The sequence below is a fragment of the Paenibacillus sp. RC21 genome (assembly GCF_044907935.1).
Taxonomy (GTDB): domain Bacteria; phylum Bacillota; class Bacilli; order Paenibacillales; family Paenibacillaceae; genus Paenibacillus; species Paenibacillus terrae_A.
This window is the reverse complement of sequence record NZ_JBIYCS010000011.1, coordinates 1-57,671: the sequence shown is the minus strand read 5'-3', so window position 1 is coordinate 57,671 and position 57,671 is coordinate 1. Positions and strand designations below refer to the sequence as shown.

The window sequence follows — 57,671 nt, the reverse complement described above, 5'->3', positions numbered from 1 at the left end:
AAATCACCCGGCTCCTCCCTCCTGTGCGCTTATCTGCGCACGGAGCAAGGGCTGCGGATTGCGGGATTTTGCCTCGCTCTGAATTACGGTGAGGATGCGTGCATCGTGATCGTTCGTCCGCTTTACCGGGGCCGCAGACTGGGCGCTAGACTGCTGTCCGCCCAGCTCAAACAGCTGCGCCGCCTGACGTGCAGCGTGGCCGCCGACAATATGGCCAGTCTCAAAACCTGCTTTCGCGCTGGACTTGTTGCGCATGACATGACGACTGGACCGACCGGAAAGCCCACGCTAATATTTCGCGGGGAGTTATCCGAAGATGAGCAGACGGCAGAGGAAGGTGGAATGCTGTGCCAAAACCTGTCCTAGGCATCATGACCTTGTATTTGAACAACAAGAAGCAATTGGAGGAGCGCGACATATATGAGCGCATGATTGCAGAAGGGAACAGACTGGGACTGGATATGTATGTATTCACTCCTGCAGATGTCCATAAGGATCGCAGGCTGCTTCTTGCCCAAATCTATGATCCACAAAGCGGAAAATGGACCCTGAAATGGCGGAAATTCCCGGATATGATTTTCGACCGTTGCCGGGTACAGCGCAGTGAGCGGTATCAGCAGTTAAAGCAATTTCGGGTGCAATATACGGATCTCGTATATTTAAACCGACCGCTGAGTAACAAATGGGCCATTCATCAGCAGCTTGCGAGAAGGGCCGCCTTTCGACCGCATCTGCCCGATACGGAGCCGTTCGTAGGATTTCATAGTGTAAAGCGGATGCTCAAAAAGAATTCACTGGTCTACCTAAAGCCGATTAACGGTACGGGGGGGCGTGGAATTCTGCGCATTGAGCCTGTTAACAAGCAAGGGGGCCTGTATCTGGTCGAGGGCCGCAATCGCAAACGTCATATTATTCCTCAGCAGCGGGTGCGTCTGGACCGTCTGGAGCCGCGTCTGAGCAGTTGGAACATGGACAATTACATTGTTCAGGAAGGTATTCCTGTGCAACTGCCGAATGGCAGGGTTCATGATTATCGCATGCTGGTGCAAAAAAATGGCCAGGGGACATGGGAGTTAACTGGATGTGCAGGACGGATCGGGGCACATCGCAGCGTTACTTCCAACCTGCATGGCGGAGGCAAGGCAGTACCGATGAATCAACTGCTGACACAATGGATTCGTAATGAAGATCAGAGAGAGAAGATCACCAAGCAAGGGGAAAAGCTCGGGCTGGATATCGCAGCTTATCTGGAGGAAAGCTACGGGGCATTATGCGAGCTTGCGCTCGATTTGGCGATCAACAAGGACGGTCACATTTACGTACTGGAGGTCAATCCGAAGCCAGCACGCGAGGTATTTGCACGTATTGGTGAAAAAGAAACCTACCGCCGCTCTATCGCCAAGCCCATGGAATATGCCTTATGGGTCTATCACACACAAATTAATCCAAAACCTCTGACGGATCACAACACAGAGAGCAAAACAGAGAATAAGACAAAAGAAGGCTCCGCGTAAAAGCGGCAGCCTTCCTTTGTTTTGTGATATGTCTGATATACCTTAATGGTTACTTTGCGTTTTTATACAATGTGAGCAGCTGCGTGAAGTCCGTAATAATCGCATCGGAACCCTTCAACTCGTCGTTTGCGCCAAATCCAGCATAGGCGCAGCCGATGACCGTTTGTCCATTCTTTTTGCCTGCCTCCACATCGGAAGATCGGTCACCTACCATCCATACGTTGGAAATTCCGTGCTTACTCAACAAAATCTCCAACAAATTCACTTTGGATAGTGTGCTGTATTCACCAGCGCTAAACAGTCCTTCAAAAATCGGGACCATTTCATATGCAGCCGCTATCCCTTTCACATAATCCTCCAGCCCATTACTAGCTACGAACAATCTTACACCCTGTTCATGGAGGGTTTGGAGCGTTTCTTTTACATGCGGATACAGGGCATGACTTCCGTTCTTCAATCCCTCCAGCTCCAACTGGAGCAGCAGCTCGTCCGCTCTTCTGTGGGCCGCTTCGCTGGCTTCCGGCATCACTCTTCTCCAGATTTCGTCCAGCAGCATACCCAAACTATTCAAAATAAGCTCCTCTGGAGGCGTCTCTCCTTCAAAAAGACCTTCGGCGCGCAGCGTGTCAAACAGCTTGTGATACGCAGGAAGCAGCAGCGTCTCCGTCTGAAAAAGTGTACCATCCATATCAAATACCATAGCCTCAGGTTTCTTCAACACAGGTGCATTGTTCATGTAGTTGTCAGTCATTCCTTTCCTATGTAGGTTTACAGTTCCGACCCCTCTCATGATAAGCAATAAGAGAGGTCCGTGTAAACCTCATTGCGCATACCGTTAGCTCTTGTATTTTTTCAAAACAGCCCTGAAACAATGCAAACCGCCCCACAAATCTGTGCGCAAGGCATCCGGCGGAAGGTTAAGATCAACCTCGCTCCAGTACGAAAACCCCGCCTGACCTATCCATTGCTCCATCGCAGACAGATTAACCGTAGGGTAATCAAACGTCAGCAGAAGCATTCCGTCATCTCGTAAAGTCCGGTGAAATTCACGCAGGGTAGCTAACGAGTCATCAGGGGTTAGATGCTCCAGCACTGATATACATACAATTTTGTCAAAGCTGACCGTCTCATAAGGCAAGGCGGTTAGATTAGCATGCGCGGAGTGAAGACGAACCGGTAAAATTTCCTGGACACGCTCGGCAGCCTCCTCTCCAATATCCCGGCGCACCTCGGCCAATATGGCATCCACGGAAACGATCCTCATATCCAGATCACAGGCATAGGCCTGAGCGCAGCGGCGGGCCAGCTCAAACTTGAACGGATGCGGGATACCACATGCCGCGTCAAGCACCGTATCCTGCCCGGACATAAAGTGCAGACACCACTCATACTCATAGGGACGGCTCCACCAGCTTTGGGGCAGCCTGTAGATCAGGCTGGAGGTATTGGGATCGGAATGTACGAAAAAGCGGGAGAGGTACGGATCAGCGGTATTCATGGGATATAGCCTCCTTTTGAATGAAAGGTGAAACGGTATGGATTCAGAGCGTATATTCCCCCAGCCAGCTCAGATCGCCCTTGCCACGCAGCATAGCTCATGACCACGTTTCTCGCCTTGAAGTTTGGCCAACAGCCCCATACGCTCCGTGAAAGTAAGCTCGCCATACAAAGGATGCGCCTCTATCAAGGCGTCCAGACCGGAAGGGAGCTGGCGGGTGAACAGGGCCACCGGGTGCAGACCGGACTCCGCCAGCAAACGTGTCAGCGTGTGCTCTGAATAATGATACAAATGATCTTCCTCGGTAAATAAAGGCGAGTGAACACCATAAGCCTCATTTGTAAACGAGTTTTTGTTGGGTACTGTAATGTATAAAGTTCCATCCGGTTGAAGCTGCTCGCGTAAATCTGTTAAAAATGCCACCGGGTCTGCAATATGCTCCAGCACATGCCAGCATGCAACGGCCTCATATTCATGATCCAGTGATAAGGCAGTATCTCCCTCTGTTTCTGGCGCTTCATTCGCCGCTTCTTCTGTTTCTGTCTCTGTATCGCCATTCCAGTAGCCCGGTAGCAGATCCACGTCATATTTGTATTTGGCATATGCGCGCGAGTCTATGGAAGGCTCAATGCCCACAGCATTCCATCCACTCTGAAGTGCAGCATGAATAAATTCTCCGGTACCTGATCCAATTTCCAGTAATTTTCCTTTACCGGGACTGAACATATCCAGCAGCATGAGTCCGAAAAGAGCATGATCCCCGTAGGTTGAGGCGGCTGCACTATCGCGCATGGCGACCCATTTGACGTTATAGATATCTGCGATCATATTCTCAGGCTGTATCCGATCGATATCATTGCGGAAAATAAGCCCACATGAACCACATCCTATCAATGTAAAATGTTCATACCGATGGAACACCGCCGTATTGGACGAGCCGCACAGTTTGCAAGCCATGCCCTGTGCTTCCCCCTCTCCTTTTCCATAAAGCGCGTCCTCTATTTCGCCTTTGGTAAGAGCATGGGAGCCAATAATAGCATGAACACCAGCAATCTTAGCGACAGCATTCTTGTTGACAGGATTCGCAGGGTTAGCCGCTTCATGAACAGGAGCAGGTTCAACGAAATGGACACCGTTCGCCACTTGAACAGCTTCAGCGGTATGAATTGCTTCAATTCTATTCTCGGCTCTAGCAGGATAGGTATCCTCGGCAATCACATCTTGGATATTCTTGCCCGTATTCACATCGGAATTAATACCGCTAGTGTCTTCAGATTCAGACTCATGTTGATTTTTTACACCCTCTCGGTCTGGGTCTATCCAGAGACTGAGCCGGGGAGTCGGATCAAATATGGACTCATATTGCTCCTTCCAGCCATAACGGGCATCCGGGTCCAACTGTTGATAACGCTCATATTTGGCGGTGCGAATAGCTGGTGTGTACCAGCCCCAGTGCTGGATACGATAGTCGCTAATCTCACTCGGAAGCTCAAGCACATTATCGGGAAATCTCCCGCAGTGCAAATATTGCTCCTTCCATTTATAAGGGAAGCTATCCCGGTATCGAGTCAAAAATGGGCGGTAGTAACGATGAGCCTGCCAGTAATCATCATCGCGATAATGCGTGGGAGACCACATATCAAACAGCCTGAAACAAATGGTATCGGCTTTCGTTCCAGCTAATAGAGCATGCACACCTTGGGCAAATCGGGATTCGAACATTTCGTCAGCATCCATGTTTAAAATCCATTCCGGGGAAGATGCCAGCGTCTCTCTCCACTGCTGCTTCCGCAGCTCCACTTCATTCGTAAAGGAGGCCCTTTCATTACGGATCAAACGCAGTGGAATCCCCTTTAGCAGGTCTCGGCACAATTCACCACTATCATCACGGCTGCCATCATCAATAATGACCGCTTCATCAATATATTCCCGATGACTTCGGAGCACTTCTGCGAGCTTGCGATCTGCCTCATTGCATACCGTCATGCTCAGCGTCAGTTTGGGCCTGGAGACAGGCGGAGCATGAAGCTCACTATGTCGTGGACCAGAGAAAGCTGGTGGCACGACAAAAGAATCCGTAGCATGCTTTGCGAAGACGGCAGACTCGCGGAGATCCCGTGGAATGGTAATTTCAGGCGACGTAGAGGAAGTGCTGGATGGATAATTTTCTGAAATATCTGAAGTTTTGGAAGTGTTTGAAGCTTCTTGGTCGTCCCTATTAACAGCGCCCTGCGTAATTTTATTCAGGGTCAGTAGCAATTGTTCTGCCTTGATGCGGTCCGCTTCCCGGTACAAATGCATGGCAGGATAGTGCGTATCTACAAAAAGCGGAAACCCGTACGCCGCCGCCCGGATGCAAAAGTGTCGATCCTCTCCCCAAAAAGAAACGTTAGGGATTTTACCAAAATGAATTCCGACTTCCAGTGCCCTTCTGCGGATTAAGGTACAAGCACCCAGACCGCCTACCTCATACAAACCGGGAACATGCAACTGATGTATAAATTGCAGCTCGCGATGTGCCCGCTCTTCTGCCGATAGCACTTCACCTTCTTCACGATGGAACAGATTGTATTCATCACTGACCCACACTTGAGGCAATAACGTCCCATCGGGCTGCCAGCGTGTCCAGAAAATCTCGGATACGATATCCTTCTCCGTCTCGACCAGTCTGCATAAGGTGCGGGAATGGAGGATCAGGTCTGAATCGACCAAAAATAGTGCGTCATAATGATGCTGAAGCGCGTAGTCAATGAGACGATTTTTGAACCCGGCCACTTTCCAAACGAGGGAAGGCGGCCAATAATGGGTATGCTCATCACTTCGGTTCTCATATTGCTGCAAGCCTGACAGCGGGGGCAAAACACGCCCCGGGAGCCGGTCCGCAAAATCGGCCAGCCATTGGCTTGAAGCCGGATTGTCATTATCATCGACGAACAAATAATCCGGCAGCACATCGGGTGCTTCCAGCCGCTCCAAAGCTTGAAGAAATAAAGCTAATATTTCGGGCTTCTGATGCACTGGGCTGCCGATTAATATACGCATGATTCGACGCCTCCCATCAGGCGGAAGCCTCATAACCGTTCCTCCTGCTTGCTCTGACGCATACGATAATTGCGATGAAGCGATAAGGGAGTGAGCGTGATATGAATGGACTTACACCTGGAAATATCGATGAAAACAACATCAATGCACTGCTTGCCTGCATCGCCTTTCAAGAGCTGTCATTAAGTCACCTGATTAATGCTGAAGGTGAGAAAATACAATATGCCGTCGGGACCCTTCCCGGCCTTACACCACCCGCAGGGAGCATTGCCGAGCTTCTGGAAGTAAATAACAGCGTACAATCGGTTTTGAATTGTACGTTTTTAAACGAGCTTGCCCTTCTGGCTCAGCTCCAGTGCCTGCTCAATCCGTCAGGCATTACCGGGGCAACCTGTTGTTTTCCGTTTGGAAGCACTGGAGCTACTGGAGCTACGGGTGACACCGGAGCCACGGGAGCGACAGGCGACCCAGGCGCCACGGGCACTACGGGCGCTACCGGGCCTACTGGAGTTACCGGGGACACGGGCGATATTGGTGCGACTGGCGCTACGGGGGCCAACGGGCCCACCGGGGCCTCGGGCACCGCGGGCGCTACCGGACCTACCGGAGCTACGGGCACCGCGGGCGCTACAGGGCCCACCGGAGCCACGGGCATCGCGGGCGCTACAGGGCCTACCGGAGCCACAGGTACCGCGGGCGCTACTGGGCCCACCGGAGCCACGGGCATCGCGGGGGCTACCGGGCCTACCGGAGCCACGGGTACCGCGGGCGCTACTGGGCCCACCGGAGCTACGGGCACCGCGGGCGCTACCGGGCCCACCGGAGCTACGGGCATCGCGGGGGCCAACGGGCCTACCGGGGCCACTGGCATCGCGGGCGCTACCGGACCTACCGGGCCCACCGGAGCTACGGGCACCGCGGGCGCTACCGGGCCCACCGGGGCTACAGGCATCGCGGGGGCTACCGGGCCCACCGGAGACACGGGTACCGCAGGGGCTACCGGGCCTACCGGAGCCACAGGTGCCGCGGGCGCTACCGGGCCCACCGGAGCTACGGGCACCGCGGGCGCTACTGGACCCACCGGGGCCTCTGGGGGTTTAGCCAGCGCACTAAGCCGTACCAATACGGGACCTAATACCATCCTGCTGGGAGGCGCTATCACCTTTGCTACAGCGGGTGCTTCTACGGGAACGTTTATCACCGTCGTCAACAACACTACTTTTGGCCTGACCCAGGCAGGTCTTTACAAAGTAAGTCTGGTGCTCAGCACAGCGACCCTGACCCTGCTGTCTACCATCACTCCCTCATTCACCGGAACAGCTACTCCCAACCCGGGAAGCTACTCTTTCCCAGCGGTTCTAGCAGGTGGCGAAATCGCCGCATCTCTGTTGTTTCGGGTGACGGTACCCGGAAATTTACAATTTCTCGTATCCGGGTTGACCTTATCACTGGCAGGAGGGACCAGCTCAATGATCGTCATCGAATACATTTCCGCCTAGCTCTCTTTTTCAAGCCTGGGTGGTCAACACCTGATCCGATAACGAACGACGTATTCCCGCAGCCTCCAAGGTGGCCTGTGCTTCTACAGGCCGCCCCATTTTTGCCAAACAGATGGACATGTAGTACAATGCATAGCTGCTGCCGACTCCTCGCAAAGTCACATATTTCCATGAATTATCACCCATGCGAGTACATTTTTCGAACTCATAATAAGCCTCCAGCAATAACCCCTGATCCAACAGATACAACGCTTTATAAAAATACAAATCTACATAATCCGGGTACAATTGCAGTACCTTGTCAATTCCCGGCCATATCCCCTTCAGGCTGCCATGACGAATTAAGGTATCGTATTTTAGCTTGTAAACAAGCGCTGGTGGCAGCTTTCCCTGTTCCAGAAAACCGGTAATCGCCAAATTATTCAGTTCAAAAGCCCTCTCCCATTGCTGCAAACGACTATATTCACTTGCCAAATGGTAATCACACCACGGGTCATATTCAGCCTGTGCCTTCTCCCGCTCCAGCAGCCGAATATTCCGCTTTGACTTTTCCTTCACCTCTACGACCTTCTCTGCATATCCATAATGGTGTACCGTCACGGGCAGCAGTGGAGCTTCTGGGGTGTCCTGTTTTCCCGCCGGAGGTTGCAGCCTTTCATGAATATCACGCACAAACTGATACCCGATGTCATTTCGGAACAAACGAATTTGCGGACAACTGTATACAAAACCATCCATTTCGTTGAGTACCTTCAAAGCAGCAGTATCTGCATGAATCGCCTTTACAAACTCATGCAACTGTCCACTCTCATCGTGATCCAGTTCTTCATCCGCATCTAGCCATAAAATCCATTCTCCTGTCGCGCGGGCTATTCCCGCATTGCGTGCATTTGCAAAGCTGTCATCCCATTCGTACGAATCAACGGAACACCCCATGGAACGACAAATGTCTATCGTCCCATCCGTGGACCCCGTATCCGTTACAATAATCTCATCCACAACATTCTTGGCACTTTGCAAGCAAGCTTCCATCCGTTCCGCCTCATTTTTGACAATCATGCACAGTGAAATGAACGGCCGGCTCATGCCTTCCCCCCCTTGCATCAGACTTTGATTTTCTAATCTATTAGAGCGCTGCTCAATTTATGATCATCACGCATACCCTCATACTCGTTCAACCGAAATTCCCACATAATGAGCAAGCCATCCTAATAAAATGGAGATTATACCAAGTTTTTTGGGAGGGACAAAGAGCATGGTAACCGTCAGCTTATGCATGATTGTCAAAAATGAAGAAGAAGCACTTCACACCTGCCTCAAATCAGTCCATGATCTGGTGGATGAAATCATTATCGTCGATACCGGCTCTACCGACCGCACCCAAGAGGTAGCCGCATCGTTCAATGCCCGGATATACGATTTTGAATGGTGCGATGATTTTTCCGCAGCCCGTAACTATGCATTTGATCAGGCAACACAGGACTATCAATTTTGGCTGGACGCCGACGACATCCTGGAAGAGCAAGACCGACTCGCATTTCTCGACTGGAAAAAGCAAGCCACCCTTTCATATGACAGCATTACAATGGATTATGTGCTATCCGTGGATGAACAGGGACAGCCGCTGCATAAGCTCAAAAGAAACCGAATTGTCCGCCGGGACCGTAATTATAGATGGATCGGTTTTGTACACGAATTCCTGAATGTGATAGGAAGCACCTTTCACAGCAATATGGCGGTGACCCATAAAAAAACACGTGCTTACACTGACCGAAATTTGCACATATACCTCAAGCACCGGGAGCAGGGCACCGTATTTTCTGAACGAGATCACTACTATTTTGGCAATGAACTGTATGACAACGGACGAACGGTAGATGCCATACAGCAGTACGAACACTATTTAAGTCTGAATCAGGGATGGATGGAGGACCGGATTGCTGCTTGCTTTAAGCTTGCGGATTGTTACGGCCGCCAAGGTCAAAAACAGGAGCAACGTATGGCTCTGCTTCGCACGCTTAATCTCGACATACCACGCGCCCAGTTCTGCTGTGCCTTTGGCAATATGTTGATTGAAGCGGAACAGTATGCTCAAGCCATTTACTGGTTTCGTCAGGCTACACTGATCGAACCACCACAAGATGCGATGGCCTTAACCAATTCGTCCTATTACACCTGGCTTCCGCACTTGCAATTATGTCTGTGTTATGACCGGATTGGTGACATTGATAAAGCAAAATTGCATCACCGTATGTCCCAGCTGCACCATCCTACTCATCCCAGCGTTTTATATAATGAACAGTATTTCTCACAGCTACAACAGGGATGAGGAAGAGACGGGACCGGGTATGGCATTCCATGCAGCTGACCATAGCCATGATGCAAATTCGGAGTGAAGGGAGAGATTGAACTTGTCTATGCCCGGTATTCCCGACATCAATCCCCTCATCTCTCTAACGAGAAAAGAAGTTATTCATATGATACTCGCATCTATTGCTATGGAGGAAATGGGCCTGTCCAGCATACTTCATGCAGAAGGTGAAAAAATACAACGGTTCGTAAACGACGAGGACGTTTGCCTGCAAGATATCCTGCAGTTGAATCGAAGTGTAGAACGAGTATTGCGAGGGGTGGTGAATAACCAGATTTTGCTCCAGCACAAACTGGAGGACGTATTACTACTCGATGGAGAAAGCAGGTCTAACTGTTACCCTGATCCTGATCACAGCGGTCGGTCTTGCCCGAAAAAGGGTGGTGATCACAATCCATGCCGCAAAAAAGACGATTGGGAATGCTGCGGAGACCCTGATGAATGCGATGAAGAATAAAGGGTTTAGCAGCCATCCGCCAGATGAACCTTACGTCCTCCAGCTTTTCCGAGCCGCAACCCATCTCAACACAGGTTTAGCCACATTAGCCAAATCCCAAAGCCGAATGGTCTCCTTTTTGTCGGACAAAACAAACGAAAACATCTCCTCTCCCTTGTGGCTGCAATTGAATCATTCTACCCTCCAGCAATTGGAGATATCGCTCCTGATCCAAATGGAAGTCGGAAATCATTGGAACACCCTTATATCCACTTTGCATGATGACATCCGACTCCGGCGGGAATACAGAAGTGTCCTGTCTGAAATTTCTATTTCCATAGATGCCCTGGAGACGGCTGCATCCCTCTTATTCGAACAAATCATCCGCTTGCAATTTCTCCTGTCCGTCGACCCTTCCACCCGCCTGTACAAAGATGAACATCAGGAGGCCCTGAGACTGTACCATCAGATTGAACGCTCCCTTCACCTTTTGGAGCATGGGCAGCACCTGATGCATTGGCTCAAAAAGCAGATCAACTCCTCCCCTTCTTCGGAAAGCTCACAGTTTCCTTCGGAGGTTCAACAAGCAAGGAGAGCCAGCAGTCTGGGCTGGCTGCAATTATTAAAGTTCCAGTGGGATTCAGGCCATGCGGCCTCCACGTTACCACCGGGTCAAATGAATCATTTACCCCAAGCAATCGAGCAATTGCAATCCGTTTACAAAATGTATTCAGGCGATCCCGGTGGCTTCGACGCCTATGTACAGCAACAAAAGCCTGTCACTCCAAAAAGACAGCCTACCTTCGGAAAAGTATGGCTGTCCCCCCTGCTTCCATATTCTAAACATTTCCGATAGCCACAACGTATGAAACACATCAGATTTATGTCATAAGGAGGTTTCACATGTCCTTCCCTAATATTCCCAATGTAACACCCACGATTAACCTAACACGGGATGACGCGATTAACCTGTTGCTATCATCCATTGCCTTTGAGGAATTGGGACTTAGTCACATCATCAATGCCGAGGGTGAAAAAATTCAATATGTGCTCGGCACGATACCTGGGCTGACGGGAGGAACGGCTACCATTGCTGACGTTCTTGCCGTGGACCAAAGTGTCAAAAGCGTGCTGGACACCACCGTGAAGAAAGAGCTGCTGCTGCAAGCAAAGCTTGAAAGTGTGCTGGCCGCCCCCACACTGGCCGGTCCCACAGGATCGACTGGACCGACAGGTCCTGCGGGCGGTCCGGTCGGCCCGACAGGGGGGACGGGTGCGACAGGAGCCGCAGGTGCCACTGGGGCTACAGGTGCTGCAGGAACTGCGGGTGCAGCTGGAGCAGTTGGAGCTACAGGGGCTACCGGAGTTGCTGGCTTAGCCGGAGCCACCGGAGCCACAGGTCTGGTCGGGGCCACAGGCCCTGCGGGTGCGGCGGGGGCAGTAGGACCGGTAGGACCGGCCGGAGGCACTGGATCTATAGGAGTGACGGGAGCCACCGGTACAGGGGTGACGGGAGCTACTGGTGTTGCTGGAGCCACAGGTGTAACCGGAGCCACAGGTATCAATATCACCGCTACGAATGCTTTTGTGGCGAATACAACTGGTGGCCTAATAACCGTATTGCTTGGTGGAACGAACGTGACCTTCCCCGGTCCGCCTCAGACGCTGAGCGGAGGCGTTACCATCAACGGTACTAATGATGTATTGACTCTGGCGAACGCCGGAACCTACTACATCGCTTATGAGTTGAACACAACAGTTGGTCTTCTTCTGAGCAGCCGTTTGCTCATTAACGGCGTGCAGGCTCCAGGGTCCGTCCTGTCTCCCGTGATCTCGCTGTCCTCTTATAACAATACTGTTATCGTGAACGTAGCAGCCGCAACAACCATCAGCGTGCAATTTTTCGGGGCCGTAGGTGCTGCCACATTGGTCGGAGGCGGCGCGACAGGCGCATCATTGACCATCATTCGACTTAATTAAGATGCGCCATCATCTGCTGCCAGTACATCATCTCTCGAATGAGTTACCTATAACCATGCTTGCTCATCTGTATAGACGCTGCGAAAGGCGCTTCCAACTGGAGCGCCTTTCATTTTACAATAAGCTTATCCTCATCCCCTTCCATACATTGGATTACAGTGATACACACGCCGTGAAACTGTTCTAACGGAAAATGTACTTAGGATATCCATTTCCCATTCCCTCAAAATATTTTCTTCCGGTCTCGTTCCCCCTTCAAAATTTCCACAGACTCGTGGAAACGGAGCGAGTGGATTATTTCGCGTTCACGCAGAAACTTCAGACTATCCTGCAAATCCACATCATCTGTCAAATCAATCAGCCACTGATATGTAGCTCTCGCCTTTTCCTCTGCCGCAATATCCTCATACAAATCCGCGATTGGATCACCCTTGGCTTGAAAATAGGTCGCTGTAAAAGGAACGCCGCCTGCGCTCTGGTAATACAGCGCATGATCATGCGCCGCATAATATTCCCCCAGCCCGGCTGCCTTCATTTGCTCTACACTCGCATCCTTGGTCAGCTTGTAAATCATAGTCGCAATCATTTCGAGATGAGCAAATTCTTCCGTACCTATATCATTAAGTACGCCGATAACCTTATCCGGAATCGTATACCGCTGATTCAGATACCGCAAAGCCGCCGCCAGCTCGCCATCCGCTCCGCCATACTGCTCCATGAGCAACTTGGCCATGTGAGGATCACATTTGCTGACACGTACGGGATATTGCAGCTTTTTTTCATATACCCACATTTATGTTCCTCCTTTATAAAAGGTTGTACCTGCCTATACCTGCCACGGCCAAGGGGATTGGCTCCATTCCCAAGGGTACTTGGAATAGGCACGGCCAAAATTTTGCAGAGGTCCGTACAGGATCTGGTACTCATTGGCAATCCCGGTCCTTTCCTGTGTCAGCTTATTGAACTGTTCGATAGCCTGTAAATCATCCGGGTGCGTATTGAGATACAAATTCAGTTCCACCAATACAAAATCCACCGTCTGCAGCTTCTCCAGCAGCGCATAAAACTGTGCATCACCCGGCTTGGTCTGGGGCGCATAGCCTTGGTATGGGTTTCTGTCGTTCTGATTGTAGCCCTCAGTATGGTCTTGCTGTTGATACGGGTTTGCATAGGGACTTTGATACGGGTTCTGCTGTTGGTTCTCAACCTGATTTCGATTCTGAGGCTGGTTTTGGGCCTGACCCTGATTTGGATAATCCATTTTACTCGCCTCCCCCCTGGTTTCTACAAGACTCATAAGGGCTGTAAAACAAAGGCCATAGCGTTCCCTTCCTCAGCGCCTCTTCTGGACTGAATTGAGGCAGACCTGGGGGCTGAAATTGTACAAACAGGTTTGGTGGAAGTACAAAGGTTTTGCACAAAACGGGCGGACACGGATCGAACGGACCGACAAACGGGGCAAACTCACCTTGCTGTGGAAATTTCACGGGCCGGGACCTCCTTTGATTGATCCATCTGCTTTACTATTCAACATATGCGGCATCGCCCAAGTCTCGAACAAAAAATTACAGATAAAAAAAGAACCTTCAAAACCACGATAACGTGGATCTAAAGGCTCTTGCTTTTACACTCTATAATAGCTTTCATACCGGAACCGACCCTAACCATATCTATGGATCAGGACTCATCGGTGGAAAGTTCATCTTCGATCACAGGGTCGAGCTTGCGGTGAATCCTCACTCTCATAATACGAAGCCTTGTCGCTTCCTCCACCTCAAAGGTCAGGTTATAAAACTCAATCTTTTTCCCCTTCACTGGGCTGCCTTCCAGTTCTTTAAACAGCCAGCCCCCGATGGAATCCACTTCGTCGTCTTCAATGTTCACCCCGGTCAAATCATTGACATCCTCAATGAGCATACGGCCGTCCACCGAAATGAGATTATCCTTAATCTCCACGCTCGGACGTTCATCCTCAAATTCATCGTAGAGATCCCCGACGATTTCCTCCAATATTTCCTCCGCTGTCAGCAGCCCGGCCGTTCCGCCGTACTCATCGACCACGAGAGTCATCTGAGAATGCTTTTTCTGCATAAGGCGCAGCACGTGACTCACTTCCATGGATTCCGGCACATTCAAAATAGGACGCACCACCGAGGCCAGATCCAATTGCTCGCCCTGCTCAGCCAATAGAAGATCGGTAATATGAACAAAGCCGATAATCTGGTCCTTATCCTCAACCGCTACCGGGTAGCGAGAATGCTTGGTATCACTGATGATTTTCAGATTTTCCTTATACGATAAATTCGTATACAAGCAGTCCATATCCGTACGAGGAAGCATAATTTCACGGGCCAGCAAATCGGAAAAATCAAAAATATTGTCCATCAGCTTGATTTCGTCCTTATCAATAACACCGCTTTTGGCACTCTGATTCATCAAGATACGAATCTCTTCCTCCGAATGCGCCGCTTCTGCTTCACTCGCAGGCTGGATGCCGAACGCCCGCAATAACAAATTCGCCGCGGCATTCAACACCCAGATGACGGGCAAAAAGATCTTGTAAAAAAGGAGCAAAGGAGCGGATAAAAACAATGCCACACCTTCGGTTTTCTGGATCGCCAAAGACTTTGGAGCCAGCTCACCCAATACAATATGCAAAAAGGTAATCACGCAAAATCCGACGACAACGGATACCGTTGTAATCAGTGTACCGTCAGTTACACCGAGTTTGTGCATGAGTGGCTCGATCAGGTAGCCGGATATTGCTGGTTCACCAATCCAGCCCAAGCCCAATGAAGCCAGCGTAATGCCTAATTGGGTAGCGGACAGGTAAGCATCCAGCTTCTGGTTCACCTTTAGCGCATAGCCTGCCATGCGATGCCCCTCACTTTGGAGCTGCGTCAATCGGGATTGGCGCATTTTGACCAGCGAAAATTCCGCCGCCACAAATACACCGTTCAGAAAGACGAGCAGCAGTACCAAAAGAAGATTCACTGTTAGCAATCCCCAATGAAACTCGGTATGACCTTCCAATACGAACTCCCCATTTCTATAATTAGCATTTTGCATAATTTGACTTGCAACGCTCCATGGTATGATTGAAAGTCGCTAATTGGATTTATGCAAAATGCTCATAGTTGTAATGCTTTTCTGGATTTAAAATCGACTCCCTTGTAATACATATCCGCTACGAGCAGATTCGGTCCGCAACAGGCAGCGGCATCACAATGACAGTTCACGGTCTGATTCAACGGATGCTCATTCAGCCATTCACCGAAAATATCGTCCAGACCGCGCTCCTGAATATTTCCGAAAGCCGGAATGTCTGCGAAATCCGTCACATATACGCTGCCCGTGAACATATTCACATTTACGCGGTTTCTTCCGTCCGGATCATTACGCACCGTAATATTCGGTTCCTGACGCAGTCGGCGAAGCAGCTTGCGGTCTTCTTCCCGGTCTGAGCAGGCAAAGAACGGCAGCGTGCCAAACAGCATCCACATATCCTGATTGCGCACATCCAGCAGCTTATGAATGGAGTTGCGCATATCGTCGAGAGAAAGGACAGGCAAGGTAGAGGCAAAATTCGATGCGTACATCGGATGAACCTCATGCCGTCGACAGCCCATTTCATTAATCAACTGATGAATACCATCCAGCTTCGTGTGTGTGCGGTAATTAATCATGGATTCGGCAGAAATAAACATACCCATTTCGCTCAACCTGCGGGCATTTTCCACCATTTTCTCATAAAGACGAACAGCCCCCGCGCGTGGAGTCGGACGTCCGGTATTTGCAAAACCCACTTCATAAAAATCGTCGGCATTCAAATAATTAAACGATATATGCATGACATCCAGATAAGGGAGCATCTTCTCATATCTGCGAATATCCAATGTCAGGTTGGAGTTGATTTGCGAGCGAATACCACGCTCTTTGGCATATTTCAGCAGCGGAACGATCACTTCGTCCACCGTTTTATCGAGCAAAGCGGGTTCTCCGCCTGTCATACTGATCGTCTCCAGATGCTCGACTTCATCCAGTCGTTTCAGCATCAGATCTAACGGAAGGAAGGGAGCCTCCTTCATAACAAGCATGTCGCCCACAGCGCAGTGCTCACAGCGCATATTGCACAGATGCGTCACGGTCATTTCCACACTTGTCAGCAAATGACGGCCATGTGTGCGCAGCGAGACAATCGGGTCCCACGGATCATATGCTGGTGATATTTGTGAAAGTGTGTTGTTTTGTAGAACTGTCATTATTTTTCACCTTATTTCTGTTATTAACCTCAAAAGACGTATGAATATCATATCATGATGTGTAAAGTAGCTGCATATTTTCTGCCACTTCATTTGCTAATCCACGTGCATTGCTCCAAAAGGGGAAGCTGTAGCACCCAGTGTGTTGGTAATCATCACCGAAAGAGATACGGACAGATCCACGTCGTAAGGCGCTTTCAGTTCCTGTCCGTCCCGATCCCTCACAATGCGAATAACGGGCCTTTGTGGGATTTTGGAGTGTATGCGCACCACAACCCCTTCTTCCCCCGTATTGAGCATCACGGAGAGCCCCAGCGGGTATATAGCTACACAATCGCGGAATGCCTCCAGCATCCGTTGCTCATACAACGTGCCCGCACCGGCATACAGCACCTCCATTGCTTCATAGGGCAACAATGGCTGCTTGTATATTCGACTTGCTGTCATCGCATCGTATGAGTCTGCCAGGCCGATCCATTTGGCGTATTCGTGGATTTGGTCCTTCTTCCAGCCGTTCGGATATCCGCTGCCGTCGATACGTTCATGATGCTGTAATGCACAGTGAGCCGACAGCAGGGGAATTCCCGGTTCGTCTTTAAGCAGCTTATAGCCGATCACCGTGTGCGTTTTCATGTGCTCGTATTCCTCGTCCGTCAATTTGCCCGGCTTATAGAGCACTTGAGGTGAAATTTTCATTTTACCAATATCGTGCAATAGTGAACCTATGCCCAGTTCCATAAGTTGGTTGTTATTGTATCCGTTGGATATTCCTAGTACAAGTGAATACAGACATACATTCAATGAATGATGATACAGATCCTGATCTGCCGCCCCGATATCCATCAGCATAATGACGGCATCCTGACGGCCTCCGATATCGTCCAGAATGGACTCCATCACCTTATAAAATGACTTGCCAAAGTATTGGTGCTTATGATCTACGGAGTAGGATGTCTGACCCTGAAACTGCTTCTTGATCTCCTGTAGCGCCATCTTCCTCGTCTGTTCATGGATCATTTCGGGAATTACGATATCTTCTGTCACCGCATCCTCAATGTATACATATCCAATTCCGACTTGGCCTAGACGTTCAATCAATCGCGAAGTAAGCTCAACACCCTCCGAGAGCAGCACCATTCCATTTTCATTGTATATTTTTTTGCCCAGCTTCATGCCGGCTCTTAATAATGTAACAGGTACCAGTCGCAACTTAATCCTCTCCCGATTGTTGTGATACCTGAAGCCACCTAGCTGCAAAACACTCTTCCATCGCGCCCGGACGCTTCAACTCCATTTCAATCAAATCCCGCAAAAATTCTGGAAGCATAAATCGGAGTTCCGTTCCGTTCGCAAGCACTTCATAACCTGCTCTGAAAGTGAACATATCCAACGTGCCTACCGTATATTGCTCATCTTCTTCCAATGAACGACCCACTACACGTATATCCGTCACTTTATCATAAGGAGCGCGAGTCGTGTCATATTGAATCTCCAGACCTTCCACACACATCGTACCAAGCACTTTACCTCTAAAGCCAAATCCCGTTATTTTCTTGTCCGCAAATTCCGGTAGCAAGGACTGCTCCAGCGCCAGCCGGATGTCTCTTCCCCACAGCTTCATGACACAGGCATTAATTGGCGAAGGGCATAAGGAATGCAGCATTCCTTTGCTGATATCACCTTGAGGTAAAGGGCCAAGCAGTTGGCCCGCATTCACAAGAGAAATAGCGGTTCCCGTAAAATGTGACACCGATTGTGCCAGCAAATTTCCGAAAGGAGACTCCCGATCATATGCAATCTCCAGCTTCCGATCCGTCACCGCCACTGTACTCTCCATGGCACGCTCTGCCTGTCTCCGATGCAGTACAATGGCAGATGCCACCTTTTCGTCCAGCAGTGTGTGGTCTACAGGAGCTACGCCGCCTGACGTAACCCGAAACGGTTCATGACTACTGTTGCGGCTTAGTGCCACTTCACCCAGCAGCGTTCCATACTTGCCAGCCCCACATAGAGCTGTGCTCCCGATCCACAGCGGTTCCTCCAGCACATGATGGGTATGGCCTCCAAGAATCACATCAATCTCCGAAAACCGCGATGCCAGTTTCTTATCCGAAGGTAAACCCAAATGCGACATCACAACCAGAACATCGACCTGCTTTCTCAGGGACGGAATTTGCTCGCCCAATACCTCAAACGGATCGAGTGCATCCCATCCCAGCAATTGATAGAACTCGCCGAAAGGAGCCGTCACTGCGAGCAAGCCTATCTTAAACCCCACCTTGTCCAAAATGAGTGAATCCGTCATCCACAAGGGCTTCATCCCTGTGGCACTCTCCCTAATGTTGCCGCATACAACCGGGCAGTGAATTCCCGCATAGGCCTGTGCAAGAATATCCGGGGTAAAAGTCAGACCCTCGTTGTTACCAATCGTAATCGCATCGTACCCCGTCAAATTGATCACATCCACATTCGCCCCACCCAGCGTTCCTTCCGTTTCGGGGGCCATCCGGTCCATGTGGTCTCCCATATCCAGCACAAGCAGCGCATCTCCTAATGCGGCTCTTCGTTCATTAATCATCGCGGCTATCGAAGGCATACTGCCAAAATGACTATGTATATCATTGGTATGCAAAATGGTTAACGTTTGCTGGGTCGTCATCTCCATAACCGCCCTCCTCTATAGTTTATATATCGACTCTGTTGCTTCTAATGTTTAAGCATACCATGTTATTTCCCATTATGGTACATGTCGGTGGGGGCGCTACAACTGACAATTTAGCTACTGTGTTGTCTCAAGAAACAGTCACGGGGAGAAGCAAAGTCACAATGCCCTCGTATACCTCTGAGAAGAGACGGGTTCCTGGGACCTATTTTACAGCTAGGAATAATAGTGAATTAGTCGTTGTCATCCCATATTATTCTTGATATATTAGGTTTGCTTCGTATTTTCGACAAATTTACGACAATAAGGAGGTTAAGCGCATGAGAGTTCACGTTACCGATGCCAAGCCAGGAGATCTTCTCAGATCCGATACATACAATGAACACGGTGTACCCGTCATGATTCGGGGTACCCAGCTTCAGCACGACGATATCTCCAAGCTCATCATGCATGGTGTCGATTATATCGACATTGATGCCGGTTCAGCGAGCATTCCGGTTGACTTTGCCCCCGATGTTCCCGCTTCTCCCGAATCCCTTAAACGTGCCGTTCCCCTCATGGAGCAGACTATTCATGGCTTTGAAAGCATGTTTCTCAAAGCTGCCTCAACCGGCAAATTTGATGAATCTCGAGTCGATGAGCTGCTCAGCCCCCTCGTTTCAGAGCTGACTCATCAAAAAGATGTCGTATCTCTGCTGCTGCTCATGGAACGGGGAGATCACTATACGTACAATCATTCTCTCCAAGTGGGTGTACTGTCATATTACATTGCCACATGGCTTGGATATACAGAAGAAGAAGCCTATACCGCTGGTAAAGCCGGATATTTACACGATATAGGCAAGTCCATGATACCGGATGAGATTTTGAATAAACCTGGTAAGCTGACGCCTGAAGAATTTAAGGAAATGAAAAAACATTCCCTCTACGGCTATGATATCATTCGCAACTCAACAAGTGATGAGATTTCGGCAATCGTCGCCCTGCAGCATCACGAAAGAGAAGATGGAAGCGGATACCCGAACGGACTGTTCAAGAAGGATATTCATCCTTTCGCCAGTATTACGGCAATTGCAGACGTATATAGCGCTATGATCTCCAACCGTGTGTACCAGACGAAGCAGGAGCTGCTCACCGTACTGCGCGAGCTGCACAGCATGAGCTTCGGACATCTGAACCCGGAAGCCACCCAAGTCTTCATCCGGCATATGCTTCCGAACTTTATTAACAAGCAGGTCCTTCTGACTTCGGGTCAGACGGGAACGATTATTTTGAACAATCCTGCCGATTATTTCAGACCTTTAGTGAAAATTAATGAAAATGAGTATATAGATTTGTCCAGAGAGCGACATGTATCCATTGATGAAATTTATCTGGAATCCTGATCTGCGAACTCGTTCTGCTCATACACAGACTACGCGAATAAAAAGAGACTGTCCTTGATCCGCAGGTTCTTCCCTACGAAGGACAGTCTCTTTTTATGTTACGGACACACGCCTGATAGACATCATCGCATCATGGCTCAGCCCCAACATAACCCTCGTAAAGCGAGAATTATCCTATGGAACCTTCCATTTCGAACTTGATCAAACGGTTCATCTCGACCGCGTACTCCATCGGCAGTTCTTTGGTGAACGGCTCGATAAAGCCCATAACGATCATTTGTGTCGCCTCTGCTTCGGTCAAACCACGGCTCATCAGATAGAACAACTGATCCTCCGATACCTTGGAAACCGTTGCTTCGTGCTCCAGCGTAATGTCGTCGTTCATGATTTCATTATAAGGAATCGTATCCGAGGTCGACTGATTATCCAAAATCAACGTATCACACTTGATATTCGATTTTGCCCCTTGAGCCTGACGACCGAATGAAGCCAGTCCGCGATACGTTACTTTACCGCCATGCTTACTGATCGACTTGGATACAATCGTCGATGTCGTATCTGGTGCCAAGTGGATCATTTTCGCCCCTGCATCCTGATGCTGGCCTTTGCCTGCAACTGCAATGGACAAAACCATACCTTTAGCTCCACGGCCTTTCAGCACAACTGCCGGGTATTTCATCGTCAGCTTGGAACCGATGTTACCATCGACCCATTCCATCGTTGCATTTTCTTCTGCAACCGCACGTTTGGTCACCAGGTTAAAGATGTTTGGTGCCCAGTTTTGGATCGTTGTGTAACGAACGCGTGCATTTTTCTTACAAATGATTTCCACCACTGCGCTATGCAGCGAGTTCGTGCTGTAAATCGGAGCCGTACAGCCTTCTACATAATGAACGAAGCTGTCCTCGTCGGCAATAATGAGTGTACGCTCGAATTGTCCCATGTTTTCCGAGTTAATACGGAAGTAAGCCTGCAATGGAACTTCACATTTTACACCCTTCGGTACATAGATAAAGCTTCCGCCTGACCATACCGCACTGTTCAGTGCTGCAAACTTGTTGTCCGCAGGAGGTACAACTGTCGCAAAATACTCTTTCAGAATTTCAGGATGCTCACGCAGCGCCGTATCGGTGTCCATGAAAATAACGCCCTGATCTTCGAGTTCCTTTTGCATGCTATGGTAAACAACCTCGGATTCATACTGTGCGGATACACCAGCCAGAAACTTTTGCTCCGCCTCAGGAATCCCCAGTTTATCAAAGGTTTCCTTAATTTCCGTAGGAACTTCTTCCCACGTTTTTCCTTGCCTCTCGGAGGGTCTTACATAGTACTGGATATCGTCGAAATCCAGATCATTCATATCTCCGCCCCAGTTTGGCATAGGCATTTTTTCAAACTGCTTCAGTGCTTTCAGACGGAATTCCAGCATCCATTCTGGCTCATCCTTAATTTTGGAGATTTCCTTTACGATTTCCGGAGTGAGACCCTTACCTGTTTGGAAAATGGATTTGTGCTCGTCACGAAAGCCATATTTATACTCTTCCATTTCCGGTGCTTTCTTGGCCATGTTTCTCAAACCTCCTCTATTCTAGTTAAATTATTGTTTTTCATCAATTCCTTTGCGCAGCGCATTCCAGGCCAAAGTCGCACATTTGATACGGGCCGGGAACTTATTGACACCTGACAAAGCTTCCAGCTCTTCATAATCGTCGAATTCGGCGGCTTCACCCTTCATCAGAGAAGAGAAGCGATTCGCCATATCCAGTGCCTGATCAATCGTTTTTCCCTTAACCGCCTCTGTCATCATTGAAGCGGAGGACATACTGATTGAACAGCCTTCTCCTGTAAAACGGGCATCCTCGACAACGCCGTCCTTCGTCTTGAGTTGAAGAGAAATCCGGTCACCACACGTAGGATTGTTCAAATCGACCGTGACCACGTCATCCTCAAAACGTCCGCGATTCCGCGGATTTTTATAATGATCCATAATTACACGTCGGTACAAGTCATCAAGTTGCATCGCCAAAATACTCCTTCGTTTGGATTAGGGCGCTGATCAAAACGTCGACTTCCTCTTCCGTGTTATAGAGGTAAAAGCTGGCTCGCGCCGTTGCACTGGCTTTCAACCAGCGCATCAATGGCTGGCAACAGTGATGGCCTGCACGTACAGCCACCCCTTTACTATCCAGCACGGTCGCTACATCATGCGGATGTACATCATCCAGATTGAATGTTACGAGTCCTACATGACGTTCAGCAGGACCGTAAATCGTCAAGCCATCCACTTCACGGAGACGTTTGAGAGCATAGTTGGCCAGACGGCTTTCATGCTGTGCAATCGCGTCCAGCCCGATGCTTTCCAGAAAATCAATGGCAGCTCCCAAACCGACAGCTCCGGCAATGATCGGGGTTCCGCCTTCGAATTTCCAAGGCAGCTCCTTCCATGTGGATTCATACAATCCCACATCGTCGATCATTTCCCCGCCGAACTCAATCGGCTCCATGTTTTCCAGCAGCGCCTTCTTGCCGTACAGTGCCCCGATCCCTGTAGGACCACACATTTTGTGACCAGAAAAAGCATAAAAGTCAGCATCAATGTCTTGCACGTCTACTTTCATATGTGGCGTGCTTTGTGCACCGTCTACAACGATGACTGCGCCTTTGCGATGCGCAATAGCTGCAATCTCTTTGATCGGGTTCACAACGCCAAGCACATTGGAGACATGCGCAATGGCTACAATTTTTGTGTTTTCAGTGATGGTATTCTCCACGTCAGCAAGATCAACGCTACCGTCCTCTTGAAGCGGGATATATTTTAAAGTTGCGCCTGTGGCTTTGGCTACCTGTTGCCACGGAATCAGATTGCTGTGATGTTCCATCGGTGTGATGACAATCTCATCACCTTCCTGACAGTTGGCTCTGCCATAGGAAGAAGCAATCAGATTCAGCGCCGTTGTCGTTCCTCTTGTGAAAATAATTTCCTGACTGCGCTTTGCATTCAGAAAGCGGGCTACCTTCTCCCGCGCACCTTCATAAGCATCCGTAGCACGGCTGCCCAAGGTATGCACTCCACGATGAACGTTCGAATTATCATATTCGTAGTAGTGCTTGATCGCCTCAATGACCGCCAGCGGTTTTTGCGAAGTGGCCGCATTATCCAAATAAACCAGCGGATGACCGTTAATCTCCTGATGTAAAATCGGGAACTGTTCACGGATCAATGCAGTATTCATTGGCCTAACTTCCTTTCAACAAGGCTTTGCAGCTGCTGTTGAAGTCCTTCGAGCGGAATTTCAGAAACGACAGGTGCCAGGAAGCCATAAATAATCAAGCGTTCAGCTTCTGCACGGCTAATCCCGCGGGACATCAAGTAATACACTTGTTCACGATTCACCTGACCGACCGAAGCTGCGTGACCTGCGGTCACATCATCCTCATCAATCAGAAGGATCGGGTTAGCGTCACCACGCGCTTTCGGGCTAAGCATGAGAACACGTTCTGTTTGCTGGCCGTCTGCTTTGGTAGCACCTTTTTCAATTTTCGTAATACCGTTAATAATGGAAGATGCATTTTCACGCATAACTGCGCGTGTAATCATCTGGCTGGCTGAACTTTTGCCAAAATGCTGTGCTTGTGTCGTATAGTTCAGCTTTTGCGAGCCGGAGCCTACAGCAATAATCTTGGCATCCGAGTTGGAGCCGTTGCCTTTCAGCACGGACATCGTGTTGCTCGCTGTATTGCCATAGTTCATTTCTCCGACAATCCATTCGATAGCTGCGTCATTACCCAACGTAGCACGGCGGATGGAAATATCCGTTACTTGCTCTCCAAGCTGATGCACCGTTGCATAGCGCACCTTGGCTCCTGCATTCGCTACCACTTCTACTGCGCCATTATGAATGACAGGTGTTGCCAAATCCGCAGATACATAGTTGTCTACGTACGTTACGGAGCTATGGCTTTCAGCAATGAGCAGTACGTGAGGTGCAAACGTCGCCGTCGCATCATCTGTCAGAAAAACAGCCTGAAGCGGAACACTTAACTCCACATTCTTCGGCACATAAGCGAATACTCCACCGTTCCAGATCGCTGCGTGCAGCGCGGACAATGAATTTTCATCCGTCTTAATGACCGTATTCAGATGAGCTTTAACTAAATCACCATGCTCCTTAACCGCCGTTTGCAGATCCGTGAAAATAACGCCTTGCGCTGCCAATTCCTCGCTCAGCTTCACATATACCGCGCCGGAGTTGCGCTGGATAATCAGACCGCCCTCCTGCTGATCTTTTACCAGATCGGCAATCGCTGCGGGAACCTGCCCCACCGATGCAATCGCCTCGCTGTTTTTATGTTGACCGTAATCGTTGAGATTCCAACGTTCGATTTTAGTTTTTTCAAATACCGGAAGCTCCAGTTTGCCTGCAAGCTCAAGTGCTTTTTGTCTGTCTGCGGTCAGCCATGACGGCTCGCCGTTACGTTCGGACAGAACACGCAGTTGCTCGGAATCTACCGGAAGGATTGTTTGTGTACTCATTAGTTTTCCTCCTCGCTTCCGGCTTACGCCTCTTGTCCTACAGTTTCATCAACGATACCCAGTTCTTCCTTGATCCAGTCGTAACCGTCCGCTTCCAGACGCTCAGCCAGCTCAGGTCCACCGGATTTAACGATGCGTCCTTGCATCATGACATGTACGAAATCAGGCTTAACGTAATTCAACAGACGCTGGTAGTGAGTAATGATGAGGAAACCGCGCTCTTCGGAACGCATAGCATTGACACCGCTAGCCACGATTCTCAAAGCGTCAATATCCAGACCGGAGTCGATTTCGTCAAGAATGACGATTTTCGGATCGATCATCATCATTTGCAAAATTTCATTCCGTTTTTTCTCACCACCGGAGAAACCTTCGTTCAGATAACGGTGAGCAAACTCAGGATTCATTTCGAGTTCCTTCATTTTGCTTTCCATTTGGCGGATAAATTTAATCAAGGAAATTTCTTGGCCTTCCTCACGGCGTGCATTAATTGCACTACGCAAAAAGTCGGAGTTGGTTACCCCTGCAATTTCACTCGGATACTGCATAGCCAGGAACAATCCCGCACGTGCGCGCTCATCCACTTCCATGTCCAGAACGTCTTCTCCGTCCAAAGTTACTTGGCCATCTGTGACTTCATATTTGGGATGACCCATCAAAGCAGAAGCCAATGTACTTTTACCCGTTCCGTTAGGACCCATGATGGCATGGATTTCTCCGCCCTTCATTTCGAGGTTGATGCCTTTCAGAATTTCCTTGCCTTCAATGGTCGCTTTGAGACCTTCAATCTTAAAGTTTGTAGCCATATTCGGAATACCCTCCAAAATTTGTAGTGTGGTGTCGAAATCAGAAAGTATATTTAAACAGGGGAGCCCCCTGATTTCAAGCAAGCGAAAATATTTAAAAATTTATTTATAATCATTCTAAACTGATTCTCAATGATTCTCAAGTTATTTTATAATAAATATCTTTAAGGGTGCAACCAACGGACACACGTTATGCGACTTTCTTCATAAAATATTCATACTAACTCAGCTCACAAATGGCAAAATAGCATACGGACCTCACTAAATTATGAAGTGTGTTCAAAAGCCATCCTGATGAACAACGAAGAGGAAAGGTGAAACTCTACCGTGATTGTTTGCCTCCTATTTTTATTATAGCGTAATTCTTCATCATACCGCATATCCAATCATAATCGCTTCCCATCTGAGGAGTTTGCAAAGCGACTGGAATTGAATTATGCAAAATCCTGATCTATGAAAAAGCATTAAAATGCTGTAAATTGTCTTTTTCATCCATAAAAACGCTACCGACAATATGACGTCAGTAGCGTTTTTACATGTAGCGCTTATTTCAGAACAAAAACCCATCTATATGAAATGGAATTCAACTGCCAGAATTAAGCCTCCAGCATCATTTTTTCGATTAGCCCAGATAAGAGCGAAGCATCCACATATGTTTCTCCAGATCCGCTTTATAACCAATCAGCAAATCTGCGGTTGGCTGATCAGATGCGCTTTCAGCCAGCTCAATTCCTTCCTGAAATTCCTCGCAGACAGTGGCAAAGTCCTCAATTAGCGTTTGCACCATTTTCGGCGCATCCTCATTGCCACTTGCCTCATGAATGGAGGACAGCTCCAGATATTCTTTTAACGTTGCGGAAGGAGACCCTTTCAGCGCCAACAGGCGTTCGGCGATCTCGTCCATTTTCAGCGTAATTTCATTATATAGTTCTTCAAATTTAACATGGAGTGTGAAAAAGTTGGAGCCTTTCACATACCAGTGATAGTTATGAATCTTCACATATAGTACATTCAGGTTAGCGACCTGGCGGTTTAACAGTTCTTCCACCGATTTCGTTTGCGTATTTTTCGAGTTGCTTGTTGTTTTAGCCATAATAAATCCCTTCCTTTTTCATCAAATTGATCATTCAGGAACGTTTACGTATTCATCCACCGTCCTTCTGACGGGAAGACGCCAGCGGGCACGGTATTTCGCCTGCCGGACGTCTGTTTATTATTTACCCTTCTCATATGAAGACGAAACAAAATCTTACGTTCCTTTCTCCTATTCCGCCTCCCCACAAAAAAAATGTACAAAACTCAAACAATTTTCGTTATACTTGGCTCTATCCAAGCGAAATGGTTGGTTTAATCTTGTAGTATTTCTCATCATAGATGTATGCACAATTTATGGAGGTGACTTCGTTGTCCCAATATCATGCTTTTACGACAGAAGAAGCAATTGAATTTGTGAAGAATATCCCCGGATTTTTTAGTCAGGATGCTCGTCTGGAATGCCGCGAAATCGGTGATGGCAACCTGAATCTGGTTTTTCATATTACGGATTCTGAATCTGACAAGAGTATCATTGCCAAACAGGCGCTTCCCTATGTGAAAATCGTAGGTGAATCCTGGCCGCTGTCACTGGATCGTGCCCGTATTGAACGCGAGGCGCTTCAGAAGGAGCACCACATTTGCCCTGAGCTCGTTCCTGCGGTGCTCGGCTATGACGATGAACTCGCCTTGACTGTGATGGAGGATCTAAGCTCGTACACAATCATGCGCAAAGGATTAATCGAAGGAAACACATATCCGCATTTTGCTGACCATATTGGAGAGTTTCTGGCGCGTACGCTCTTTTTTACCTCGGATCTGGGCATGAATCAGCAGGACAAAAAAGAGCTGGTCAAGCGCTTTATCAACCCGGATCTTTGTAAAATCACCGAGGATCTTATTTTGGACGAGCCTTATCGGTTTTCAGACAATAACAACTACGGTTCCTATATCGAAGACGAGGCAGAGGCGCTTCGTACAGATCAGGCCATTCATCTGGAAGTAGCTTTGCTGCGAGAGAAGTTTCTGACACGGACAGAAGCGCTTCTGCACGGCGATCTTCATACAGGCAGTATTTTTGTAACAGCGGAGTCCACTAAAGTCATTGATCCCGAGTTTGCCTACTACGGACCGATGGGCTTTGATATCGGAGCGGTGATTGCCAATCTGCTGTTGAACTATGCAGCACAACCTGGATGGACTTCTGGCGAGACAGCTGTACAGGAACGCCGTGACTGGCTTTTAGAGACTGCCATTCAGGTATGGGAGCAGTTTGAGTGCGGGTTCCGCAAACTGTGGGACCAGCATGTTACTGACCACATGGCCCGCACGCCGGGATATCAGGACTTGTACCTCCAGAAAGTGCTGCAAGATACGATTGGCTTTGCAGGCTGCAAGGTCATCCGCCGGATCATCAGCTTGTCGCATGTGGCCGATATAGACACGATTGCCGATCCTGCGATCAAGGAAGCAGCGGAAAGACTGGCGTTATCTATAGGAAAAGCCTTGGTTCTCCGCAATCGCGAGGTGCATTCGATCCGTGAATTGGGAGACATTATTCAGACAGCAACGGCTGCCCCAACTAAAGGAGCTTAATGGATATGAGTGAAAATAAAGAATCTACGACTAAAGCTTTCAATGAAGCAATCGCGCCTGGTCAGGCTCTCTCGTCGCTGGTGTGGAAAGGTGACCACTTGTCCATGCTGGACCAGCGCCTGCTGCCCGAATCCATCGTGATGCTGGATTTGTTCACAGCCGAGGAAGTGTGGGATGGCATCCATGCCATGAAGGTACGCGGTGCGCCAGCCATCGGAATGGCTGCGGCCTACGGCGTCGTGCTGGGTGCTTCCGCTTACGGCGGAACCGATGCTGCTGGATGGCTGGAGCATGTACACAGCGTTTGCGGGCATTTAGCTACATCACGACCGACCGCAGTGAACCTGTTCTGGGCGCTGGACCGCATGAAGAAGCGGGCCAAAGAACTAACCGCCGAAGCGACCGAAGGACGGGTCGAGGATTGGAATGCCGGATTGGAGCGTGAAGCTATATCCATTCAGGCAGAGGATGAGGAAGTATGCCGCCTGATCGGCGTCCATGCTTTACCTCTATTCGAAGACGGTATGGGCGTGCTCACTCACTGCAATGCAGGCGGACTGGCGACAGCGAAATACGGGACGGCACTCGCGCCCATGTACCTTGCACATGAAAACGGCATACACCTGAAAGTGTTTGCCGACGAAACACGTCCCGTGCTCCAAGGGGCGCGTCTGACCGCGTTTGAGCTCCAGCAGGCTGGCATTGATGTAACCCTGCTGTGTGACAACATGGCAGGTATGGTCATGGCCAAAGGATGGGTCCAGGCCGTCATCGTTGGCACGGACAGAGTGGCGGCTAATGGCGATGTCGCCAACAAAATCGGCACTTACAGCTTAGCTGTGCTGGCCAAGGCACATGGCATCCCTTTTTATGTAGCTTCACCGCTATCTACGATTGATTTGCATACTGCTACAGGCGCAGACATTCCCATCGAGGAGCGTCCTGCGGAGGAAGTCACCGAAAGCTTCGGCAAAAGGACAGCCCCACAGGGCATCAAGGTCTATAACCCGGCTTTCGACATTACGCCTCATGAATACATTACCGCCATCATTACCGAAAAAGGGATCGTCCAAGCTCCCTTTAGCGACAGCCTGCCCGCTTTATTTGCGGATTAATTCGTTTGCCAGGCCATGCAGCTCGTATGAAAGCGAAATCGTTTTACTCGATAAAATGTAACTTTTCTATTTGAAAAAACCGGAGCGAAGCAGCCCCGGTTTTTTCGCGTTTTTCTACCTTTGTGCAGCAAAAGCTCCACTTAGACCAGCTTCAAAAGTGCCTCATACCCCGGCATACCCGGCTTAATTCCAAGCTGCTCCGCTTCCGTCGTCACCGACTCCATGGGCGCTTCCAACAATTCGCGCAGCGTTTTTACACCCACAGCTCGTGCGGCAAGAATTTTCCGATCTCCCAGCCGTTCATTCAGCAATCCGACATCCAGTGCGCCGCACATGATGTAACCATGGGAGTTGGAGATAGTCAACAGCGTTGTTTTAGGCAGTTTGACCTCAACTCCGATAAATGTATGCTTACCCACTTGTATGGGTTCCATGTGTATCATTGTTTTCACTGCACCTCCTCTTTGTTCATCCGGGATATTTTATGCAGTATTTGGGGGTGAGTGTGGACACCCGTGGATACATATTGAATATTAGGGCGCTAATTTTTGTGCACCCTGTCGGAGCATTCAAAATTTGACGATGCCGCATCATAAAGGATATTATATATAGATTAAATCCTGAATTGAGGTGATCACCGAGCATGAAGTATTCTAAAGCGACGAACTATGCCCTTCACACCATGCTTTTTCTGGTAGTATCACCCCCTAATAATAAGCCTGTTGGTGTACAACAGTTGGCGGATCGACAAGGGGTTTCGCCTACTTACTTGTCCAAAATACTGACCAAGCTGGTCAAGGCGGGAATGATTGAATCTACTTCGGGTGCCAATGGCGGTTATAGATTGAAGCGGAACTGGGAGGATATTTCGTTCCTGGATGTTATTCATGCAATTGAAGGCGCAACTTCTTTGTTCGACTGTTGTATGAACCATGAAGCAGAATGCTTAATTCAAAAAGTAATGGTTTCAGCGGAGACCAAAATGGATGAGCATCTTAGAAATCAAAAGTTATCCGAACTTGCCAAAGAAATAAAAATGGTTCTCTGAGCCATATTTATTTTGAGATAAGGGCCACTCTTTTTTGTTTCAAAAAGTATGCCTTTTTGCTAATCCCCTTTATCTAATTAATCAGGTTGATCTCAATTCGTACAAGCCATTTTGAAGCGAAAGACTGGCAGAACCTGCACCTTTAATCACGATCTTGGTGTTGAACCCACACGGCATCCTATCGTCCGGGAACCAAGGCCGCTGCTTGTCTATTACAATTAATAATCCTTCCGCGTCCCCTAGAGGAGTGAATTGCTTCCCGGCCTCACCCCATGAATCAATTTGGAACATTGCTGTGATAGTTTTGCAACATTCCGGAACATTATCGACTGGAAGGCCAATCTCACTTATACGAAGTAAATGCTTTGGCCCGAAAGCTTCATCTACTGCGTTGTCGAGCGAATGGTGAGCAATGAACTCGATGAGGTTATGATCAGGATCATAGAAGTAAAGTGCTGTTGCATTCCAGCTTTCGAAAAGAAACTCATCCTCTCTGGTTCTTGAAATCAATGAGATGCCCCGGTCGATTACCCATTGTTTTGCCTCTATGAACTTATTGGTTGGAATCGCAAACGCAACGTGATAAAACTCATTCTCCATGAGGGAATTTTCCTGAAGAGCAAGAACCGATTCGCCAGCTCCAAATGATAACCGTGAAGCGGTTTCCTCCAGAACCTCCAGGCCCAAGAGAGAGCCGTAAAAAGCTTTCATGGCTTCAAATCTGTGTGTATTTAAGAGCACTTCTGTTATTTTCATCGCGTTCGTCATCCCCCTTAAAATAAATGATTTTTGCTCAAGATAACTTGATTACATAAGCCGTAGATTGATATCCAGTGTCCTTCATGACCCCTGTTGGAATCAGCAGCTTTTTACCGGAAGGGCTCCAGCGTAGCTGGTCACTTATGCTATTATCGCCCAAGACCGGAGTTTGCTCCCCTGTTTCTGCTTCTGTAATGAAAAAACGGTATTTATCTCCATCCTCAGAAACCGCATAGGCCAGCTTGCTGCCATCCGGCGACCAGCTTGTACCGAACAGTTGCATACCCGTAGCCAATGTGAACAGCTCTTTCCCTTTGGTATCGCAGAGAACCAATGCGTTTTCCCCGGGTTTGGTGTGTTTAACAACCGCCAGCGTGCCGCCATCCGGGGAAGGAAGGACCGCCCAGATGTCTTTTTTCAGGACTTCGGATTGCTTGGTTTCGATATCATAGGCGATCCATTTCCCCATAGCGACATAGTAGATCGTATTTCCCGACGGAGCTACGCTAGAAACACTTCTCTGTCCAGTCTTGACCGCGACTTCACTCTTTCCATTCACATCAGCCCTGATAATGTCCCCTTCCATATTGGGAAAAATAACGTGACCTGTATCCTCCCATACGCCTTCCCCGGCCATAAACTCTGCATCGTACATCTTCACGGAAACGCCGGTTTCAAGATTCATGATGTAGCCTATTCCTGTGGATTCATACAATTGCTGATAAAGCATATGCTTCCTGTCAGGGGACAGCTTTGCAAATCCGTAGCTTTTCTCCCCCTCCAGCAGCGGCGTCTCCCCACTGGAAGCAAGATCATATTGATAGAGGTTATGTGGATAACGTTTTTCTCCCTCAATCATCACGGGGGGCAGCTTCCTGTTCTCTTTATCAACCGCAAGCGTGCCTTCACTCACCCAATCCATCCCGCGAACACCCTCAATCTTAGCAATGCCCTCCAGCTTCAACTTGGTGTATACGGATTCAGTGGTGTTATCCATCACGGTAATCTTTTTGCCGGACTTCTCTACAACCTGCCGCGCCTCCGTGTTCCCCGTAGTACAAGCGGTCAGGGACATAAGAGTCGCCGTGGCGAGCAGTATGAGTCCTGTCTTGCCCAGCTTGCTGTGGATATTTGCGTTCATTGCATGATTCCCCCTAAAGATTTGTACAGCATGGACATGATTGAATTCGATTCGTACAAAACTCGCTGTGGAAGCCTAATCTTGAGTCCTGTGTAGCCTTAGCCTGCTCTAAGCATACCGGAGGAGTATTTCCAAACCACGGCTGCTTGTTTCCAAGTTGTAAACTTTTTGAGTAGCTTTGATGCAGAGTACAGACCTATTAAGTGGCTGGAAAAGACAGCTCGAAGACCGAACCTTCACCTTCCGTCTCCAGTAGCGTAATGCTTCCATTCTGCTTCTCAACCAGATTGCGAACCAGTGACAGTCCCAGTCCCGTGCCGCCCGATTGCCTGGATCGATCGCGGTTGACCGTGTAGAAAGGCTCGAAAATCCTCTCTCTGGCTTCCTCAGGAATGCCTATGCCGGAATCACGGATCGTGATCCTTACCCGGTTGTCCCTAAGCTCGCTGTGAACATGAATAGTTCCTTGAGGAACATTGTATTTGATCGCATTATCCAGCAAATTAATAAAAATATGCATAAAGCTCTCTTTATCAATCCAGATGTGGGCTGGCTCCGCATCGCAGGAAATAGTGATTCCGAAGCGCTCTGCCTTGCCACTCATACGTGCACAAACATCCCGCAGCCCCTCTGCAACCTCCAACAGCTCGGCCTGTGACTCAAAATCATATTTTTCCAGCGCCGACACCTGTAGCACCTTCTCCACCATTTCATATAGCCGCTGAGTTTCCTTGGCGATGCTGGCCTTGGCTTCCAACAGCAGCTTGGGATCATCGTCGTAAATATTCAGCAGATCCACGTAAGCTTTAATGGAGGTCAACGGTGTCTTGAATTCATGGCTAATGTTGCCGATATATTGCTTCTGCTGCTGCTCCAGCGCTTGGAGCTTGTGGATAGCCAGTTGCAGCTTCCGTTGCTCTTCATCTTTGGCAGCAATACTCTGCTCAATCTCCTTGCTCATAAAGTAGATGCCCTCGGCCAACTCGCCCAGCTCATCCTTTCGCCTAACCGGAGGAGCCTGGATATATTCGGCGCGGCGGATATCCTCTGCCGCCTTTTTCAACCGTCCAATAGCTGCGGCTGCCCGGTTAAAATACAAATATCCGATGATGAAGCTTAGTAAAAGTACCGCAATCCCTGTAGTCAGGAACAAATTCTGGAGGGTTCGCAGAAAACTCTGCGAGCTTTTGAGTGAATATTGCAACTGAACTACCCCCATTTGTTCCTCCGGCCCTTGGAGCGGCGCCAGATACAGGAGTGTGTCCCCCACAACCTCATATGCTATTTTATTGTGCAACGCATAGGCCAGGGCAGCATTCACTTCACTTTGCTGGTCTACCACTGGAGGGTCTTGAATAGAGGTGCCTACCTGGAGCCCCTGCGCATCATAAAGCGTGACTCCCAGTCCGGTAAATCCGGCCAGCTCCGTAGCCAGTCCCCGGCCCCGCTGCCTCATAAATATCTGCGGCTCCATCCGCGTTCCTGTATAATAAGTCTGCTTCACCCGCAGATTAACCGTTTTGACGTGCTGGGCCAGATAAACCTCGGTTTGAGTCAGCTGGTTCTTTTCCACCCCTTGAAGAACAAAATAGCTTAGCACACCTAGAGCAAGAATAAGCAGTACAGCCAGAAACAAGCTGAATTTCAACTTGATGCTAATTCTCATGGATAATCACCGCTCATCTTTTCTTTATTTGTCTCCTTTTATCTCACTCAAAATCCTGGAATTTACATTCAACCCTGAAAATTGAAATAGTACTTCCTTTTCATCCAAAGCCTTACTTTTTGCTATTTTCAAATAGAGCTTGGGCTGGTCTCGAAATGCTCTCGCACTTCCAATAGAGTACGCCTTCTTGAGATAATCATGCGCCTCTAACGTTTTGCCTTGAAGAAGGAGCGTTTCAGCCATCAGGATATAAGGGTTGGTATCCACAATGCGATATCCAGTGATCTCCATATCAACAATCTCTTCATTTAAAAGCTCTGCGGAACGCTGAGTTTGACCGTTATAATTGAGAATTTGAACGTATTGATGCAAGGTTAAGCTTGTAATTCCCCATTTATGCTTAGGTTCAGGTATCAGGTCCCAAGCCTTTTGTGCTTTTTCCTCAGCCATTTTGCTGTCTAATGGGAGTATACCAGCGGCTTCCTCTCCAAGCTCCCAAATAGCCTCCTCCAACTGCAAATCGAAGTCATGATACATCCGAATATTCATCGGTTTACCTCCAATAGATCATTTCATTCTCAACATAAATCAATACCCCCTCCGTTTTCATCTACTTCTTTTGGTTATGGTTCAATGCAACGACAATTGTGATGACTAATCCGATCAGCGTCACCAGCAATGTACCAAACATTATCATTAATGTCAGCGCCTCTTTAACCTCCACAGGCGTCACCTCCTTTGCAGGAGACGAACCGACCGCCCATCTAAGCCAATAGAATGGTTAAAAACATGATAGCACACGATATTAGTAGCCTGAAACCAAGTCTCTGGCTTCAGCTTCTGCCTTTTCAATAGCTTCGGCTAAAGTCATTTCAGGTTTCACTTGTTTGTACTGAATGGCTTTGCTATATGTATCCCCTGCCTCGCTCCACTCCCAATATGTATAAACATCCACAGACTCCAGAAAGTAGACCGATAACGCCTATACAGGGTTTACAGCATATAAATCCATGAACTTCTGGTTTGAAAGCTGATCGCGCTTAAGAAATTCATTTCTCATATTGTATAATAGATTCAATACATCTTCGTCATTCACATTCACGATGCGATTCACAAATGCATTGCGTCTTTCCACGTTATTCAATATGATTTGGATAGCGTTGCGTATACGCCAAGCCTCTGGGCCAATATTGAGCATATGAATTAAATCGTTCGTAGTCAGGTCAGGGTAAAATGGGGCTGGTTGAATTATTCGTGTCCACACTCCATCGTTCCCATGCTCAAACACTTGAATCGCATCAGTAACATTCACCCCAATGGTCTGCCATTGGTGGTTGAGGGCATCTGTAATGTGATAGTAGTGCAGCCCGGCTTCTTCGTTTTCTTCTGTTTGCTCCCAAACCTGTCCCATACGAACAATGGTTTTGATGGCTTGTTTGTTGGCTTTAATGTTTAGCATCATGGTATCATCCCCCAATTCTATTTTTGGAAAAATGGCAATAGCAAAGCCAAGGATATGTTGTGCATCCCTTTGGTAAGGTATCAGTATTAAAACTTTTTGATCGTTTAACGATCATATACAAACACAGTATAGCATATGAACGTTTAGTGTGCAATAATTTACATGCAGTCTTTGGAGGTTTTTTAATGGATAATAAGGATTGGGTCTTATACTGTAAACTAGGAGAAATAATTGAAAAGCACGATGTGTCTGTATTGAAGTTATCTGAGGATATTAACCATAGAAGAACAACGATTATGGATTTAATGCATAATAAGGACATGGAGAACAAGCGTATACCTGCCTCTCTTATCACTAAATTGTGTGTCTATTTCGATATCACTCCTAACGATTTATTTGAAATTCGTAAGCTCTAAATAAAACGGGGACCCGTAAAATATAGACTCTGAAAAGAGTTATTTTTACGGGTCCCACGTTTACTTCCTCTGCATTCGATTTGAACATTTTTATTTCAGCATTTTGCATCATTCGATTCCCAACGCTCGAAAGTACAATAGATAGACGAACTAAACCGTTTCGATCTATAGATTGCTGATTTGAAATCGCTCTTGGGATTGTTGCAAAATGCTTATTTTTATGATGATTGATAAAAAAGCCAGAAGCGTAAACATCATTCCGCTCCAGATAAGCTGGTGTATTCCCAAGTGTGATTAGACTGATCCATTAAAGGAAGCAGCGGCAGACCAAGACTTGATAAATAAAGTCTTAGACTGCCGCTGTTGTCATTCAACTAACGTCCCCCGATAGCTTAACATCGGTATCAGTCGTGGTGAGTTCACAAACTAATTCTTCAAATGAATCAATTTTTTTGATGGGTAACTTGCAAACGAAATATAGATGCATATTATAGGTTGTCAACAAAATTCAAATAATTTTCAGTGCTTTTTTCCACAGTTTCTTCAGATCGATCATATTCCTCACCATAAAATGCAAAGAACGAACGATAATCTGCATCGCAATATAGGAATGTCATTTTAAATGGAACCAGTATTTGTTCAAGCGTATATTGATATCTTCCGTTTTCGTGATAATCTAGCTTTTCGATTCCTGCAGATACACCTAAAGCAACTTTACGATTCTTGAATTTATCTCCTCCATTTGAACCAAAAGCCCATCCATAAGTTAAAACATCGTCAAACCATTTTTTTAGGAGAGGCGGACAATTAAACCAATATATAGGGAACTGCAAAACAAGATTACCATGAGATTCAACCAATTTTTGTTCCTTTACCACGTCGATGTTTCCATCAGGGTAAACTTTAGACAACTCGTGAACAGTATACTTTTCTGGATATTTTTTCAGTTCTTCTACCCACCGCTTATTAATGACGGATGTTTCCATGCTGGGATGCGCTACAATAACAAGAGTTTTCAAAGATTTGTCCTCCTTAAGTATTATTTATATCTTGATAATAAAATGAACGCTAGAAATATGAAAGTATGCACTTTTAGTACAGATACTTACATAAAGGTAAGTGTTTTTTACTGGTTCCACACTTTTTATCACCAGAGAATTAACATAGAGGATTCCGCCACGCTATCCTGCCCGTTAGCTTAACGCAGTACCGGCAGTCTAACACTTTATTTTCTCAGTCTACATCTTTATTTTCCGAATCTAATACTTAATTTACTTTGAACACTAAAGCCAAAATAATAATAAGCAAAGAGTTATCCTGTTTCATAATTAAAAGTAAGTCTCCATCATATTTATATATACAGATTCATAGATATATTTTACGAAAAAAACCTCCTTTCTGTCTATAGTTCCTTTTGAATGTACTCGGCAAATTCCTGTATTGTCTTTTCGTTCCGACGATAGTACGTCCACTTCCCAATTCGCTCAGACTCCAACAAACCAGCTTTTTGCATCGTTAATAAATAACTTGAGATAACAGACTGTGCAAGTTCTGCTTTAGCCTGAATATCCCCCACACATACACCAATTCGAAAATTAAGCCCTTGCTTTAAATAAGCCTGTTCATCAAAAAATTCCTCTGGATTTTTTAACCACAGCATAATTAGACGACGTGTCTCATTAGACAAAGCTTTATAAATCAATAACGGTTCCATACAGAACATTATATCTACTTTATTAGATTTGTAAATATAAAATCCAGATAGCTTTGCAGAAGAAATGAATTAAAACTGCCACTGTTTATATAAAAATTGGCTGTTTCCCCCACGGAAAATCCGCTCGGAAACAGCCTTTTTGCGTACCACTTCAACTACACTGACTTACTACGATTGGAGCGATACATCAAGTACAGGAAATATGGCGCACCGATCAGAGCGATCAGCAGGCCGGAAGGAATCTCCGTCGGCGCAAGCACCGTCCGTCCAATCGTATCTGCCAACACCAGCATCACCGCTCCCAAGATGCTCGACAAGACAATCGAACGGCGCACATGGTGCCCGATCAATGTGCGCACGATATGCGGAGCAATCAGCCCGATGAAGCCAATCGTACCCACGCAGGCTACTGCTCCTCCCGCCAACAGCACACCCACTGCCATCGCCAGCAACCGGGTGCGACGCACCGGAAGCCCCAGTCCCATGGCGCTGCTATCGTCAAATACCAGAAGATCGAAACGGCGAGCTAGCCACCAGGCTACTGGCAACAACACGAGCAGAAAGGCCAGAATCGTCGTCACCTGCGCCCAGCTTCGAGCGTAGGTACTACCGGTCAGCCAAATATAGCCCGTACTGCCCCACAGCGAGCCTTGGATAATTAGCACCTGAATTCCGGCTGCTCCGATCGCTGATACGGCGATGCCGAGTAATATGACAACAGACGGATTCAGATGTTTTTTCCAGGATAGAAAGAAGATCACCGCCGCCGAAACTGCCGCCCCGGCGATCGCCGCGACTGGCAACACATAAACAGGCAGCCCAGGCCAGACGATGATTACTGCAAGCGCGCCGAATCCCGCCCCAGAAGAAACTCCGATGATCGAGGCATCCGCCAATGGATTGCGAACGGCTAGTTGGATCAAGACACCACTGACCGCAAGCGCGATACCAGCCCCGGCCGCCACCAGCGTGCGTGGAATTCTAAACTGAAGCAAAGCCGAATTCGCGCTCTCACCGCCGAACAGGCCAGACAGTAGATCGCCCACCGGAATGCGCATTCCTCCAAACATCAGGCTGAATACGGTTAGCAGCACGGCCCCACACGCGAGCAATGTGACCAGCCTGCCATACGGTAATTTCCGAGAGCGAACACCTATATTCATTGAAGACTGTCCGCCGATGCCGGAAGGCAGTTTCATCCTCCACAGGATCAGCCAAATTAACCAAGGGGCCCCGATCAATGCCATTACTGCTCCGGTCGGCAGATCCATGCTTGATTGGTGGACCATTTTCGCCAGCACGTCAGCGCCCGTCAATAAAAGTGCCCCCCACAAGAAGGAACCAGGCAGCACCCAGCGATGCATTTTCAGGCCGCTTAAGCGCACCAAATGCGGAGCCACTAAACCTACAAACCCGATGGGTCCAATGACACTGACTGTAATGGTCGACAGCAAGACCGCCAATACAATTCCCACCGCCCGGGTCAAGCCCACCTTTTGCCCGAGGGACGTGGATGTGGATTCATCCAGATCCAGCACATCGAATTGCCTCGACAGTAAAACCGCGAGAACCGAGAGTCCTACAACCCAGGGCCAAGCATAAGTAGTACCACTCCAATCGTTTTGCACAAGCGAACCGGAACCCCATAGAAACAATCCCTGCGTTTCAAAGGAGTAAAAAATATGTAATGCTCCGGTAAACGAACCGAGCACCATAGACACAATGAGGCCAGCAAGCGCCAGCCGGATCGGACTGCCAGCTCGCCCACCGCCCATGAAGTAAGCAAGCACCGCTGCCAGCAGGCCGCCGATGGCGGCAAACAGAAACGGAGCCTGATGCAGCAATGCGGGGAACATCACCGCGCCAAGCACAACCACAAAGTAGGCACCAGCGTTGATTCCGAGCGTATCAGAAGCCGCCAACGGATTTTTGGTGATAGCCTGTAGCAACGCACCGGCAATAGCCAGCGCACCGCCAGCCAAGATTCCAATGACCGTACGCGGCATCCGCAGATCCCAAACCATATTGTGCTCAAGCGTATTCTGACGCTGGGTCAACGCCTCGATTACCGTATGCAACGGGATCGGCGCCTCTCCGTAGCACAAGCTTACAAAAAAAAGCGCAATAAGGACGGCCAAGCCGCCCCCAAAAATGCTTCCTACACGCCAAGCCTTCGACAAATTCGTTCTGTCTGCTCGGGTCATTTCGTCAGGACTCCAACCACCTGATCAACCAACACTTTGGATGAGATTGGGCCCCCGAACGTCCACGTTGTTCCGTCCAGTGGATAGGTCCGTTTTTCTTTGACAAAATCCAGTTCTTTCCAGACTGAATTGTTCTTCATCGCGGCTCCAAATACATCGTCCGTCTTCTGCGTAATGTAGATAAAATGGCTGTCCTGTACCGCCGGAAGAGCTTCGATGCCAACAGTGCTGAATCCATATTTCTCGGTTTTGTCCGACTTCCAGTCGTTTACCATACCGAGTTTCGCAAGCGTCCCAACTACAAGCGAGTTATCCTTGAACATCCGTAGGCTGGCAGCATTTTGAACTGTGAAAGCCTGAGTCAGCGCGTAGTGGAAATTCGCTTTTCCCGCTTTTTCCAATGTAGACTTTGCCTCATTATAATGTTGGTCAAGTTCGCTTAGGACTTTATCCGCCTGCTCCGTTTTTCCAGTAGCCATAGCGATCTGCTTAAAGATCTCGACCATGCGGTCGTAATCATAACCGTTTCCTTTGTAAGGATCATATTCTATCGTTGGTGCGATTCCCTTAAGCTGTGCGTAAATCGCTGCATTATTGTCTGCGTTAGAGATAATAAGGTCCGGCTTGAGCGCCGCGATCGCTTCCAAATTCGGTTCGCCCCGTGTACCGATATCAGTGACCGAATCAGCCAGTTTCGCCTCCGGCGTTACCCACAGCTTATAGTCTTCGTTGTCCGCATTACCAACAGGCTGCACACCCAGCGCGATCAGATCTTCGGTAAACGTCCATTCCAGGACAACGACACGTTCCGCTGGCTTGTCCAGCTTGACTTCCCCGTGATCGTCTTTAACCGTAACCGGCCCAGCCGCTTTGCTGGTCTGCTCAGACCCGGAAGTGGCTCCTGGCTTCGAGCTATCTCCTACTGATCCGCAACCCGCCAATACAATAGCAAAAACCGTAAACAATAATAGGCCATTCAACATCTTTTTCATTTCTCTCATTCACCCCTGCATATATATGTCTCATTAGAAAATGATAATCATTATCAGTAAAAGAGTATAGGGGTTGATGGTTTTTGTCAACAAAGATTGTACTAAAGAAAAGTACTATGTCGCATTGGAAAGCTCCATCTGCCCGCTACCCGGAATTCCAAATTGAATCGCAAACGGGTTCCGTATATGATAGCTTTATCATTGTTTTTAAGGGAGGCTTCATTTACGTGGCAGTATTAATCAACGAGCAAATAAAAGCTTCCGAGGTCATGCTCACTGGACTCAACGGTGAGAAGATCGGTATCGTCTCGAGAGAGGAAGCCTTGGCTATGGCCCGATCCAAAGGAATGGATCTGGTCTGTACATCACTGATGAGCAGTCCTCCGCCATGTAGCCTAGTAGCTAAGGGCAAGGGAAAAGCGCTCGCGCAGAAGGAAACCGGAACACGCAAGGTGAGCGGTGGCAACATGCCTGGAAAGAGCAGTAAGGAAAAGGTCAAGGAGCTTCGCTTCACTGCTCATATCGAGGAACATGATTACGATACAAAGCTGCGCCAAGCAGACAAACATCTGCGCTCCGGCAAGCCGGTGCAGTTGGTCGTGAAATCGTCCGGCGCGAAGGAAGCGGCTGCCGCCAAAGCGGTGTTAGAGCGACTATTGGTCGATCTGAAAGAAGCCGGAATGAAGGAAACCGGAATCCAGACAGGCGGCAAGGGCTCACAGGTGAAATTAAATCCGCGTTGAGTAAATCAGTATCGTTTCTTTATTCGGCGAACCCCATCTCAAAGCAAAAACAGGCTGTTTACACAGAATGAAGAGGGGGGCCGTTTCGGCCCCCTTCTTTCTATTGATAACCGTTTATCTATACCTTCAATAACCCCTTCCACCTTCCTCATCAAAATCATAGTGATAACCATACAGCAGGGTCCCTGTTTTCCACACACTCAATTATCGAAAAATTTAACTTGCTGGTGACGTTACGTCACCAAGTATACTAACCTAGTTGGTTATACTGGAAAATCAATGCATGGGAAGGAGGGAGAACCTGTTGAGCAAAGGAGATTATTTATCGACTGGGCAGCTTGCCAAAAGTACAGGTATGACACTCCGAACTTTGCGATATTACGATCAGATTGGACTATTGACCCCGGAAGACCATCATTCTGGCTCTGCTCGCAAGTATACGGTGAAGGAACTGAAACGACTGCAGCGGATTCAGACGTTGAAGTATGTCGGGCTATCTCTTCAAGAAATTAAAGACATCTTAAACGCAGAGTTGATATCCGATGGGGACATCAGACTTTCGTTGGAAGCACAGCTCGATATTCTCCAGAAGAAGATCGCTCATACGGAACATATCGTCCATGCTATTCGAAAAGCTTTGGAAAAGTTGGCTGATGGAGCCGATTTGGATCGCTTCGCGGAGCTTATACAAGCCGTACAGAAGGAAGAGAATTGGGGGGATCAATATCGGACGGCCACCCGTTTGCAAGCACGGATCAATCTTTACGACAAGTTCAGTACGAATCCTCAAGGCTGGCATCGTTGGGTTTTTGATCAGCTGGAGGTGACACCGGAAGCCCATATTCTCGAGTTGGGTTGCGGTGACGGGACCTTTTGGTTAAGAAATGCCGAACGAATTCCCAATAGCTGGCGCATTACGCTTACCGATATCTCCAGCGGAATGGTGGAGGAAGCACGTTGCCGCTTAGGAAGCAGCAATGCAATGTTTAAATTTTTGTCGGCTGACGCCCAGCAGCTCCCTTTTCACGATGAGCAATTCGATGTAGTGCTTGCTAACAATATGCTTTATCACGTCTCGGACATCCCCAGAGCGATCGAGGAAATGCACCGTGTTCTAAAGCCAGGTGGACTAGTTTGCACGTCGACGATGAGTACGCAACACCTTCAGGAGCTTGAGGACTTGGCGGCTTCCTTCGACCCCGATCTTCGCGTATTAGACCAAGCGATTCATCGGTTCCACCTAGGTAACGGAATGGACTTGCTGTCTTCATGCTTTTCTAATCTTCTGTTGCTCCATTACGACGACCGCCTGATGGTAGACGAAGCGGAACCCCTGATCGATTATATGATTTCGACTCCGATGAATGCAAGGGAACGACTTGTAGGAAAGGCCATCGATATGTTTCGTATCCATGTCAACCAAAACCTGAAGCAGACTGGTGTCCTTCAACTGACGAAAGAAAATGGAATATTTCTAGGGAGGAAATGAACATGAAAGCAACGGGGCAACAACCAAGAATACGGATCGTCAAAGAGGAGCTTTTATCGGATAACTGGTACATCTTAAAGAAAGTCACGTTCGAGTATGAAAAAAACAGTGGTCAATGGGAGACACAATCCCGTGAAGTGTACGACCGCGGCAACGGAGCAACAATCCTTCTCTATAATCGAAAAAAACAAACCGTAGTATTGACCAGACAGTTCCGAATGCCAACCTACCAGAACGGTAATGAGACGGGAATGCTTATCGAAACCTGTGCAGGTCTGCTCGATAAAGAGACACCGGAGGAAAGTATCCTGCGGGAAACGGAGGAAGAGACAGGGTACCGTGTGGACTGTGTACAAAAGGTTGGTGAGGCCTACATGTCGCCCGGATCGGTTACCGAAATCCTGTACTTTTTTGTAGCAGAGTATAACGAAGATATGGCAACAGGACTGGGTGGTGGACTCGAGGATGATCAAGAAAACATTGAAGTGGTAGAGCTTCCTTTTATTCAGGCGCTCAATTTGGTCAAAAGCGGAGAAATTCGTGATGCCAAGACGATTTTGCTGCTCCAATACGCTCAAATCCATGGTCTTTTAAAGGAAAAAACAAATTCGTTGCATATTCTTATAGCGGGACCTTATCGTTCCGGAACGTCAGATGATCCCGTGCTGATCGAGAAAAATGTTCAGTTCATGAATGAAATTGCTCTTCAAGTTTATGAAACTGGGCATTTACCGGTTCTAGGGGAGTGGTATGCATTGCCCCTAATCGCCACAGCTGGTTCCACTTCTTTGGGAGATGAGGTTTTCAACCGCATTTTCCATCCGTCCTCCATTCGCCTGCTAGATCACTGCGATGCAGTGCTTCGAATTGGAGGGCCCTCGCAGGGTGCTGATGAAATGGTAAAGGTCGCAAGAGAGAAGCAACTGCTTATTTTCGAACATCTTGAGGATCTCCCACCAGTAACCCAGCCCTAGACTTAGTCCATCTATTGCTAAACCTAAATCACTCTGAACACTTTACATGCTCCAACACTTACCATTCAAATGAGCTTGCCGTTATTTATGCTAGGGTTCCACCGAGCTATCTATAACGGCAAGTGAAAAAGAGCATCCCGACAGAATGCCCCTTCCCTGAAATCACTCATCAGCGCAGATGAAGCCGCTAACGGAGTCTTATGTTATCCACTTTTCTCCACTTTCCATACATATTACCATTAAGTTCCTTTAGAACATGTTTTCTGAATGTAAAGAGACGGTATAGATTTTGAAATGTATTTACAAATAACTACATTAATTCCTTACTATTTTGTTGTCTTCGCTTAAACCGAAAAAATCAAAAGGAAATATTTAAAATTCAAACTGCTTGATTTCGCTCTCACTCTCGTTTATTCTCTGTATATGTATAGTACAAGTTGGTATTTTCATCAATTGGTGATCACTTGCAGGACTTCACAAAACTTTATCCGACGGGGTCCTTGTGTATCTTCGTTCAACCATGCACCTCCTCATTTTTCGTCTGGGATATTGTATACAGTATTTTCGCGTTTGTGTAGGTGAATAAATGTGAACACACCATTGATATACAGTTTATACAGGACCTATTTTTGTTAATCTCCATAACAGAGCCTAAGGTACTATGACAGATTACGTTTTAATGATATATTGATAGGTACTATAAAAGACTAATTACCCAGGGCTTGGGCTGGAGGATGTATGAAAAAAGAATCAAATCAAGATGAAACCAGTTATTTATTTAATGTAGATGTATTAGTTAAAGGTCGTTCCAATGTAGAGGCCCTTCATTTCCTGCTTAACCTCTTGACTCAACATGAACAAATTGCAGATAGTCGGGTTCAGTCCGGTATTGAGCTTGGTAATTTGATTGAGGCTGCATTACACTTAAAAAAACAATCAGCCGCTAACGGCTCGTCTGATGCTGCTACTGCGCTAGCAGAGAAGTTTTCCAAAAAGAAATCTAATGTCGCTCCTACGAACAAGCCACCTGTCGCTCAAGAGATCAAACAATCCCACATACAGCCGAAGCCTGCACCACAACAAGAACTTAGCACCTATGATTGGATCAAACGCTATATACATGATAATACGCTTGTACGGCTAATCGTAAATCGCTATGGCGGACAACGAAGCATCCCATGTCGCATCCTTAATTTGGATCATGAGAATAACTTACTGAGTGTGTACCATGTAGATGAGAAGCAAGTATACTCCTTTAAAATGAATGAAATCGATGAAATCACATCGTAAATGTAAAGCCCTTACAACATGAAATAAACACGCAAAAAGAGAACCGCCGGAAAAACGTTATGTCTTTCCAAGCGATTCTCTTTTTTGTGATATGACCTGGAAAGTTAAATTAATCCTCTTTCTTCAAACTCCAGGCAGCTAATGCCAGCAAAAGCCAACCTGCGATAAAACACACGCCCCCCAGCGGGGTAATAGCACCTAGCACACGAATCCCGGTCAAGCTCAGCACATACAAGCTGCCGGAAAACAAAATGATTCCCGTAAACAGCAGTCGCGCTGCCCATTTTAAACGAGTCGACGCTCCCCACTGTCCCGCAGCCAATGCAATGATCAGCAAACCGACAGCGTGAATCATATGATATTTCACACCAGTTTCATACACGGCCAAAGCGTCTGCGTCGATCCGTGTTTTCACAATATGAGCCCCAAACGCTCCAATAGCTACCGCCAGCAGCATCATTATAGATCCTACAATTATCCATCTGCGTTGCATGTTTGTGTACCCCTTTTCATCTCATCCTCTAATCCAAGCTATCTCCTTATTTTATCGAATCCATATGAAGTTTGCCAGCCACTCCATTTAAATTTAAACCCTACAGAATTCCATGATTAAACCCTGTCTTTTGGAGGGTAATGTGTAAGGTCCCTTGCTTTTTTGTTCATTTTGTGGAAAATTAGTACCTGTTCGGATAATGTTCAAGGAGTTGAAAAGATGAGTAACCAAGATCCTAATCTGCAAAAGCCTGTTGCGTCTGAGGAGCATCCTGTTTTTTCAGAAGCTCCCGTCTTCCAGCCTCCAGTCAAGCTCAAGCATTCCGGTCCCGGTATTGCTTCTTTTATTATGTCGCTCGTCAGCCTGATCGGGTATATCATTCTGGCTGTTATGGTCATTAATCTGTTGGCTCATTTCAGCCAATACCAAACCCTGGACCCGGAAGTTGTTCTGCAACAAACCGGAACCGTCCTGCTTCCTTTTGTATTTTTAGGCAGTCTGTTATTGAATTGCGCCGGGCTTGTGGTCGGCATTATTGGAATTGCGTTGAAGAACCGTAAGAAAGGATTTGCCATTGCAGGGTTAATCATTAATGCGTTCATTATTTTGGGCTTCATTGCACTTCTGGCCATGGGTCTTGCCGTTCCGAGTAACACAGCGGATATCTATCCTTCCTCTGTGCAATCCTTATAATTTCTCCGCATCACACAGAGAGGATTCAATGTATGAACAAAATCAAAATTTTTGCGGACAGTACCAGTGATATTCCAGTCCAATGGCGCGAACAGTACGAGATTGGCATTGTACCATTGTATACGGTGTTTGGGGATGAATCATTAAGGGATGGTGTGGATATCCAGCCAGAACAGTTATTTCAGCGCGTAAGTCGTGAGGGACATTTGCCACGAACCGCCGCACCTTCTCCATCGGACTTTATTCAAGCCTTTGCTCCCTACATAGAACAAGGGGACGACATTTTATATATCAGTCTGTCTTCCGAGCTGTCCTCAACCTATCAAAATGCGCTGCTCGCTGCTTCCGAGTTCCCGAAAGGCCGTGTTACCGTCTTTGATTCCCTGAATCTGTCGTGCGGCTTTGGCATGCTCGTGATGAAGGCCGCACGCGCCGCAGCCAACAACAGTACAATGGAACAGATTGTGGACATGTTGACGAGAACCCGCCCCCTGATAGACACGGAATTCGTGATTGATACGCTCGAGTATCTGTACAAGGGCGGAAGATGCTCAGGGATGCAAAATCTGATCGGTAGTCTGCTCAAAATTCGTCCGGTGATCAAAGTAATAGACGGAAAAATGACACCTGCGTACAAAGTCCGCGGCAAACGTGAAAAGGCGCTGGATCAGATGCTGCAAAATGCCCTGAACCAGCGGGGACATATGGATAACGATATCATTATTGTCGTACATGCTTTGGCTGAGGAAGATGCGCTGATGCTGCAAGCCCGTTTACAGGAAGAGACGGGAGCGCAAGAGGTGCTGCTGGCAACAGCCGGATGTGTCATTTCCAGTCATTGTGGTCCACAGACGATTGGTATAATGTATGCCAAAAAAGAATAGTTTCGATTGTGAAGCTCCTTGCCTCTACAGGTAAGGGCTTTTTTGTGTTTTCCAACAATTTAGCAATGAATAACTTTACTATTTTTGATAGTATTAATCGTCATGTGACGAACGATTCGTCTGACAATCTATCATAAAAAAAGAAGGTTATAGTGAATGAGCCCCATACGATCACGCTTGCTAACCAAACTTACTCTGTTGGCGACTGCCGTCATGACGATAATAACTACATCCGCTTCATGTTTAACCGTTCCCGCAGCCGCAGTCGGTGTGGCGTTTCAGGATATATCAGACAGCTATGCTTATCAATCGATCACCTCACTGCACGCCAAAGGAATTTTGGCAGGTACACGACCTGGCTACTTTTCTCCCAAAAAGGCGGTTACGAGAGCCGAATGGGTTACCGCGCTGGATCGCACACTCGGTCTGGAACCTGTACAAGCATCGGTCTCCTCCTATCGGGATGTATCCAAACAAGCCTGGTATTACGGATGGATTGAAGCAGCCTCCCAGCTTGACGTGGTGCAGGGAGGGACATCCGCCACGTTTCAACCCAACAGCCCTGTAACCCGGCAAGAAGCAGCCTTGATGATCGCACGCCTCATACGCTCGACGGGATCAGGAGAAGCGGTTTCCACTTTTACAGACGCCAACAAGATTGCAGATTGGGCTGTTGAAGCTGTAACCACCGTGAACCGTTATGGCTTTATGAACGGGGAAGACAACCAATTTCGCCCCACGTCTTCCCTGACCCGCGAAGAAACAGCAGCACTTCTGGAACGGCTACTGACGTATTCAACACAGCATGCCTCCAAAACAGCGTCCACGGCATCTTCCATCCGACTAGGCTGGCAATATGATCAGAGCGTTCAACAGTTTGAAAGCTCCGTGCTTCAATCTAACATCAACACCCTATCACCACGCTGGTTTTTTCTAAACGAAACGGGTAATATTAGTGATCTTACAAACACCTCGCTCCTCACCTGGTCCAAACAGCATCAAAAAAAAGTCTGGGCGATGGTAGGCAACCGTTCGAATCTAACGATGACGCACCAAATCCTGTCCAGTGAAGTTTTACGGAACAAAACCATAACTCAGCTTGCGAATGCCGTATCTACACATCATCTGGATGGGCTTGTGATTGATTTTGAAAATGTAGATGGTCAGGATCGTACCCAGCTCACGCTGTTCATCCAACAATTAAAAGCCAAGTTAAAAAGCCTGAATGCTGTGCTGGCGATCTGTGTATCTCCTGATTACGGTACAGACTGGACAGCCGCCTTTGATTATAAGCAACTTGGCGCTGCGGCAGACTATTTGATTCTGATGGGATATGACGAACATTGGGGAGGCAGCTCGACCCCCGGCTCCGTATCCTCATTACCTTGGCTTCGTGAAAGCGTACGGCGCTTTCTACTAACCACCGACCCGGATAAAGCGATATTGGCATTGCCTTTATTCACACGGAACTGGACTCTCAATGCCAGTGGTCAATCGGTCGCTTCGTCTGATATTTCACTGATTGAGCAAAATCAGCTTGTATCCCGTTCCACCTCCAAACCGATCTGGCATGATGATATTCAGCAGTATACGGTTTCCTACAGGGATACTCAGCTTCATAAGCTATGGTTGGAGGAAGGGCGATCCTTCATCCGTAAATACCGTTTGGGACAGGACAAAGGGGTTGCAGGCTTCGCCTACTGGTATGCAGGCGGGGCAAGCTCTGATCTATGGTCCAGTGTGAAAAATGCAGACCGTTTCGCACAGCGTGGTTTGTAAAAACAAAAAAACCTTCAACTCCACTATTAGCGTGAGGTTGGAGGTTTTTTGCATACATATTATCGTCCACCTATGCCTGATATGCAACGATTCCGTTCACAACCGTCATACGTGCTTTAACGTCAAGCAAAGCCTGAGGGCGCTCCGATAAATCCCGGTCAATAACCGTAAAATCAGCGGCTTTCCCTACAGCCATCGAACCCCGTTCATCCGCTTCTCCCGCAGCAACTGCACTTCCGAAGGTAAACAGATGAATAGCTTCGTGAATGTCCAGCTTTTCATCTGGAAGATAACCCTCATGCGTCTCTTCCGGCTTGGTGCGGGTCACAGCGGCATGCATACCGAGAAAAGGGTCCAACGGCTCAATAGGCGCGTCACTGCCGCCAGCACATGGAATACCTGCGTCCAGCAGCTTCTTCCAGGCATACAAATATTCGGTACGTCCCTCGCCAACCCGATCCAGCACCCACGGGAAATCACTTGCTACAAAACGCGGCTGGATGTCCGCAATCAGCGGCAGCTTCGCCATTCTCTTGACCAAATCGGCAGTCAGCACCTGTCCATGGATCAGACGATCCGGCAAGCCACTTTCCTCCGTTAGCGCATGGGCTTCCATCGCTGTCAAAATCATATGCGCCGCCCCATCCCCTATCGCATGTACAGCGACCGGAAAACCTGCGGCTCTGACAGCCGCCACCATCTGGTTCAGCTCTGGCTGCGGTTGAATCGCCATGCCACTGGTATGTGGAGCATCGCTATAGGGCGCAGACAATAGCGCAGTTCTTCCACCAATCGCACCATCGGCAAACATTTTTACCGCACCGATTTTAAACCACTCATTTCCGTTACCAGCACGCAGCCCTTTCGCTTTCACTTCCTCCATGAACGGATGATAGATGAGCTGATGCGTGCGAAAAGCAATGCCTTCCTCCCTCAGCTCCCTGTAAATCCGCTGCATGGTGTCCACGCTGCCCAGAAAACGCAAATCCTCCGTGTGTGCAGCCGTCAGGCCGAGTCGTAGTGCATCCAGACAAGCTCGGCGGATTGCATCTTTTTTAACCGAATAATCCGGCTCTGGCTGAACACTTGTAAAGGCAGTGGACGCTTCCTCATAAATCAATCCGTTCAACTGTCCATCCGCATTTCTTCCGTAGGCTCCCGAAGCGGGATCAGGAGTGTTCTCGCCAATACCTGCACGCCGATACGCTTCTGAATTCGCCAGAAACGTATGAAAGCATGTACGAGTCAAATATACCGGGTGCTGATCCGTAATGGCATCCAGCTCTGAGATGGTCGGAATCTCAACAGGAATAAACGCATTTTCGTTCCAGTTCAGCCCTAAAATCCATTCTCCCGGCGGTGTGAGCGCAACCCGTTTGCGCAGCATATCAAGCATCTCATCCTTCGAGGTAGCCGACGTAAAATCCAGCATCGCCAGCTTCATGCCATGCATGGACAAATGCATATGTGAATCGGCCAAGCCCGGCAACACATAAGCGTCCTCCCAATCCACCGTGTCATATTCCTTACCCGACAATTGCAATTCAAGCTCCCGCGCTTGTCCAATGGCCTGTATGATGCCATTTTGTACAATGATTGAATTTCCCTTGGCAGCCCATTCCCCATACAGCTTGCCATGCTTGAACAATGTTAGCGTCAACGCAGCTCATCTCCCTTTTTTCAACTAGACTACTTGTTCCGCCATTTTTTTAGCTTCATATCACGCCTGTGCTGCCGATTCCAGGCATAGTGTATGTATATCTAGCTGCTGCACCAGATGCGCAAAGCGGTCATGCATTGCACAGACAGCCATTTTATAGTGTTCATCGATCTCATACTGTTTAAAATGACAATACTCGGTGGTAAAGCCTTCCGTCGTAAAACCGATCAACGGACGCTCACTTAAATCGAATGAAAATGACTTTAGCGGCAGCGTTAATCCCTGCCCTTCGGCCTTCACAAAGCTTTCCTTGAGCGTCCACAGATCGTAAAAATAGGATAAGCGGCTCTCCGCCTCCTGACGCATCAACGTATCATACTCCGTGTCTGAAAAGCACACCCTTCCCACCTCAAAATCAATAGGACGAAGCTGTTCAATGTCGATTCCGAGCGAATGATCATCCACGGCGCATACCACCCATTTTCCCGAGTGAGAAACATTAAAATGGAATGCGGGTGCATTCAACAAGGAAGGCTTGCCGAAAGCATTATATGTAAATTGAAGACTGGAGTTGGAAACCTTCAATTGCCGACAGGCCAACCACCTTAACAACACATCGGCGTATAAGCCCCTTAAAGCATCTTCCCGATGTAAAAAACGATCCAGCTTCTGTCGCTTTTCAGTCGAAACCCGGTTTAGCAGTGACTCGTAATGACCGACTGCCTCCGACTTGCTCATGTCAATCGCGTATATTTCCATGGTTGGCCCCCTATGACGTAATAAATATCAGCCCATTCATAACTTCACCGCTCTATTGGAAATTCATTGAAAGTTTATCGTCTGCGGTGTACATGGTCAATATACTACTCTAGCACTTTCAATTCAATATGGATACAATTGGGATAGAACCCTCTTGTTGCTCACATCGCATCATCAGACAGGTGATAGGCATTAGCATAGATAGCTATTCAGTACAAATCATTTTTGTAAGCGCTTTAAAAACATACAGAGGAGGACGAAACAATGAAATATGATTTTGCCGTCTTACTGTGTATTATGCTCGCTGTTTTGCTGTCGTTGAGCATTTTCCAGATGTTTTCACCGAAGATTGCTTCAGCGGCCCCAGCGAATGTTGTGAATGGCATTCAGTTTAAAGATACAGCTGGAAACGTGGTTCATGCTCATGGGGGCGGTATGATTAAGGTAGACGGTTACTACTACTGGTTTGGTGAAAATCGCAACCCCAACGGCACGTTCAAGGCTGTATCCGCCTACCGTTCCTCTGATTTAAAAAACTGGGAGTTCCGCAAAAACGTGCTAACTAGCAGTTCCGCAGTAGAGCTGAATGTTTCGAATATTGAACGTCCAAAAGTCATTTACAATGAGAAAACACGCAAATACGTATTGTGGATGCACAAGGAAAATGGAGTTAATTACAACGAAGCCCAGGTGGCAGTTGCCTCTTCCGATACTGTGGACGGCGATTACACCTATCAGGGCAGCTTCCGTCCTCTGGATTACGATTCACGGGATATGACTGTGTACAACGACAATGGTACGGCTTACCTGGTTTCTGCTACCCGTGTGAATGCCGATTTGAACATTTATCGTCTGACACCGGATTTCCTGCAAGTAGAATCGCTGGTGACCACGCTCTGGCCGGGACAATATCGTGAAGCTCCGGCGATGTTCAAAAAAGGAGACGTCTACTTCCTGATCACATCCGGGGCAACAGGCTGGAACCCCAACCAGGCCAAATATGCTACGGCATCCAGCATTGAGGGAACGTGGAGCAACACGATTAACTTTGGAGACAGTACGACCTACGGTTCACAATCGGCCTACGTCATTCCGGTAGAAGGTACCCAAACGACCTCGTACCTGTATTTGGGGGACCGCTGGGCGGGAGCATGGAGCGGGCCTGTGCAGGATTCACAATATGTATGGCTACCGCTGCGTTTTCCAACCGGGACTTCCCTGGCTATGGACTGGTTCGACAGTATGAACATCGACACCGCCAGCGGTGTGGTTCAAGGTGTAACCACGCCAATCGTCATTGACCCGGACGGATACTATCAGTTGGTAAGCCGCAAGAGCAACAAGCCGCTGAATGTAATTGACGGTGCAACAACAGACGGCGCGGATCTGGAGCAGCGTGCAAATTCAGGAGCACCCAGCCAGCAATGGCAGCTCAAGGATGCGGGCGGCGGATATTACAAAATCGTCAACCGCAACAGTGGCAAGCTGATCGGCGTTGAAAACGGAGCGACGACGGACGGTGCGGTCATCGAGCAATGGAGCGACGGAGGCTGGTCTAGCCAGCAATGGCAACTGGTTTCTGTAACCGGAGGTTATTACAAACTGAAAAACCGGGCAACGGGCAAACTGATCGACATTTCCGAAGGCACTACCGCCGATGGTGCCAAAGCGATTCAATGGGGGGATAACGGCGGAACGAATCAGCATTTTCGTGTAGTGAAAGTAGATTAGTTCGTTCAACGTCGAACGTACATCATCATCGTCATTGAAGCAGTAGCTTCCTTCAAGTGATTCAGTTATTTCCAAAAAGCCGTCTTCCCAGCAGATCACTGCTAACGGAAGAACGGCTTCTTTTTGCGGGAAAATGATAGTTGAACCTGTATCTGGGCTATCCCTTGTCCAGATCGGCTTGAAGCACGTCTGCCTTCCCCTTCGCGATATCCACAGTCCACAGCATCAGTATACCGATAGCGAAAAAGGCAAACAGCGATAAAATACCCCAGCGCGAGGAACCGGTTAGCTGACCGACCAAGCCAAAGATAAACGGGCCGAAAATGGATGAAAACTTGCCCGTAATGTTCACGAAACCAAAAAATTCACCCGTCCGGCTGGCTGGCATCAGATCGCTGAATAAAGACCGGGAAATGGACTGACTGCTCCCCTGTACCAGACCGACCATAGCCGCCAGCACATAAAAATGTAGCGCCTGAGTCATGAAAAATCCAAGAATGACGATCAGCATGTAAATCCCGAGCGAGAACATGAGCATCCGGCGCGATCCCCAGCAGCAGCGTACAGGGAAAGCCAATAAATTGGGTTATCAACAGCGCCGCAATCAGATCCGTCGTGCCAATCCCAATCCCCGTTCCGTAAATAGCAGCCATTAATATAATCGTATTAATCCCGTCATTGAAAAACCAAAAAGATAGCAGCAATTTAAGCAATTGTGGAAAACGCCGAATTTGGCGCATCGTGCCCTGAATCCGCCGAAATCCGGCCTTCCAGTAAGCAGTTTGGAATAAAAGGCTGCCTGTTTGCCTTTCTTGGTCTTGTCTTTCCCCTTCACCGCTCCAGTGCCGCTGGCGACCTTGAAGCAATAAAGGCAAAGAAAACACCAACCACCATACCGCTACCGAAACAAACGCAAGACGTGTTCCCTCCAGTGTGTTTCCTAATCCGAACCATTGAGGCTTTTGGATCATCAGCATGTTGACCGCCAACAAGATCCCTCCACCAATGTAGCCATAAGCGTAGCCTTTGGCCGATACAGTTTCCCGCTTACCGGAAGGCACCAGATCGGGGAGCATCGCATCATAAAAGGTATTGCCGCCCGCAAATCCGATGGTCGACAAGACCAGCAGCGCGGAAGCCAGCAGCCAGTCTCCTTCTCCTACCAGGCTAAAGCCCAATGTGGCGACGATGCCAGTCCCCGTAAAAATTCGCAGGAAAGACAGCTTGCTGCCTGTCAGATCGGCAACTGCCCCGAGCACAGGGGACAATAACGCTACACATAACATACCGATTGCATGTGTGTACCCCAGATAGGAGGATGCGGTTGTCGCATCCAGCGTCGAAGCTGCAACAGAGCTGTAGAAAATAGGCAGCACTGCTGCCAGTATCGTCGTTGCATAGCCTGAATTGGCCCAATCGTAAGTAATCCACGCACGCACTGCTTTTCGATTCACATCGCTCCCGCCCTTTACATTGAACTCATCTCAGGACCATTGTCATTTATTGTATCAGTAATCCATGACACAAGGTCGCGATGTTTGTAAACCTGCGGTGCTCTGGCAACCCACATGACAGGACGTTACAGTTCCCACGGATAATCTGTCGTCAGGAAGCTCGCCAGTTGCTTGCTTTCCTCCCTGCGCTGACGTCGTATCGCTGCACGTGACGGCGCGGTCTGGTGCAGTTGTAATTCCTCTTCTGTCTCTGGAATGACCTGCGGCACGATCACTTTACGGTTGTTCTCGTCCAGCGCCACAAAGGTCAGGAAGGCGGTGGCTGCGATTTTCCGGTCGCCAGTCATCAGTCCTTCGCGGATGACCTTCACGAAGACCTCCATAGAGCTACGGCCTGTCCAGGTTACAAACGCCTCCAGCGTAACGGAATCGCTCGGATGGATGGGCAGCAAAAAATCCACCGAATCCGTAGATGCCGTGACCGTATTCGTGCGGCATAGCTTGGAGGCTGCGATAGACGCAATATCGTCGATATACGACATCAATCGGCCTCCGAAGAGCGTGTTATGATTGTTGATATCGTTGGGAAATACACGGGACGTCTTGAAGCAGTAGGTTTCTCGGATGTACTTGCTTTCCATGGGTTCTCTTCCTCTCTTTTCCTCGTAGCTATCTTTTTATATAGTGGTGGAAGCCTGTTTTAGACTGTGCTAATCATCCCACTAATCCGCATAATAAATCAATACATAAAAATCCGCATCCTCATCCGACTCATTACGGTACGTATGAAGGTCAGTTACTTGAAATTGCACAGCATCCCCTGCGCTCAGTTTAAGCTGTTGTCCCTGCATTTCAAAGTACATTTCCCCACGGATCATGAGTATCGATTCTTCTCCCAGATGCTTCTCTGCCTGATGTGTAAAGCCCGGCTTCAGACTTACCGTGAACACCTCAAACTTCTTTTCCGAATGATACGGGAAGATAGGGTAAACAAAATAGTTGCCGTTCTCATCAATCACCGGATACAGGTCTTCCCTGCTGATTTTAGTGATTTGCGGGGAGTCCTCTTTGAGGAATGTGGAAAAGGACACATGCAAACCGTCGGCAATTTTCCAAAGTGTGGTAACCGTAGGATTGGATTTTCCCTTCTCAATCTGGGCCAGCATTCCTTTGCTGACCCCTGTCAGTTCAGCCACTTTATCCAGACTAAGTCCTCTAGTCTTCCTGATTTGAGCCAAATTTGAGCCGATAATATACTGCATTGAATCCACAGACCCTGCCTCCTCGTATCCAAAAAGTCTATACAAGAAGAATACACAAAAGTGTCGGCTGTAATTAGTTTTGTCATTAATACAACCTATAAACGCCACTTTCTGTACTATGAAAATGACACTTTCTGTATTATCATTTGTCACTTCTTATATAGACTGTATTGTAAAATGTCATTTGTTAATTTTGCGACTTAACGGAAACTTACGTGTCTAAAATTGAGGTCAAATCCTTAATTGGCAACCACCTACACTAAAAAATAAAAAAATTCACTCGGGAGAGATCCATTCGAAAATAATCTACACATAAGTCTTAACAGACCTTTTGCTATCTGCACAAACTCATTATCTTATCCAATATAAAAAAGTGTCAAATTGAAAAATCAATTTGACACTTTTTCTACACGTCGTGAATTACCAGAGTAATCCCTGTGGTTAATTAAACTATATTTATCATTTGAAGGTTCGTGCCTTGCCTTTTGTAAAGTTGTATTTTTTACACTGATTAAACAAGAACGATGTATCACCCAATAGGTGTTCCATCAGGTAGTTTAATATCTGGTTTCAACAGAACCACATCCCCTTTTTCGGGTATTCCTCCAAGGACTAATACCTCTGAATTAAAGCCTGCTATCCGTCGAGGAGGAAAGTTGACTATACCTATTATTTGTTCTCCTATAATATCTTCAGCCACATATCTTTTTGTAATTTGTGCACTTGATGTTTTTATTCCGATATCTTGTCCAAAATCAATCTCAAGTTTAATAGCAGGTATTTTTGCTTCTGCAAAAAACTCAGCTTTAATTATTGTTCCAACTCGAATATCCAGTTCCAAAAAATCATCAATCGTTGCCATTTAAACATTCTCCTCATCTATTGTTTTCTCAAATTTCGCGATATACAGTTACAAATTTTAATATTTTGCAACTGTATACTTTAAAGATTTTGCCCAAAAATACATCCCCATACCGAATAAAGTTATCATTCCACCTATGAATTGAAATACAGAGATTATTTCTCCCAAGAATAAGTAAGCGAGAATTATGGCGAGAACAGGTTCTCCAATAATGCCCACTGAAACAGTAGTTGCACCCATTGATTTCAACAACAGATTAAAAATATATTGTCCAAAAATAGTTGGGATTACTGCAAGTAAAAAGAAATACATCCAATCCGACGAGTCATATTCGATCAAGGAATAATTATTCAACAAATTGTAGATTAACATGACGCTGCCACCCAGAAAAAAAACAATAACACTATATAAATTTGCATCTATTTTGTGACTTACTTTCTGTCCTGCCAACATATATGCTGAAA

56 protein-coding genes and 3 pseudogenes (1 of these 59 running past the window's edge) are annotated in these 57,671 nt (G+C 47.8%); 20 read left to right on the top strand and 39 right to left on the bottom strand.

Going from position 1 to position 57,671, the window contains the following annotated elements; translation table 11 throughout:
- Both ABIA61_RS24300 and ABIA61_RS24295 read left to right on the top strand, forming a co-directional pair.
- Positions 1-366: the 3' portion of a GNAT family N-acetyltransferase gene (locus ABIA61_RS24300; RefSeq protein WP_283655348.1), read on the top strand. The gene continues 150 nt to the left of window position 1, outside the view; the window shows 366 of its 516 coding nt (coding positions 151-516); its start codon lies off the left edge, out of view; its stop codon occupies positions 364-366.
- The gene (locus tag ABIA61_RS24295; RefSeq protein ID WP_283655347.1) at positions 348-1,514 is read left to right on the top strand and encodes a YheC/YheD family endospore coat-associated protein; all 1,167 of its coding nucleotides are present in this window, start codon (positions 348-350) and stop codon (positions 1,512-1,514) included. Before ABIA61_RS24300 ends, ABIA61_RS24295 begins: the two co-directional genes overlap by 19 nt.
- A gap of 49 nt (positions 1,515-1,563) precedes the next feature.
- Here ABIA61_RS24295 and ABIA61_RS24290 read toward each other — a convergent pair whose 3' ends face one another.
- From ABIA61_RS24290 to ABIA61_RS24280, 3 genes are all read right to left on the bottom strand, one after another.
- A complete protein-coding gene (locus tag ABIA61_RS24290) occupies positions 1,564-2,265 on the bottom strand; it encodes an HAD family hydrolase (RefSeq protein WP_283655346.1) in 702 nt (233 codons plus the stop codon).
- Positions 2,266-2,349: 84 nt separating this feature from the next.
- The gene (locus ABIA61_RS24285; protein ID WP_283655345.1) at positions 2,350-3,012 is read right to left on the bottom strand and encodes a class I SAM-dependent methyltransferase; all 663 of its coding nucleotides are present in this window, start codon (positions 3,010-3,012) and stop codon (positions 2,350-2,352) included.
- A gap of 69 nt (positions 3,013-3,081) precedes the next feature.
- Positions 3,082-6,054: a methyltransferase domain-containing protein gene (locus tag ABIA61_RS24280; RefSeq protein ID WP_283655344.1), complete on the bottom strand. Its 2,973-nt coding sequence runs from the start codon at positions 6,052-6,054 to the stop codon at positions 3,082-3,084.
- Between the two features lie 101 nt (positions 6,055-6,155).
- Here ABIA61_RS24280 and ABIA61_RS24275 point away from each other — a divergent pair, with 101 nt between their 5' ends.
- Positions 6,156-7,553 carry an alpha-helical endospore appendage domain-containing protein gene (locus tag ABIA61_RS24275; RefSeq protein ID WP_404581366.1) on the top strand — a complete coding sequence of 466 codons (1,398 nt, stop codon included), beginning with the start codon at positions 6,156-6,158 and terminating at the stop codon, positions 7,551-7,553.
- A 9-nt stretch (positions 7,554-7,562) separates the two neighbouring features.
- On the opposite strand, the gene ABIA61_RS24270 is transcribed toward ABIA61_RS24275, so the two are convergent.
- Positions 7,563-8,639 carry a glycosyltransferase family 2 protein gene (locus ABIA61_RS24270; RefSeq protein WP_283655342.1) on the bottom strand — a complete coding sequence of 359 codons (1,077 nt, stop codon included), beginning with the start codon at positions 8,637-8,639 and terminating at the stop codon, positions 7,563-7,565.
- A 169-nt stretch (positions 8,640-8,808) separates the two neighbouring features.
- Between ABIA61_RS24270 and ABIA61_RS24265 the strand changes: the two genes are divergently transcribed.
- The 4 genes and pseudogenes from ABIA61_RS24265 (at position 8,809) to ABIA61_RS24255 (ending at position 12,340) form a co-directional block, all read left to right on the top strand.
- Complete coding sequence (locus tag ABIA61_RS24265) at positions 8,809-9,882, top strand: glycosyltransferase family 2 protein (RefSeq protein ID WP_283655341.1); 1,074 nt, start codon at positions 8,809-8,811, stop codon at positions 9,880-9,882.
- Between the two features lie 88 nt (positions 9,883-9,970).
- Positions 9,971-10,222: pseudogene (locus ABIA61_RS26665) on the top strand (alpha-helical endospore appendage domain-containing protein); the annotation flags it as partial.
- A gap of 16 nt (positions 10,223-10,238) precedes the next feature.
- Positions 10,239-11,216, top strand: a complete 978-nt coding sequence (locus ABIA61_RS24260; protein WP_404520701.1) for a hypothetical protein — start codon at positions 10,239-10,241, stop codon at positions 11,214-11,216.
- A 47-nt stretch (positions 11,217-11,263) separates the two neighbouring features.
- On the top strand, positions 11,264-12,340 hold the full coding sequence (locus ABIA61_RS24255; RefSeq protein WP_404520702.1) for a BclA C-terminal domain-containing protein: 1,077 nt from the start codon (positions 11,264-11,266) through the stop codon (positions 12,338-12,340).
- Positions 12,341-12,563: 223 nt separating this feature from the next.
- Here the strand turns inward: ABIA61_RS24255 and ABIA61_RS24250 are convergent, their stop codons facing one another.
- The 7 genes from ABIA61_RS24250 to ABIA61_RS24220 form a co-directional block, all read right to left on the bottom strand.
- Positions 12,564-13,133: a manganese catalase family protein gene (locus ABIA61_RS24250; protein WP_283655338.1), complete on the bottom strand. Its 570-nt coding sequence runs from the start codon at positions 13,131-13,133 to the stop codon at positions 12,564-12,566.
- Positions 13,134-13,166: 33 nt separating this feature from the next.
- The gene (locus tag ABIA61_RS24245) at positions 13,167-13,601 is read right to left on the bottom strand and encodes a spore coat protein CotJB (RefSeq protein WP_283655337.1); all 435 of its coding nucleotides are present in this window, start codon (positions 13,599-13,601) and stop codon (positions 13,167-13,169) included.
- Position 13,602: 1 nt separating this feature from the next.
- A complete protein-coding gene (locus tag ABIA61_RS24240) occupies positions 13,603-13,827 on the bottom strand; it encodes a spore coat associated protein CotJA (RefSeq protein ID WP_044648566.1) in 225 nt (74 codons plus the stop codon).
- Positions 13,828-14,017: 190 nt separating this feature from the next.
- A complete protein-coding gene (locus ABIA61_RS24235; protein ID WP_404581365.1) occupies positions 14,018-15,373 on the bottom strand; it encodes a hemolysin family protein in 1,356 nt (451 codons plus the stop codon).
- Between the two features lie 98 nt (positions 15,374-15,471).
- Positions 15,472-16,602 (bottom strand): radical SAM/CxCxxxxC motif protein YfkAB, encoded by a 1,131-nt coding sequence (yfkAB, locus tag ABIA61_RS24230; protein ID WP_283655335.1) that lies wholly within the window; start codon positions 16,600-16,602, stop codon positions 15,472-15,474.
- Positions 16,603-16,698: 96 nt separating this feature from the next.
- A complete protein-coding gene (locus ABIA61_RS24225; protein WP_283655334.1) occupies positions 16,699-17,859 on the bottom strand; it encodes an HD-GYP domain-containing protein in 1,161 nt (386 codons plus the stop codon).
- On the bottom strand, positions 17,813-19,267 hold the full coding sequence (locus ABIA61_RS24220) for a bifunctional metallophosphatase/5'-nucleotidase (RefSeq protein WP_404581364.1): 1,455 nt from the start codon (positions 19,265-19,267) through the stop codon (positions 17,813-17,815). The genes ABIA61_RS24225 and ABIA61_RS24220 overlap by 47 nt, the downstream gene beginning before the upstream one ends.
- 317 nt (positions 19,268-19,584) lie before the next feature.
- Between ABIA61_RS24220 and ABIA61_RS24215 the strand changes: the two genes are divergently transcribed.
- Positions 19,585-20,649 carry an HD-GYP domain-containing protein gene (locus ABIA61_RS24215; RefSeq protein ID WP_283655332.1) on the top strand — a complete coding sequence of 355 codons (1,065 nt, stop codon included), beginning with the start codon at positions 19,585-19,587 and terminating at the stop codon, positions 20,647-20,649.
- Positions 20,650-20,818: 169 nt separating this feature from the next.
- Here the strand turns inward: ABIA61_RS24215 and sufB are convergent, their stop codons facing one another.
- The 6 genes from sufB to ABIA61_RS24185 form a co-directional block, all read right to left on the bottom strand.
- The gene (gene sufB, locus ABIA61_RS24210) at positions 20,819-22,216 is read right to left on the bottom strand and encodes a Fe-S cluster assembly protein SufB (protein ID WP_283655331.1); all 1,398 of its coding nucleotides are present in this window, start codon (positions 22,214-22,216) and stop codon (positions 20,819-20,821) included.
- 30 nt (positions 22,217-22,246) lie between these two features.
- Positions 22,247-22,669 carry a Fe-S cluster assembly sulfur transfer protein SufU gene (sufU, locus tag ABIA61_RS24205; protein WP_283655330.1) on the bottom strand — a complete coding sequence of 141 codons (423 nt, stop codon included), beginning with the start codon at positions 22,667-22,669 and terminating at the stop codon, positions 22,247-22,249.
- A complete protein-coding gene (locus ABIA61_RS24200; RefSeq protein ID WP_404581363.1) occupies positions 22,659-23,882 on the bottom strand; it encodes a cysteine desulfurase in 1,224 nt (407 codons plus the stop codon). The genes sufU and ABIA61_RS24200 overlap by 11 nt, the downstream gene beginning before the upstream one ends.
- A complete protein-coding gene (gene sufD / locus ABIA61_RS24195; protein ID WP_283657774.1) occupies positions 23,879-25,183 on the bottom strand; it encodes a Fe-S cluster assembly protein SufD in 1,305 nt (434 codons plus the stop codon). The genes ABIA61_RS24200 and sufD overlap by 4 nt, the downstream gene beginning before the upstream one ends.
- Before the next feature lie 23 nt (positions 25,184-25,206).
- Entirely contained in the window at positions 25,207-25,989 is a 783-nt protein-coding gene (sufC, locus tag ABIA61_RS24190) for a Fe-S cluster assembly ATPase SufC (RefSeq protein WP_014280665.1), read from the bottom strand.
- Between the two features lie 622 nt (positions 25,990-26,611).
- Positions 26,612-27,082: a Dps family protein gene (locus ABIA61_RS24185; RefSeq protein ID WP_283655328.1), complete on the bottom strand. Its 471-nt coding sequence runs from the start codon at positions 27,080-27,082 to the stop codon at positions 26,612-26,614.
- Between the two features lie 311 nt (positions 27,083-27,393).
- Here ABIA61_RS24185 and mtnK point away from each other — a divergent pair, with 311 nt between their 5' ends.
- Both mtnK and mtnA read left to right on the top strand, forming a co-directional pair.
- The gene (mtnK, locus tag ABIA61_RS24180) at positions 27,394-28,617 is read left to right on the top strand and encodes an S-methyl-5-thioribose kinase (protein ID WP_283655327.1); all 1,224 of its coding nucleotides are present in this window, start codon (positions 27,394-27,396) and stop codon (positions 28,615-28,617) included.
- A gap of 5 nt (positions 28,618-28,622) precedes the next feature.
- On the top strand, positions 28,623-29,732 hold the full coding sequence (mtnA, locus tag ABIA61_RS24175; protein ID WP_283655326.1) for an S-methyl-5-thioribose-1-phosphate isomerase: 1,110 nt from the start codon (positions 28,623-28,625) through the stop codon (positions 29,730-29,732).
- Between the two features lie 140 nt (positions 29,733-29,872).
- On the opposite strand, the gene ABIA61_RS24170 is transcribed toward mtnA, so the two are convergent.
- Positions 29,873-30,175 (bottom strand): YunC family protein, encoded by a 303-nt coding sequence (locus tag ABIA61_RS24170; RefSeq protein WP_283656230.1) that lies wholly within the window; start codon positions 30,173-30,175, stop codon positions 29,873-29,875.
- 200 nt (positions 30,176-30,375) lie between these two features.
- Between ABIA61_RS24170 and ABIA61_RS24165 the strand changes: the two genes are divergently transcribed.
- Positions 30,376-30,780: an Rrf2 family transcriptional regulator gene (locus ABIA61_RS24165; RefSeq protein WP_283655325.1), complete on the top strand. Its 405-nt coding sequence runs from the start codon at positions 30,376-30,378 to the stop codon at positions 30,778-30,780.
- An 81-nt stretch (positions 30,781-30,861) separates the two neighbouring features.
- On the opposite strand, the gene ABIA61_RS24160 is transcribed toward ABIA61_RS24165, so the two are convergent.
- The 7 genes from ABIA61_RS24160 to ABIA61_RS24130 form a co-directional block, all read right to left on the bottom strand.
- Entirely contained in the window at positions 30,862-31,536 is a 675-nt protein-coding gene (locus ABIA61_RS24160; protein WP_283655324.1) for a VOC family protein, read from the bottom strand.
- Positions 31,537-31,573: 37 nt separating this feature from the next.
- Positions 31,574-32,680, bottom strand: coding sequence for a TolB family protein (locus tag ABIA61_RS24155; RefSeq protein WP_283655323.1), 1,107 nt, complete (start codon positions 32,678-32,680; stop codon positions 31,574-31,576).
- Between the two features lie 199 nt (positions 32,681-32,879).
- Positions 32,880-34,346 carry a sensor histidine kinase gene (locus ABIA61_RS24150; protein ID WP_404581362.1) on the bottom strand — a complete coding sequence of 489 codons (1,467 nt, stop codon included), beginning with the start codon at positions 34,344-34,346 and terminating at the stop codon, positions 32,880-32,882.
- A gap of 24 nt (positions 34,347-34,370) precedes the next feature.
- The gene (locus ABIA61_RS24145) at positions 34,371-34,895 is read right to left on the bottom strand and encodes a hypothetical protein (RefSeq protein ID WP_404581361.1); all 525 of its coding nucleotides are present in this window, start codon (positions 34,893-34,895) and stop codon (positions 34,371-34,373) included.
- A gap of 61 nt (positions 34,896-34,956) precedes the next feature.
- Positions 34,957-35,070: a putative holin-like toxin gene (locus tag ABIA61_RS24140; RefSeq protein WP_235332350.1), complete on the bottom strand. Its 114-nt coding sequence runs from the start codon at positions 35,068-35,070 to the stop codon at positions 34,957-34,959.
- Between the two features lie 81 nt (positions 35,071-35,151).
- Positions 35,152-35,301 carry a hypothetical protein gene (locus tag ABIA61_RS24135; protein WP_404520704.1) on the bottom strand — a complete coding sequence of 50 codons (150 nt, stop codon included), beginning with the start codon at positions 35,299-35,301 and terminating at the stop codon, positions 35,152-35,154.
- 27 nt (positions 35,302-35,328) lie between these two features.
- Positions 35,329-35,808 (bottom strand): hypothetical protein, encoded by a 480-nt coding sequence (locus ABIA61_RS24130; RefSeq protein ID WP_404581360.1) that lies wholly within the window; start codon positions 35,806-35,808, stop codon positions 35,329-35,331.
- 185 nt (positions 35,809-35,993) lie between these two features.
- Between ABIA61_RS24130 and ABIA61_RS24125 the strand changes: the two genes are divergently transcribed.
- On the top strand, positions 35,994-36,224 hold the full coding sequence (locus tag ABIA61_RS24125) for a helix-turn-helix domain-containing protein (protein ID WP_404581359.1): 231 nt from the start codon (positions 35,994-35,996) through the stop codon (positions 36,222-36,224).
- 165 nt (positions 36,225-36,389) lie between these two features.
- Here the strand turns inward: ABIA61_RS24125 and ABIA61_RS26660 are convergent.
- The 5 genes and pseudogenes from ABIA61_RS26660 to ABIA61_RS24105 all read right to left on the bottom strand — a co-directional run.
- Positions 36,390-36,518: pseudogene (locus ABIA61_RS26660) on the bottom strand (MFS transporter); the annotation flags it as partial.
- Positions 36,519-36,712: 194 nt separating this feature from the next.
- A complete protein-coding gene (locus tag ABIA61_RS24120) occupies positions 36,713-37,243 on the bottom strand; it encodes an NAD(P)H-dependent oxidoreductase (RefSeq protein WP_404581358.1) in 531 nt (176 codons plus the stop codon).
- A gap of 383 nt (positions 37,244-37,626) precedes the next feature.
- Positions 37,627-37,938 carry an ArsR/SmtB family transcription factor gene (locus ABIA61_RS24115; RefSeq protein WP_404581357.1) on the bottom strand — a complete coding sequence of 104 codons (312 nt, stop codon included), beginning with the start codon at positions 37,936-37,938 and terminating at the stop codon, positions 37,627-37,629.
- Positions 37,939-38,093: 155 nt separating this feature from the next.
- The gene (locus ABIA61_RS24110) at positions 38,094-40,142 is read right to left on the bottom strand and encodes an iron ABC transporter permease (RefSeq protein ID WP_404581356.1); all 2,049 of its coding nucleotides are present in this window, start codon (positions 40,140-40,142) and stop codon (positions 38,094-38,096) included.
- A complete protein-coding gene (locus tag ABIA61_RS24105; protein WP_404581355.1) occupies positions 40,139-41,134 on the bottom strand; it encodes an ABC transporter substrate-binding protein in 996 nt (331 codons plus the stop codon). Before ABIA61_RS24105 ends, ABIA61_RS24110 begins: the two co-directional genes overlap by 4 nt.
- Before the next feature lie 227 nt (positions 41,135-41,361).
- Between ABIA61_RS24105 and infC the strand changes: the two genes are divergently transcribed.
- The 4 genes from infC to ABIA61_RS24085 all read left to right on the top strand — a co-directional run bounded on the left by infC (position 41,362) and on the right by ABIA61_RS24085 (position 45,630).
- A complete protein-coding gene (gene infC / locus ABIA61_RS24100; protein ID WP_283655315.1) occupies positions 41,362-41,877 on the top strand; it encodes a translation initiation factor IF-3 in 516 nt (171 codons plus the stop codon).
- Positions 41,878-42,181: 304 nt separating this feature from the next.
- Positions 42,182-43,366, top strand: coding sequence for a MerR family transcriptional regulator (locus ABIA61_RS24095; protein ID WP_283655314.1), 1,185 nt, complete (start codon positions 42,182-42,184; stop codon positions 43,364-43,366).
- 2 nt (positions 43,367-43,368) lie between these two features.
- Positions 43,369-44,340, top strand: coding sequence for a GDP-mannose pyrophosphatase NudK (gene nudK / locus ABIA61_RS24090; protein WP_283655313.1), 972 nt, complete (start codon positions 43,369-43,371; stop codon positions 44,338-44,340).
- Between the two features lie 738 nt (positions 44,341-45,078).
- Complete coding sequence (locus tag ABIA61_RS24085; protein WP_283655312.1) at positions 45,079-45,630, top strand: hypothetical protein; 552 nt, start codon at positions 45,079-45,081, stop codon at positions 45,628-45,630.
- A 109-nt stretch (positions 45,631-45,739) separates the two neighbouring features.
- Here the strand turns inward: ABIA61_RS24085 and ABIA61_RS24080 are convergent, their stop codons facing one another.
- Positions 45,740-46,123: a DUF423 domain-containing protein gene (locus ABIA61_RS24080; RefSeq protein WP_404520707.1), complete on the bottom strand. Its 384-nt coding sequence runs from the start codon at positions 46,121-46,123 to the stop codon at positions 45,740-45,742.
- 219 nt (positions 46,124-46,342) lie between these two features.
- Between ABIA61_RS24080 and ABIA61_RS24075 the strand changes: the two genes are divergently transcribed.
- The 3 genes from ABIA61_RS24075 (at position 46,343) to ABIA61_RS24065 (ending at position 49,479) form a co-directional block, all read left to right on the top strand.
- Positions 46,343-46,816 carry a hypothetical protein gene (locus tag ABIA61_RS24075; RefSeq protein WP_283655310.1) on the top strand — a complete coding sequence of 158 codons (474 nt, stop codon included), beginning with the start codon at positions 46,343-46,345 and terminating at the stop codon, positions 46,814-46,816.
- 32 nt (positions 46,817-46,848) lie between these two features.
- Positions 46,849-47,700, top strand: coding sequence for a DegV family protein (locus ABIA61_RS24070; protein ID WP_404520708.1), 852 nt, complete (start codon positions 46,849-46,851; stop codon positions 47,698-47,700).
- Between the two features lie 156 nt (positions 47,701-47,856).
- Positions 47,857-49,479 (top strand): S-layer homology domain-containing protein, encoded by a 1,623-nt coding sequence (locus tag ABIA61_RS24065; RefSeq protein ID WP_404520709.1) that lies wholly within the window; start codon positions 47,857-47,859, stop codon positions 49,477-49,479.
- Positions 49,480-49,549: 70 nt separating this feature from the next.
- Here ABIA61_RS24065 and ABIA61_RS24060 read toward each other — a convergent pair whose 3' ends face one another.
- Entirely contained in the window at positions 49,550-51,139 is a 1,590-nt protein-coding gene (locus ABIA61_RS24060) for an amidohydrolase (protein WP_283655307.1), read from the bottom strand.
- A gap of 60 nt (positions 51,140-51,199) precedes the next feature.
- Positions 51,200-51,898 carry a 4'-phosphopantetheinyl transferase family protein gene (locus ABIA61_RS24055; protein WP_404581354.1) on the bottom strand — a complete coding sequence of 233 codons (699 nt, stop codon included), beginning with the start codon at positions 51,896-51,898 and terminating at the stop codon, positions 51,200-51,202.
- 264 nt (positions 51,899-52,162) lie between these two features.
- Here ABIA61_RS24055 and ABIA61_RS24050 point away from each other — a divergent pair, with 264 nt between their 5' ends.
- The gene (locus tag ABIA61_RS24050; protein WP_283655305.1) at positions 52,163-53,629 is read left to right on the top strand and encodes an RICIN domain-containing protein; all 1,467 of its coding nucleotides are present in this window, start codon (positions 52,163-52,165) and stop codon (positions 53,627-53,629) included.
- A 157-nt stretch (positions 53,630-53,786) separates the two neighbouring features.
- Here the strand turns inward: ABIA61_RS24050 and ABIA61_RS24045 are convergent, their stop codons facing one another.
- The 6 genes and pseudogenes from ABIA61_RS24045 to ABIA61_RS24020 all read right to left on the bottom strand — a co-directional run.
- Positions 53,787-54,140: an MFS transporter gene (locus ABIA61_RS24045; protein WP_404581353.1), complete on the bottom strand. Its 354-nt coding sequence runs from the start codon at positions 54,138-54,140 to the stop codon at positions 53,787-53,789.
- A gap of 106 nt (positions 54,141-54,246) precedes the next feature.
- Positions 54,247-55,068: pseudogene (locus ABIA61_RS24040) on the bottom strand (MFS transporter); the annotation flags it as partial.
- 140 nt (positions 55,069-55,208) lie between these two features.
- Complete coding sequence (locus ABIA61_RS24035) at positions 55,209-55,724, bottom strand: acyl-CoA thioesterase (protein WP_014280639.1); 516 nt, start codon at positions 55,722-55,724, stop codon at positions 55,209-55,211.
- An 81-nt stretch (positions 55,725-55,805) separates the two neighbouring features.
- Complete coding sequence (locus ABIA61_RS24030; RefSeq protein WP_283655303.1) at positions 55,806-56,354, bottom strand: helix-turn-helix domain-containing protein; 549 nt, start codon at positions 56,352-56,354, stop codon at positions 55,806-55,808.
- 520 nt (positions 56,355-56,874) lie between these two features.
- Positions 56,875-57,207 carry a chaperone CsaA gene (csaA, locus tag ABIA61_RS24025; protein ID WP_283655277.1) on the bottom strand — a complete coding sequence of 111 codons (333 nt, stop codon included), beginning with the start codon at positions 57,205-57,207 and terminating at the stop codon, positions 56,875-56,877.
- Between the two features lie 57 nt (positions 57,208-57,264).
- The coding region (locus tag ABIA61_RS24020) for a DMT family transporter (protein WP_404581352.1) at positions 57,265-57,671 on the bottom strand (407 nt) is incomplete at its 5' end.

Coding starts and splice junctions, on each gene's coding strand:
- ABIA61_RS24280 (WP_283655344.1), bottom strand. CDS start 6,054: ATGCGTATATTAATCGGCAGCCCAGTGCATCAGAAGCCCGAAATATTA.
- sufU (WP_283655330.1), bottom strand. CDS start 22,669: ATGCAACTTGATGACTTGTACCGACGTGTAATTATGGATCATTATAAA.
- ABIA61_RS24085 (WP_283655312.1), top strand. CDS start 45,079: ATGAAAAAAGAATCAAATCAAGATGAAACCAGTTATTTATTTAATGTA.
- ABIA61_RS24150 (WP_404581362.1), bottom strand. CDS start 34,346: ATGAGAATTAGCATCAAGTTGAAATTCAGCTTGTTTCTGGCTGTACTG.
- ABIA61_RS24070 (WP_404520708.1), top strand. CDS start 46,849: ATGAACAAAATCAAAATTTTTGCGGACAGTACCAGTGATATTCCAGTC.
- ABIA61_RS24050 (WP_283655305.1), top strand. CDS start 52,163: ATGAAATATGATTTTGCCGTCTTACTGTGTATTATGCTCGCTGTTTTG.
- ABIA61_RS24080 (WP_404520707.1), bottom strand. CDS start 46,123: ATGCAACGCAGATGGATAATTGTAGGATCTATAATGATGCTGCTGGCG.
- ABIA61_RS24200 (WP_404581363.1), bottom strand. CDS start 23,882: ATGAATACTGCATTGATCCGTGAACAGTTCCCGATTTTACATCAGGAG.
- yfkAB (WP_283655335.1), bottom strand. CDS start 16,602: ATGACAGTTCTACAAAACAACACACTTTCACAAATATCACCAGCATAT.
- ABIA61_RS24130 (WP_404581360.1), bottom strand. CDS start 35,808: ATGATGCTAAACATTAAAGCCAACAAACAAGCCATCAAAACCATTGTT.
- ABIA61_RS24125 (WP_404581359.1), top strand. CDS start 35,994: ATGGATAATAAGGATTGGGTCTTATACTGTAAACTAGGAGAAATAATT.
- ABIA61_RS24165 (WP_283655325.1), top strand. CDS start 30,376: ATGAAGTATTCTAAAGCGACGAACTATGCCCTTCACACCATGCTTTTT.
- ABIA61_RS24065 (WP_404520709.1), top strand. CDS start 47,857: ATGAGCCCCATACGATCACGCTTGCTAACCAAACTTACTCTGTTGGCG.
- ABIA61_RS24250 (WP_283655338.1), bottom strand. CDS start 13,133: ATGTGGGTATATGAAAAAAAGCTGCAATATCCCGTACGTGTCAGCAAA.
- ABIA61_RS24110 (WP_404581356.1), bottom strand. CDS start 40,142: ATGACCCGAGCAGACAGAACGAATTTGTCGAAGGCTTGGCGTGTAGGA.
- sufD (WP_283657774.1), bottom strand. CDS start 25,183: ATGAGTACACAAACAATCCTTCCGGTAGATTCCGAGCAACTGCGTGTT.
- ABIA61_RS24185 (WP_283655328.1), bottom strand. CDS start 27,082: ATGGCTAAAACAACAAGCAACTCGAAAAATACGCAAACGAAATCGGTG.
- ABIA61_RS24145 (WP_404581361.1), bottom strand. CDS start 34,895: ATGAATATTCGGATGTATCATGACTTCGATTTGCAGTTGGAGGAGGCT.
- ABIA61_RS24260 (WP_404520701.1), top strand. CDS start 10,239: ATGGAGAAAGCAGGTCTAACTGTTACCCTGATCCTGATCACAGCGGTC.
- ABIA61_RS24220 (WP_404581364.1), bottom strand. CDS start 19,267: ATGGAGATGACGACCCAGCAAACGTTAACCATTTTGCATACCAATGAT.
- ABIA61_RS24055 (WP_404581354.1), bottom strand. CDS start 51,898: ATGGAAATATACGCGATTGACATGAGCAAGTCGGAGGCAGTCGGTCAT.
- mtnA (WP_283655326.1), top strand. CDS start 28,623: ATGAGTGAAAATAAAGAATCTACGACTAAAGCTTTCAATGAAGCAATC.
- ABIA61_RS24255 (WP_404520702.1), top strand. CDS start 11,264: ATGTCCTTCCCTAATATTCCCAATGTAACACCCACGATTAACCTAACA.
- ABIA61_RS24265 (WP_283655341.1), top strand. CDS start 8,809: ATGGTAACCGTCAGCTTATGCATGATTGTCAAAAATGAAGAAGAAGCA.
- nudK (WP_283655313.1), top strand. CDS start 43,369: ATGAAAGCAACGGGGCAACAACCAAGAATACGGATCGTCAAAGAGGAG.
- sufC (WP_014280665.1), bottom strand. CDS start 25,989: ATGGCTACAAACTTTAAGATTGAAGGTCTCAAAGCGACCATTGAAGGC.
- ABIA61_RS24105 (WP_404581355.1), bottom strand. CDS start 41,134: ATGAAAAAGATGTTGAATGGCCTATTATTGTTTACGGTTTTTGCTATT.
- ABIA61_RS24045 (WP_404581353.1), bottom strand. CDS start 54,140: ATGCTGATCGTCATTCTTGGATTTTTCATGACTCAGGCGCTACATTTT.
- ABIA61_RS24270 (WP_283655342.1), bottom strand. CDS start 8,639: ATGAGCCGGCCGTTCATTTCACTGTGCATGATTGTCAAAAATGAGGCG.
- ABIA61_RS24245 (WP_283655337.1), bottom strand. CDS start 13,601: ATGGATTATCCAAATCAGGGTCAGGCCCAAAACCAGCCTCAGAATCGA.
- ABIA61_RS24275 (WP_404581366.1), top strand. CDS start 6,156: ATGAATGGACTTACACCTGGAAATATCGATGAAAACAACATCAATGCA.
- sufB (WP_283655331.1), bottom strand. CDS start 22,216: ATGGCCAAGAAAGCACCGGAAATGGAAGAGTATAAATATGGCTTTCGT.
- ABIA61_RS24115 (WP_404581357.1), bottom strand. CDS start 37,938: ATGGAACCGTTATTGATTTATAAAGCTTTGTCTAATGAGACACGTCGT.
- ABIA61_RS24075 (WP_283655310.1), top strand. CDS start 46,343: ATGAGTAACCAAGATCCTAATCTGCAAAAGCCTGTTGCGTCTGAGGAG.
- ABIA61_RS24170 (WP_283656230.1), bottom strand. CDS start 30,175: ATGATACACATGGAACCCATACAAGTGGGTAAGCATACATTTATCGGA.
- ABIA61_RS24285 (WP_283655345.1), bottom strand. CDS start 3,012: ATGAATACCGCTGATCCGTACCTCTCCCGCTTTTTCGTACATTCCGAT.
- ABIA61_RS24035 (WP_014280639.1), bottom strand. CDS start 55,724: ATGGAAAGCAAGTACATCCGAGAAACCTACTGCTTCAAGACGTCCCGT.
- ABIA61_RS24290 (WP_283655346.1), bottom strand. CDS start 2,265: ATGACTGACAACTACATGAACAATGCACCTGTGTTGAAGAAACCTGAG.
- csaA (WP_283655277.1), bottom strand. CDS start 57,207: ATGGCAACGATTGATGATTTTTTGGAACTGGATATTCGAGTTGGAACA.
- ABIA61_RS24160 (WP_283655324.1), bottom strand. CDS start 31,536: ATGAAAATAACAGAAGTGCTCTTAAATACACACAGATTTGAAGCCATG.
- ABIA61_RS24155 (WP_283655323.1), bottom strand. CDS start 32,680: ATGAACGCAAATATCCACAGCAAGCTGGGCAAGACAGGACTCATACTG.
- ABIA61_RS24215 (WP_283655332.1), top strand. CDS start 19,585: ATGAGAGTTCACGTTACCGATGCCAAGCCAGGAGATCTTCTCAGATCC.